The organism is Roseibium sp. RP-7, assembly GCF_053005225.1.
Map to the genome: position 1 here is coordinate 2,459,829 of NZ_JBRKQA010000001.1, position 57,671 is coordinate 2,517,499.

Sequence of the window (57,671 nt, forward strand, 5' to 3'; positions counted from 1 at the left end):
CAACGTGAATGTCATGCGTACGGCGCTTGAATCAGCCCACAAGGGCTGGGGCGAGAGCATCATCATCGGTGTTGCTCCGGCTGGTGCTGAGATCTCGACCCGTCCGTTCCAGCTTGTGACCGGCCGCGTCTGGAAAGGCACCGCATTTGGTGGCGCGCGTGGCCGCACGGACGTTCCGAAGATCGTTGACTGGTACATGGACGGCAAGATCGAGATCGATCCGATGATCACCCACACGATGCCTCTCGAAGACATCAACAAGGGGTTCGATCTGATGCACTCCGGTGAATCGATCCGCTCGGTGGTGGTTTACTGATCGAACGTCAGGCGTACCCCGCCGACATTTTGCCAAGGCGTCGTCCCTGCGAAAGCGGGGACGCGCATGCTGCGTCTCTCCGGTCTGGCAAGGCAAGGCCGGAGAAGTCCTTTTGGATAGGCAGCTATTCAGAGATTGGAATTGACTGACAATGAAAACCCTTTCCGAAAACAAGTCCTTTGGCGGCACCCAAGGTGTCTATAGCCACATGTCGGAAGCCTGTGGTTGTGAAATGACTTTTGCGGTCTACATTCCGCCGCAGGCCAAGGACGGCCCCGTGCCATGTCTTTGGTATTTGTCGGGTCTGACGTGCACCCATGAAAACGCCATGACCAAAGCCGGGCTGCAGGCCCATGCCGCAGAGTTTGGTATTGCCGTCGTCTTTCCGGACACCAGCCCGCGTGGCGAGAGCGTTGCCAATGATGAGGCTTATGATCTGGGGCAGGGGGCGGGCTTCTACGTCAACGCGACAGAGACTCCATGGGCGCCGCATTTCCAGATGGAGACCTACATTGCCAGCGAATTGCGCGATCTGGTGACCGAGAACTTCCCAGTTTCCGTGCATCACGGGATCACCGGGCATTCCATGGGCGGGCACGGCGCGTTGACGCTGGCAATGAAATATCCCGGGCATTATCAGTCATTGTCAGCCTTTGCGCCGATCGCAAACCCCACGGCTTCCGACTGGGGCCGCAAACAGCTTGGGGCCTATCTCGGAGCTGATGAGACACTCTGGACAGCGCATGACGCGACGGTTCTGGTCAAGGAAAAGGGCTGGGCCGGTGATGTTCTGATTGATCAGGGTGCAGGCGATCAATTCTACGAACTGCTCAAACCCGCTGCACTCATCGATGCATTGACCGAAACGAAGACGGCTCACACCTACCGCTTGCAGGCAGGCTACGACCATTCCTATTATTTCGTGTCAACGTTCGCGCGCGACCACGTCGCCTGGCATGCCGAGCGACTGAAGGGTTAATCTACCACCTTCGGGCTTGGTTCTTTTCGCTCAAGGCTTTCGCGTAGGCGCTTTGGGCGAATTTTCTGGGCAATCTCAATTCGCCCAACATGTACCATTCTTCGATGTGTTCGAGCACGATAGGTTCGAACACATCGTTCATGGCCCGGACTGCGTCATGTAGATCATAGCCGGTGGTTTCTTCAGGTCTTTCCAGAGGCGGAAGAAGGACCATCCTGAAACGGGCCGGTCCCAGTCGCACAAGATATGTCGGGATAATTGTGCCGCCGCAGGAATTGGCGATCTTCACCGCGACAGTCGCATTTCCTTTTTTCGGTAATGGTCGACCGAAACTGGGCAGATGGACCTGCTTGTCGCGAACTTCGTCCACGAAAATGGTCATGGAATACTGCCCGTTGTTCATCAACCGGTGCAGTCGATACGCGCTTCTTTGCCCCGGTGGGAAAAGATACTGGTTTCGCTCCTTGCGGATGGCATGAACAATGCGGTTCTTGAACCGGTTGGGTTCAGGTTGAAATGGACCGATGCTCGGTCCGGCTAGACCCTCGTGTATTGCCACGAAAAGTGCTTCCCAGGTGCCAAGATGCATGGATGTGAAGATCACTGGTGCGCCTTTGGCCTGCGCCGCTTTCAGATGTTCCAGCCCTTCAACTTCAATACGAGCACTTTTCCATAACTTGTTGACGATGCAGAACTCGGACATCGTTCGGCCGATGTTGTGCCACCATCGTTTCAATCCTGCTTTCCGGCCCGTGTCGGTGTTCCAGCGGTTGACGGTCAGCGTTTCAAAATTACGGCTGATGCGCTGCGGAAACAGTTTGTCTCGATATGACCAGCGCATTACCGGCACGAGCAAATTGCCGACAGCCGATGCAAATGCTGGTGGGCACAGCTTCAGCGAATGATGAAAAAGGGTGTTCAGGACACCGTCCTTGACATGAACGAACCAGTGAAGCCGAGCTGCCTCCCGCTCTGCCTCCTGTTGAGAAAAGAGATCCCGTAGACGAGGAGCGGGGGGCTCTACTGCAAGAGTTTCAGCGAAGGGAATATCTTCCAGCCGCGTCTGTTTGGTCATGAATGGCGCGGGTGCAGCGTCATTGGCAGGTTTTCACCGGGGCGCAAGGTCAACCGCGCTACCGGCTGGACGTCCGTACCGTCTTTCAGCTTGAGTTCGAAATCCTGGGCGAGAATGGCCAGGCTGAGAATTGCTTCTGTCATGCCGAATTGCAGTCCGGCGCAAATGCGCGGGCCGATGCTGAAGGGGACATACCCGTATTTATTGGGTTTCTTCGATTTCGGATTGAGAAAACGGCCGGGATCAAAAACGTCCGGTTTCGACCATAGCACCGGATTGCGATGCATAAGCCATGGCACCACCATGACCAGCGAACCTTTTGGCACTGACTTGCCGCCGATGCTTGTGTCCGCCATTGCCTCTCGCGCAAGGATCGGGACCGGCGGATACAGCCGCAAGGTTTCCTCGATGACAGCCTTGGTGTAGGGCAGGTTGGGAACGTCCTGGAATGTCGGTGACCGGCCGGCGAGGACCGTGTCGAGTTCGGCCTGCAAGTTAGCCCTGCTCTTGTCGCATTGGGACAGCAGGAACCAGGCCCAGGCCAATGTGTTGGCGGTTGTTTCATGGCCGGCCATGAAAATCACGGCAGCTTCGCTGATGATTGCCTCACGGCTCAGTGGTTCGCCGTTCTCGTCTCTCGCTTCCAGCAAACCACCAATGACGGATGCTTCGCCTTTTTCCTTCTGCGCTTCGTAGTTGGCGATGATCTTGTCGAGCACCGTCATGATGCGCTCGACAGGTTTCTTGATCGCACGGCCACGAAAACGTGGCAGCCATTCGGGCAGTCCGAAGAGGGAGAGGATGTCGACCTGGTCGATATGGCGCTGATAATCCGAAAAACCCTGAACGACTTCGGCAGCATGATCCTTGCCCAGCTGGCGCCCAAAAATGGTCCGGCAAATGATCTCTGCTGTCAGGTGTGCCATATCGGCGAGCGCATCGACCTCAGCGCCTTCGCCCTGCGATGCCCAGTCGGCTCGCTGTTCCTCGATGGTTTCGATCATGATCGGCGCGAATCCTCTGACGCGCGAGCCGTGGATGATCGGTGCAACCACCTTGCGGCGTTTCGCCCAGGTTTCGGTGTCACTGATAAAAAGACCGTCGCCGAGAAGAGGCTGCAAGGCATGACGCATTTGCGGGCTCTTGCGCTGCAAGACATCGTGATTGGTCTGGAACGCTTCACGAACCACGTCTGGCCGGTTGCAGATCACCAGTTCACGAGTGAAGATCTTTTTGCTTCTGAGGCGGCTTTGAAAATCATCGACGCCCCAAATAGATAGAAAATTGCGCTTGGCCATGCCGATCAGGCTCCAGACCGGCGGCATCTTTTCATAGCGGAACGGGTAGGGCGGCACGAAGTCTTCAGCCTTGGTGGCTGTCGGTTCGGCCTTTTGGGTGTCGCCTGAAATTTGTGCGGAAACAGTCACTAAAAATAATCCGAATTGGTTCTGGTTTTACCGGAATAACCTGTCAGATGGCTTTTAGTCACTTGGGCCGAACACGTAAAGCACAGAGCGCGAGCATCAGCCATCCGAGGATCACCATCATGCCTCCGATTGGCGCCGACATCGCAAACAGGCGCCTTTCCAGAAAAGCCCGCATCAACAGGTCACCACAGAACAGGGACAGTCCTGCGGCAAGGAATATCAAAACGACGGGAAGGAGCGGCACTCTCCGCAATTGGGCGAGAAGGCCGATGCCCAGGAACACAGGCGCGTGAAACAAAAGCATGTGTGCAGCGGTTTCGATCAGGCTTGACGCGCTGGCGTGCGCGGACAATGCCAGACTTACGACGCCGGCTGCACCTGAGACACCGGCCATGGCCATGCCTGTTCTTAGAAGAGGAGCGGTCGGGGTCGCCTGAGGCTGCATGTGGGTCATCCGGTTGTCCTGGAAACGTTTGACCCGCCGGCGCAAACCGGCAGGCCTGGAGAAGGGGTCGGATCAGGCAGCAAAGCCGCGCTTTTCAAGAAGAGCATCGATCCGTGGCGCACGCCCCCGGAATGCGAGATACGCGGCTTCCGGATCTTGTCGGCCACCGGCTGAGTAGATGTAGGTCAACAGTTTTCCAGCCGTTTCCGGATCAAATACGTTGCCCTTCTCTTCAAATGCCTCAAACGCATCCGCATCCATCACTTCCGACCACATGTAGCTGTAATATCCAGCCGCGTAGCCGTCGCCCGAAAAGACATGCTGGAAATGCGGGATACGGTGACGCATCGTGATGGCTTGCGGCATGCCGATCTTGCCGAGTTCTTCCTTTTCGAAGGCTGCAACATCTAGTTCTGCCGGATCTTCCAATTGATGGAGTTCGAGATCGATCAGCGCGGAAGCCGTATACTCTACCGTCGCAAACCCCTGATTGAAATTGGCGGCAGCAAGCAGCTTGTCGAGAAGGGCCTCGGGCATCGGTTCGCCGGTCTTGTAGTGAACGGCGTATTTTGAAAGCACTTCGGGTTGAGACAACCAGTGCTCATAAAGCTGAGAGGGCAACTCGACGAAGTCACGCGAGACGCTGGTGCCCGAGATCATGGGGTAGGTCACATTCGAAAGAAGACCGTGCAGGCCATGGCCAAACTCGTGGAACAGGGTCCGGGCATCATCGAACGTCAGCAGCGTGGCCTCACCCTTGGCACCCTTGGAGAAATTCATCACATTGACGATGATCGGCGTTACGTCGCCTTCCAGCCTGTGTTGCGACCGGAATGCACTCATCCAGGCACCGGATCTTTTTGACGACCGTGCGAAATAGTCTCCCAGAAAGAGACCGACGTGATTGCCATCCTTGCCGAGTACTTCAAACACCCGGACATCCGGATGGTAGACCGGCATGTCCTTGAGTTCTTTGAAAGCAAGCCCGAAGAGACGTGTTGCCGTGTCAAAGGCGGCCTGGATGATGTTTTCAAGCTGCAGGTAAGGCTTCAGCTCCGTTTCATCCAGATCGTGTTCGGCCTTGCGGACCTTTTCGGAATAAAAGCGCCAGTCCCATGCCTCGATAGAATGGTTTTCGCCGGCATTGCGCGCCATGTCCGCCAGCTTGGCTTCTTCTTCCCGCGCCTGAGCGACCGCCGGTTCCCAGACCTTCACAAGCAGGCCTCTGACGTTGTCAGGCGTCTTGGCCATCGTGTCATCGAGCTTGAACTCCGCAAAGTTCTTGAAGCCGAGCATCCGGGCTTTCTCGTCCCGCAGTTTGAGGGTTTCGCTGATGATTGCCCGGTTGTCGGTCTGGCCGCCGTTTTCTCCCCGGGCGGACCATGCCTTGAAGGCTTCTTCACGCAAACGCCGGTTGGTGGAAAATTGAAGGAAAGGTTCAATCGAGGAACGGGAAAGCGTGATGACGTGCTTTCCGTCAAGCCCTCGTTCGTTTGCAGCTTCGGCAGCCGACGTCAGCAGGAAGTCAGGCAGGCCGGCACGGTCTTCCTCGGTTTCCAGAACAAGCTGATAGTCCGACTCATCCTTGAGTACGTTCTGGGAAAAGCTGGTGCCGAGGGTGGCAAGTCTTTGCGAAATGTCAGCCATCCGCGCCTTGCCGGCATCGTCAAGGCCTGCACCGGCCCGCTGGAACATTTTCTGATACCGTTCGAGAACGCGTGCGTCTTCGGCATTGAGTTCAAGCGAATCCCTTTGCTCCCACAAAGCAGCAATCCTGCCGTAAAGCTTGGAATTCAGCAGCATTTCCGAGGAATGTTTTGCAAGCTTCGGCGCCACGTCGCGCTCGATCTTTTGCAGGGCCTCATTGGTATGGGCACCGGTCAGGTTGAAAAACGTCCTTGCAACCTTGGTGAGCGTCTTTCCTGACGTCTCCAGGGCAACAATCGTGTTTTCAAAAGTCGGCGCCACGACCTGATCGGCGATCCTGTCAGTGTCCGCCTTGGCTTCCGCCATGGCGGCGTCGAATGCCTCCTCGAAATGCTCGGGAGAGATCGTTTCGAAGGGAGGCAGGTCGAACGGCGTGGTCCAGTCGGAAAGAAGCGGATTGACGGTCATTTGTGCCTCGGAAGGTATCTTGAAGGATGTCAGCGACATATGGCGCAGATTGGGATCGGTTCCAAGCACTCTGCGGCTAAATAGCGCCTTGAAGCCGATCAGGCCGCAGAACGCGATATGGCAACCGGTGTTTCTGTTCGGCGGGTAAGGAAGGCAACGGCAATCGCTTGCCTCATGATGTCTTGTATCGGTCTTTCGATGTCATTGGCATCAAGTGGAGGCCGCTTACCACATCGAGGTCTTGGCACGCTCCGGCCATTCACGGTCATAGGTTTCACCATCGAAACTTGCCTTGATTTCCTTCATGATTTCACCTGGTGACGGCAAGTCGCCCTTGCCGGTCCTGTTCTCGGTTTCCCAGAGGCCGGCACGCATGATGGCGCGCGCGCACTGGAAGTAGACCGAACCGATCGTGACCACGATCACCGAACGAGGCAAATGCCCCTCTTTCTCGAAGCTGGCAATAAGGTCCTGCTCGACGGAAAGTACTGCCTTGCCGTTGATCCTCAGAACGTTGTTCCAGCCGGGAATCATGAACATGAGCGAGACACGCGGGTCGCGAACAATATTGCGCAGCGAGTCGATCCTGTTGTTGCCCCGCCGGTCGGGCATCAGCAACGTCTGGTCATCCTGTATCCTGACAACCATGCCGTCGTCGCCGCGTGGAGAGCAGTCGAGCCCTTCTGGTCCGCAGGTTGCAAGTGTGCAGAAGTTGGAAGCCTCGACAATCCTGCGATACGCAGGGCTCAGATGATCGATTTCCTTGATCAAGGACGCTTCTCCGGCAGTGCCGTAGTGTGCGTGAAGGTCCTCAAGGGAAGTGAGGATGCTCATTGAAATGATTCCGGGCGGGTGTACGGGGACGAAGGCGAGAGCCGCAGCTTATCCGCCCGTATCCGTCTCCGTCAATTTCGCCGCGGACGTCCTTTGAGCTCCGTCCGATCTTGCACTTTGGTCTAACGCTTTGAAATTCCGGATTTTTGAACCTTTACGTCAAGGTAACTTCGCGTTGCGGTGTGCGCGAGAAGTAAGTGGCTGAAAATCATAAAGAAATAAAATGACGCGATGCAATAAAGATCGCGAGGAAATTCGAAGATTAGCCGTGATTACTTCGAAAGTATAATGGGTTGGTGAGGGTGAGCGATCCGATAGTCGTATTGCTGTTTTGCAGATGATTTTTTTACAGTCGTGGCAGCTTGCAGTTTTGGTGCGGAGGAGCCGGGATCCCGGACGGGGAACAAGCCGGAATTGCTTGCAGCTGTACAGCTATTGCAGGCGTGCCCGAGGTGGGTACGCGACGCCTTTCTGGGAGGAAAGTATGAGCTTAATTCGTAAACCCCTCAATCGTCGTTCCATTTTGCGCGCTGGCGCATTGGGCGGTGCCGCATTGGCAACGCCGACCATTTTCACCAGCCGCGCATGGTCTGCCGGTTATCTCAACGAACCGACAGGCGCTGAAGTCGTTCTGGGCTTCAACGTTCCGCAGACCGGCGCATATGCCGACGAAGGGGCAGACGAACTGCGTGCCTATCAGCTTGCCGTCAAGCACCTGAACGGTGAAGGCGACGGCGGTCTGTTGAACACCTTCTCGTCCAAGGAACTCAAGGGCAACGGCGTCAACGGCAAGAAGGTCGCCTTCGTGACCGGTGACACGCAGACCAAGTCTGATGCAGCCCGTGCATCCGCAAAGCGCATGATCGAAAAAGACGGCGCTATCATGATTACCGGTGGTTCGTCCTCCGGTGTGGCGATCGCCGTGCAGTCGCTCTGCCAGGAAGCCGGCGTCATCTTCATGGCGGGGCTGACCCACTCCAACGACACCACCGGCAAGGACAAGCGCAAGAACGGTTTCCGTCACTTCTTCAACACCGAAATGTCCGGCGCTGCGCTGGCTCCGGTTCTGAAGAACAACTACGGCACCGATCGCAAGGCCTATCACCTTACCGCCGACTACACCTGGGGCTGGTCTCAGGAAGAATCCATCAAGAAGTACACCGAAGGCATGGGCTGGGAGACAACAGCTGCTGTTCGTACGCCGCTTGGCGCTGGTGACTTCTCGCAGTACATCACGCCGGTTCTGAACTCCGGTGCTGACGTTCTTGTTCTGAACCACTATGGCAAGGACATGGTGAACTCCCTGACCCAGGCTGTTCAGTTCGGTCTGCGCGACAAGCAGGTCAACGGCAAGGACTTCGTAATCGTTGTTCCGCTGTATTCTCGTCTGATGGCACAGGGTGCCGGTGAAAACGTGAAGGGTATCTTCGGCTCCACCAACTGGCACTGGTCGCTGCAGGACGAAGGCTCCAAGGCTTTCGTCAAGTCCTTCGGTCAGGAATACGGCTTCCCGCCGAGCCAGGCTGCGCACACCTGCTACGTCCAGACCCTGCTTTATGCCGATGCCGCACAGCGGGCTGGCACGTTCGATCCTTGCGCGATCGCCGCAGCTCTCGAAGGCTTCGAGTTCGACGGCATGGGCAATGGTCCGACCCTCTATCGTGCAGATGACCACCAGTGCTTCAAGGACGTTCTGGTCGTGAAGGGTAAAGAAAACCCGAGCTCCCAGTTCGACCTTCTCGAAGTGGTGGAAGTCACTCCGCGTTCGCAGGTCGAATACCCGGCAGACATGCTGGGTGGCGAACTCGGCGCGTGCAACAACGGCGCATAAGCTCTTGAACGTCGGCAGCCGCCGGAGGATCTCCGCCGGCGGCTGCTGCTTATCAGGACGCAAGTGACGCAGCAAATAGCGGCAAGACCATGGATGTGATTATTCTTCAACTGCTGAACGGGTTGGACAAGGGCGGAGCTTACGCGCTGATCGCCTTGGGACTGACCCTGATTTTCGGGACCCTTGGGGTCGTCAACTTCGCGCATGGTGCCTTGTTCATGCTTGGTGCGTTCTGCGCGGTGTCGTTCAACAAGCTTCTCAGCCTGGAGATCGTGACGACGGATCCGACCAAGACGACGGCGTGGGGAACTCCCCTCGAAATCCGTACACCCTACATCGAAGCATACCTCGGAGACTTCGGTCACTGGGTGCTCAACTATTCGGTGCCGGTTTCCATCCTGCTTGCCATTCCGGTCATGCTGCTTTTCGGTTTCATCATGGAACGCGGCCTGATCAAGCACTTCTACAACCGGGCGCACGCCGATCAGATCCTCGTCACCTTCGGCCTCGCTATCGTTCTTCAGGAAATCATCAAGTCGATCTTCGGCGCCAACCCGATCCCGCAAACCGCGCCAGATGCCGTACGCGGAGCAGCCGACATCGGAGCTGCCCTCGGCTTGGATCCTGGCGTGATCGTCTATCCGTACTGGCGCATGGTCTACCTTGCCTTCGCAGGCGCCATCATCGCAGCCGTCTTCGCCTTCCTGCAATTCACCACCTTCGGCATGGTTGTCCGGGCCGGCATGGCAGACCGTCATACGGTCGGGCTGCTGGGCATCAACATCGAGCGCCGTTTCACCATCGTTTTCGCGATTGCCGCAGTGGTCGCCGGTCTAGCCGGGGTCATGTACACGCCGATCCTGCCACCCGACTATCACATGGGCATGGACTTCCTCGTGCTCAGCTTCGTCGTGGTGGTTGTTGGCGGCATGGGGTCGCTGCCTGGAGCCGTCGCGGCAGGTTTCCTGCTCGGCATCCTGCAGTCCTTCGCATCGATGAATGAAATCAAGGCCATTCTTCCAGGCATCGACCAGATCATCATCTATCTCGTTGCTGTGGTCATCCTTCTCGTGCGTCCGCGCGGGCTGATGGGCCGCAAGGGCGTCATGGAGAACTAAAAAAATGTCTACAAAAACATCTCCGGCACGCGACTACATCTTCTTCGCGATCTTTGCTGTCGCGGTGCTTACGATGCCGATCTGGCTTGAGCCGATTGGTGCCGGTTATCCCGACCTTCTGCAGAAGTTTGCAATCTTTGGTCTCTTTGCGACCGGTTTCAACATTCTGTTCGGTCTGACTGGATACCTGTCATTCGGCCATGCCGCGTTTCTGGGTGTCGGTTCCTACACCGCAGTCTGGACGTTCAAGCTGCTTGGCATGAACCCGATCCCTGCCGTGATCATGGCAATCATCGCGTCCGGCATCTTCGCGCTTGCCATCGGCTATGTGTCGCTGCGCCGTTCGGGCATCTATTTCTCGATCCTGACGCTCGCTTTCGCTCAGATGTCCTATAACCTGGCCTATTCGGTTCTGACGCCAATCACCAACGGGGAGACCGGCTTGCGTGTTCTGCGCAGCGACCCGCGTCTGTTCGATGGCAATGGCGGTCAGGAAGGCCCGCTGATCGCGAACCTGTTCGGCATTGAAATGACCGGGTGGGGCGGGTTCTACTTCTGTGCGGTCATCCTTCTGATCGGCTTCTTCGTTGCACAGCGGATCTTCCGATCGCCTTTCGGCATCATGTTGCGCGCCGTGAAGACCAACCAGAACCGTATGACCTACACCGGCCTCAATCCGCGTCCCTACACACTGGCGGCGTTCGTGATCTCGGGCATGTATGCAGGTCTGGCCGGTGCTTTGATGTGCATCACCGATCCGCTGGCAGGTGCAGAGCGCATGCAATGGACTGCATCGGGAGAGGTCGTTCTCATGACCATTCTCGGCGGCGCAGGCACCTTGCTCGGCCCGATCTTCGGTGCGGCGCTGATCAAGTATTTCGAGAACATCTTTTCTGCCTTCAACGAGCAGACCCTGCATGAGATTTTCGGTTTCCTTCCGGACTTTATCGAAGGCCCCGTCATCTCCGTTGCCGGCCTGTTCGTCGGTGAAGGCTGGCATCTTACGCTCGGTGTTCTCTTCATGCTGATCGTTATCTTCCTGCCTGGTGGCATCATGGAAGGCGTGTCCCGGATCGGTAAGCTGTTCAAGCGGTCGTCCGGCAAGTCCGAACCGAACCGTGCAACTGCCCCTGCAGAGTAAGGAACAAGAATATGGAAATCCTACGTGTAGAGGGTGTCAACAAGTCGTTCGGCGGTCTGAGAGCCCTCAACAATGTCAACTTCTCGGTGGAGCAGGGCACTGTTCACGCGATCATCGGGCCGAACGGAGCGGGCAAGTCGACCTTCCTGAACTGCATGATCGGCCGGTTGATCCCGGATACCGGCACGGTGAAGTTCGGTGATATCTCGCTCACAGGCATGAAGCCCTACGAGATCAACCAGGTCGGCGTTTCTCGGGTGTTCCAGACCCCTGAAATTTTCGCAGAACTCACCCTGCTGGAAAACGTCATCATCCCCACCATGGCAAAGCGCGACGGACAGTTCTCACTGCGTCCGTTCAAGCGGCTCGATAGGGATGCAGAAATCCAGGACAAGGCACTTCACATGCTGGAGGACGTCGGCCTGGCGGAGAAAAAAGACGTTATTTCCGGTTCCCTGTCACGTGGTGACAAGCGCCGGCTCGAGCTGGCCATGTGCCTCTCGCAGGATCCGAAGCTGCTGCTTCTCGATGAACCGACCGCGGGCATGTCCCGCGCCGATACCAACAACACGATCGATCTTCTGAAACGGATTGCCGGACGCGGTATCACCAAGGTGGTCATCGAACATGACATGCATGTCGTGTTCTCGCTTGCCGACAAGGTCACCGTGCTCGCACAGGGAACGATCATCGCGGAAGGCAAGCCCGAAGAGATCAAGGGCGACCCGCGCGTACAGGAAGCTTATCTCGGAGGAGCGCATCTGTGACCCTACTTGACGATCAGTTTAGCGGTCGGTCCGCTCCCGGCGTCCCGCCGCGCAAATCTCAAGGCGGCGCCCCGGCATTTTTCTCTGCGTGGGACCTGCATGCCTATTACGGCGAAAGCTATATCGTTCAGGGTGTCAGTTTTGACATTCGTGAGGGCGAGATCCTGGCACTTCTGGGCCGCAATGGCGCAGGCAAGACATCGACGTTGCGCGCAATCGCCCGGATGGAGGATCCGCAGCTGAAACATGGCGAGGTGTGGCTCGATCACAAGCCGCTTCACACCATGAAGAGCTTTCAGGCAGCCCGCCAGGGCGTCGGCCTCGTTCCGGAAGACAGACGCATCATTCCGGGACTGACGGTTCAGGAGAACCTGGAGCTTTCGCAGATTGCCGAGCCGGTCGGATGGTCGATCGAGCGTATCTACGAGCATTTCCCGAGGTTGGCCGAACGACGGTCGCAGGACGCCATCACCATGTCCGGCGGCGAACAGCAGATGCTGGCTGTTGCACGTATCCTCGCGCGCGACATCAAACTGCTGTTGCTGGACGAGCCCTATGAAGGCCTCGCGCCGGTGATCGTTCAGGAGATCGAGCGCATCCTCGAAGGCGTGAAGGATCTCGGCATCACGACCATCATTGTTGAACAGAACGCAATCGCGGCGCTTCACCTTGCCGACAGGGCGGTCATTCTGGACATGGGAGAGGTCGTGTTCGACGGATCGGCACAGGAAGTCCTCGACAATCCGCAACTGCGTCAGGAATACTTGGCGATCTGAGCCTCCGGACATTTCAGAAGCTGAAGGCCGGTGCCAAGCACCGGCCTTTTTTGTCTGCCGGCATTGGTTGAAGGCGGCGGCGGCGGCCTATAGTCTGTCCAGACTGTTTTCATTTTTTATCGGGTTTCTTTGTGACCAGCCTCAAATCGGAATTGCCGAGCTTCACTGGATTTGCGGTCTTTGCCGCCTTCACCTTCGCGGGTGATGCCTTGAAACCGGAAACGATCGGGATTGTCCCGTCGCTGTTGCTACTGGCGGCCATATTCGTCACGGTTATGTGGTGCGCCTTTTCGGTCGTCCGGCACGCGGAATGCCTGGCAACCCTGCTTGGCGAACCCTTCGGTACCTTGATCCTGACACTGGCGGTCATCGGGATCGAAGTAGCGCTGATTGTTGCGATCATGCTGTCGGGCGACGCCATTCCGACGATGGCACGCAACACGATGTTCTCGGTCGTGATGATTGTCCTGAACGGGCTGGTTGGCCTGTGTCTTTTGGCAGGCGGTCTGCGCCACAAGAACCAGACCTATAATCTGCAAGGCGCGAATGCGTTCCTGTCGGTGCTTGTGCCTCTGGCAATCTTTGCACTCGTGTTGCCGCGCATCACCCACTCGGCTCCTGGCGGAGAGCTGTCTCCGCTACAGTCAGCGTTCGATGTCGTCATGTGCCTGCTGCTGTATGGCGTGTTTCTGGCGATCCAGACGGTAACGCACAGCGATATCTTTCGGCAGCCCGACGACGACGGCCATGATGAAGGGCATCATGGCGTGGTCGTCCGGTCGATGCCGTTTCACATCATTGGCCTGTTCGGGGCACTTCTTCCGATCATCCTCCTGTCGAAGAAGCTCGCACTCTATGTGGAATTCGGTATCGAGGGGCTGGGAGCACCGCTGGCCTTGAGCGGGTTCATTGTTGCGGCACTTGTGCTGATGCCCGAGGGGCTCAGCGCTTTGCAGGCCGCACGTGATAACAAGCTTCAGCGCGCTGTAAATATCTGCCTTGGATCTGCGGTGGCGACCATAGGTCTGACGGTGCCGGCCGTCCTTCTCGTAAGTTGGGTGACGGGACTCAAGATTGAGCTCGGCCTGGAACCTGCCGACATCATCATGCTCGTGCTGACCCTGTTCATAAGCCTGTTGACGTTCGGCAGCAGGGCGACGAACTATCTCCAGGGCGCGGTTCACCTGGCACTGTTCGCCGCCTATGTAATGATGATCTTCGACTTGTCCTGAAAATTACGCTCTCCTGGAGTTTTTCGTCCGAGCAAATGCTTGGACTGCTCCGGGGAATATGATTTGTATCAATAAAGTTAACACTTAACAGATTGGCCCAACATGCTGCTTTTGACCGAAGACCAGACCCGCGATGCATTGCCATATCCTGATCTGATAGACGCTTTGGCAAAGATGTTCCGGTCTGGCTGCGTGATGCCAACCCGCCACCATCATGACATGGAAATACCCGGTGAGCCCGATGCGACTGTGCTGCTGATGCCGGCCTGGGTGCCGGGCGGATATGCGGGCGTGAAGGTGGTCAATGTGGTTCCGGGCAATTCGGAGCGCAATCTTCCCGCAATTTCTGCGCAATACCTTTTGTCGGATGCACGAACCGGAGAGATGCTCGCGCTAATCGACGGCGGGGAATTGACAGCCAGGCGCACCGCAGCGGCCTCCGCACTTGCGGCCAGCTACCTGGCTCGCTCCGACGCGCGGCATCTGCTGGTACTCGGCACCGGGCGCCTTGCTCCCAATCTGATCGCCGCGCATATGGCCGTTCGTTCCATTGACGAAGTCACCATCTGGGGGCGGTCCAGGGAAAAGACGGAAGAAGTCGTGCGCTCGCTTGCCGACCAGTTTCCGGTGAAACTGAAATCAGCAACAAGTTTGAAGGAAGCGCTTGGGGAAGCGGATATCGTCAGTGCCGCAACACTCTCTTCCGAACCCTTGATCAAGGGGGCCTTGTTGAAGCCGGGAACGCATGTGGATCTTGTGGGGGCCTTCAAGCCCAGCATGCGCGAGAGTGACGACGATCTTGTCAAGCGGGCAGAGATCTTCGTGGACACCCGCGATGGGTGCCTTTCCGAAGGTGGAGATATCGTTCAGCCAATCAAGGCCGGGGTATTGTCGCCAGGCGAAATCAAGGCTGACCTGTATGAGCTTTGTCGGGGTGACCATCCTGGCCGGCAGAGTGAAGAAGCCATCACCATGTTCAAGTCGGTGGGGGCTGCGCTGGAAGACCTTGCCGGCGCCATTCTTGCCTACCAGTCAGTCGAGCATTGATTGGAAACACACAGGGCGCGGGGCGGTTTGCCGCCTCAGCCCAATTCGAACGTTGTGATGCCGTAGAGCTGGTCCAAAGGCAGATCGGGTGCCAGGCCGCGATACATGCGGAAGGTTTCGAATTCCGGTGACAGCTCGTATTTTTCCGCCATCAGCAATGCTGCCGCATTGGGTTCGGGCGTGTCGAGGATAATGGTCTGCCCTTTGACCTGTCCGGCAAGTGTGCGGAACAAGGTATCGGCAATTTCCGGCTCATCCGCGAAAAGGGGCCCGATCTTGTAGCCTTCGTGGCACTGGCGGATAATGCCGTATCCCCTGACATGACCATCTTCGACAAAGGCAAAGCCGCGGCGTGTTTCCAGCATGGGGGCGGCCCAGGTCTTCAGGAATTGCGTGCGTTCAGCCGGAAAGAAGCGCTGGTCATAATCACGTATGCCGGGAAAAAGGCCGTGACCAAGTGGTGCAAGGCGCGGGTCCATGGGCGTATCGCACATTGAGATGCCGGCATGCCGGATGTTCCGGTAGACAGATTTGAACCCGTGCTGGGCATAACTCGCAGTCTGCTCATTTACCGCATCCAGACCGATGATACGAGACCCCAGATATGCCATTGCATGGTCCCAGATCCGGTGGCCGTATCCCATGGTCCGGAATTCGGGCTTGCAGATATAGAGCCCGATGAAGCCGAATGTATCGCCGTAGCGGACTGCCGAAATAACGTTGATCAACTTTCCGTCTATTTCGCCGGCAAAATACCCGTTCGGATCGGCTGTGAAGAATGCTGGGCCGTCTTCAATCCCGGGGTTCCAACCTTCCTCCATCGCCAATTCGAGTGGAATGTGAATCTCACTTTCCTTCAGCTGACGAATCCTGAACGCGTCTGTCATCCGACCTCCCGAGCATTTGCAGGCTTTTGCAACAGCGTAGGATGACTCGAAATGAAAAGAAACACTTGCCTGAGGTGGCATTCCCCCGGCTTTGCCTGAACAGCTGACGGTTGCTGATGTCGTCTCCCTTGCGTCGGAACCACAAGTGTGCATCACTTTCCCTAAGGGTATTTGATCGACGGGGGCGCCGGACGCTTTGGAGCCGGAAGTGCCTCCGTGTGAGTTCCATCACAGACAGGCAGCAGCTCTAGCGCGATAGTTACACGCGGATTTAAGCGCTGAGGACGTTATGCAGAAACGGGATTATCGACCTCTTGCCACACGAGTTGGCAAATCTATGACCTCCACCAAGCCTGTGGGCCGGTTGAGGAAAGCTGTCAGGATGGGCCTTCTGAGCCTGCCGGTTGGTGCTGCTCTTGCATTGCCTTCCGCCCAGGCGATGGCACAGACCGAGGACGGGCGCAGGGTTGCGCTGGTCATCGGCAACCAAGAATACCAGTATGTGACCCCGCTGGAAAATCCCGTTACGGACACGACGGAAATCGCCAGAATCCTTCGGGAGGCCGATTTTGATGTGACGATCGGCACGGATCTCAACAAGAAGGATCTGGAGCAGGTCGTACGCCGGTTTCTGCGGGAACTGAATGACGGCGACACGGCGCTGTTCTACTATTCCGGGCATGCGCTTCAGGTTGGCGAATCCAATTTCATTCTTCCTGTCGACGCCAAACTGTCCTCTCAATACGACCTGGAATTCGAAAGCCTCAAGGTGTCCCATCTGCTGGACTACATGAAGGCCGCTTCCAGCCTGCAGATCGTCATGCTTGACGCCTGCCGGGACAACCCGTTCGAAATCGCAAGCCTGTTTTGGGGCGAGGAAGAATATTCGCTCGGAAAGACCAGAGGGCTGCGCCGGATTCCGAACAAGCTCGGCACATTCATCTCCTATGCCACACGTCCTGGTCAGGTTGCCTACGACGGCAAGGGGCCAATGAGCCCGTTCACCTCTTCTGTGGTCGAGAATGCTCTTGATCCGGCGCTCGAGATCAAGGACCTGATGACCAAGGTTCGAGATGACGTGGTTCGCAAGACTGGCGGCCAGCAGATCCCATATGAGGATTCAACGCTCGTCACCAGCTTCTATTTCGTACCGCCCAAACCGGCTCCGATCGTGACTGCTCATCACAGGGTCAGTGTATCTGCATCGGCTGAATCCGTCCCGATCAGCATCCCCGAACCGGTTCAGCCGGAAGGTGGAACGCTGAAGGCGAAGCTCACCTTGCTACCTGAAAAAGGTACCTTGAAGCTGCCGGGAGGCCGGGCCGTTGCTGAGGGGGACGTGATAGATGCGACAGAGCTTGCCAGTCTCGAGTTCTTTCCGGAAGGCTCCCAACCCGGCGACGTGGAACTGATCTCCTACGAGGTAGAGGACCAATGGGGCGGTTCTGCATCCGCGATCGCCTCAATTACGGTCGCACAGGCCGAAGCGCCGGTGCAAAACGAGCAGGTGGAGGAAAACCGCACAAAGCGGCTTGAAGCTCTCCTGTCATGGCTGGGCAACACGGCCTCGAAGGGAGCTGTAGAAGCTGATATCGGCACCGGCCCCGTAAACGTCTATCCGGATGCGCCCGTCGAGGATCTGCCGGCAACAAGCGATTGGCTGAAGGTTGTCTCTGTCGATACGGACCTGCAGCTTGCTTCCGACAACCGCTTGCTACAGGCCGGCGACCGTTTTCCTGTTTCTGCGCTCGCGACGTTGACCGTCCGTCCGCAGATCGGCAGCGAAAGTGAAGCGCGGAAATTTGCTCTGGAATTGCCGGCTGTCGAAGGAACGCCTGCAAGAACCATCACGCAGATCGTTCAACCCCGTGTAACGCAGTGCGATCGCCTGGCAACCCAGCCTTTCGATTTGCAGGCGGTTACGGAAGGACGGCTCGCCAACGATCTGGATGCGGCGGCTGTGGATACGGCCTGCGCCGAAGCGATGGCTGCCTACCCGGAGATCGGCCGGTTCGTCTTCCAGCGCGGCCGTGGAGCCTTTGCTGCCGGTAACCTGCAACAGGCTGTCGGTTACTTTGAACAGGCCTACCAGATGGGACATGTTCGTGCCGGCCAGGTGCTGGGGCGCATGTATTTCCTGGGTGCCGGGATCGATCGTGACCGCGAGAAGGCTGTCGACCTATACCGCAAGGCTGCGGAGCGGGGAGACGCCTATGCTCTGCATTCGCTTGGTATGGCCGAGATCAAGGGCGAAGGCACAGCCCAGAACGAAAAGGACGGCCTGGACAAACTGCTGCAGTCGGTGGAGGCAGGCCACACGTTCTCGTTCAATGCCATTGGTGGCTTCTACCTGAATGGCCAGCACGTGGAAGAAAACATCGACCGCGCCGTTTATTACTACAATCGCTCGGCATCGCGGAACGACATTTATGGCTACCTGAACATGGGGACGCTGTACCGCGACGGTAAAGGTGTGCCGCAGGACTATGAAGCAGCACTTGGCTGGTTCATGAAAGCACATGAAGGCGGGCATCCCGCCGCAGGCACGGCCATCGGACTGCTTTATTACAATGGTCAGGGTGTTGAGAAAAACGCGGCAGAGGCAACTCGCTGGTTCCGTGAAAGTGCCGAGCGCGGAGATCCCTGGGGTGCATTCAACACCGCGTGGATGCTTGGCCAGCAAGATGGCGATGCCGCAGGCCAGGACCGTGTTCGCATGCTTGCCATGGCTGTGGCTGTTGAACCGTCTTCTCAGGCTGCCGAGCAGGCAAAGACCGCTCTCGGCGATGCGCGGAAAAACCTCAAGGCAAAGGTGTTGCAACAGACCCTGACCGATCTCGGTTTCGATCCAGGACCGGTTGACGGGCAGCCGGGACGGAAAACCCGTGAAGCCCTGGCCGACTTCTTTGAAGCCTCTGGACGGGCGCCTTCCGAAGGCGATGAGGCCCTGATTGCACTGGTAAAGCATCAGTGGGAACAGAACCGTCCCAGATATGATCTGTTTTAATCGTTGAGGGAGATATTCAGATGAAATCGTTCTTGTACTTATTGCCAGTCACAGGACTGCTGACGCTGATGGTGGCAGGATGCCAGACACAGCAAAACCCGGCCCCGCAAGGTGTCAGGCAGCCTGCGACCACGAGCCCGACGACCAATAGGGCTTCGAGACCTGCCTATGATCCGATCAACGATCCTAGCGCTCAAGACCGCAACAACGGCAATAGCGGTGGCGGCAATAGCGGTGGCGGAAATAGTGGAGGCGGCGGCAACAGCGGCGGCGGAAGTGGCGGCGGTGGCGGCGGCGGTGGCGGCGGCCCAAGTGGCGGCGGCGGCGGAAGCTGGGGCTAACCTCGCACAGAAAAGGTAACACCGATGAATGTTCCATTTGGCCTGGCGTCCGGACGATATATCTGGGCCAGAATGTGCGGCCTGTTTCTTATTGCAGTGAGCTTTGGCTCGACAGCGGAAGCCGGACAGTGGCGAGCACTCGTTGTGGGCGTCGACGCCTATCAGCACGTTTCTCCCTTGAAGGGGGCGGTCAATGATGCGCGAGACATCGCCGAAACACTGACAGCTGCCGGTGTTACCGACCTGACCACGCTATACGATGCCGATGCGTCAAGGCAGGCAATCCTTTCGTCGTGGCAGGATCTTATTTCCCGCGCGGACGCTGATGATGTTCTTGTTTTGTCCTTTGCTGGGCATGGGGCACAGGAGCCCGAGTGGGTAAAGGGTTCGGAAGAAGACGGCATGGACGAAGTCTTCCTTCTGGCCGGTTTCGATATTGCAGCTCCGGGTAATGGCGAGAGACTGCGAGACGATGACATCGCCGCAATGCTCCGGGCTGCCGGTGGACGCAGTGTTCTGGTTCTGGCAGATAGCTGCCACTCGGGCACAATGACCCGATCCGTGGACCCGCGTATCACACGGCTGGGGACGCGGCTGGTTGGTTTACCCCCGTTCGAGAACGACGCCCTTCGCTCTCAGCCTCTTCCGCCCATGCTGGCCGGAAACGCCCAGCAGACAGGCGACGTCCAGGACCTTCCCAACGTTATCTACGTAGGCGCTACTGTCGATGGACAGGTCATCCCGGAGCTTTTGATTGCCGGTGAACCGCGCGGTGCCTTGAGCTGGGCCTTTGCGCGCGGTGTCGAGGGAAGGGCGGATCTGGATCGCGATGGCGGTATCTCCATGGAGGAGCTCAGCCTGTTTCTCAAGGAAACCGTGCGGGTCGCAACGGAGGGACGCCAGTCGCCCAGCCTGACCATGAGCGGTGACAGCCGCGCCGCTGTCCTGCCGCGTGTCAACGAGCAGATATTCGCACATGAAAACGGCGTCTTGACCCTGTCTGCGAGCACCAATGCTGCCACACCGGTATTGCAGCAGCTGGCCGGCAAACAGGAGGGCCGCCTGAAGGTCGTTGAAGATGGGACCGCGGATCTGTTCTGGGATGTGGAAGAAGGCGACGTCCTGACCAAATTTGGCGACGTGGTGCTGCGCGGCAAGGCGACCAACATCGACCGGTTTTCCGATGTTGTGACCAAATGGGGTTTTCTGACCGATCTTTATGCCTTGTCGCGTGAGCGCCAGCCAATTGAAGGAACACTCCAGCCGTCAGTCGGGCATATCCCCGAAGGAGATGCATTCAAGGTTGGTCTTAAATCGGACCAGGCAGGCAATATGGCCGTGTTCGCGCTGGAAGCAGACGGCACGCTTCGTCTGCTTGCCCCCAACAAGAAGGCAGACCCGCTTGGCAAGGACACCACGGTTCAGGCAGCCAAGCCTTATGTGTTGAACTTGAGGGCCGCCCTGCCGTTCGGTGCGGACCATATCGTTATGGTACGGTCGGCCAAACCGATGCCTCAATTGGTCGGCGTATTGGCTGCACTCGATGGCAAACCTCTGAGCGCCGAGCTGACACCAAAATTGCTTGAGTTGATTGGCCAGTATGCAGATGCCGTGGGTATTGCCGGTGTCTACACGGAGCCCGCCGGCTGACACGCGAGGTCTCCTTCTATCTTGTTGCGCTTGAAAAGAATTTTTGTGACCATGGCCACACTCATTTCGCCATCCTCTGGTAATATCGAACCATAGTCAGCGCTGGGCTGCGTCGAAAAGGCCGGGCGTATTTGGAATGACCAGGGAATCAGGAGCCCTTCATGAAACGGATTTTGAAGCATGCCTGTTCAAGGCGAAGTTTGCAGGCCACGAGTGCTCTCGCGGGTCTGATGTTTGCGCTGTCCGCCGGTTCTGCACTAGCGGATCCGATTGCGCTGGTGCTGGACAAGTCGGAAGGTGTTGATGTGTCCGCGTTTACCGAGCTTATGCCTGGTGACGTAGTCGATCTCGGCGCTACCGGACATGTTGACCTGCTGGACTATTCCGCGTGTCAGGAAGTCAGGATTCAGGCCGGTGTGCTGAAGGTATCTTCCGAGGGATACACCGCAGAAGGTTCTGAACAGAAAGTTCTGAGAGCGGGTAACTGCTTGCAGGCAGACAGCGGAACCGACAGCGAAAAGGCTGACAAAGGTCTGACCGTTACGCTGCGTGGCCTTACACTGGAAAACAAGAAAGCTGCGTCATTGATGTTGCGGTTCGACAACAAGCTGCGCGATCAATACGACACGGTGTTTGTTTCCTTTGGGGGCGGTGAACCCAAGCGCTTCGATATGCTCGACAATATTCTGACCGACATGCCGAACCGTGAGCCGGAAGACGAGGCCGTTGAGGTTGAGCTGTTCCTGCAAGGCAAGGCGCCAGACTATGGTGTCGTCATGCGCACGATCACTATCGACCCGGTCCAGGTTGGACGGAAAACCGCTGTCGTCATCGTGAAATGATATTTGGCGGCCGGTTCGCGGACGCAGCCATTGGACGAAAACAGCTCATCTTGCTCATCGCACTCGTTGCGGTAGGGGCTGGGATCGCCATCGGTTTATCCGCTCAAAAGGCCATCTGGGAAGGGTGGGTGACAGACCGCCTGTTCCAGATCAAGGCCCTCATGGACAACAAGGAGCAGGCAGGTCCTGCACCTGTTGTCGTGGTCGGCCTCGATCAAAAAGCTCTTAACTCCGACCGGTTGGCACCAATACCGCGGGTTCTGATGACCCCGGTTCTGGCAGAGGCCGGACAAGCCATGCTGAATGCTGGCGCGGTGGCGCTGGGCTATGACTTTGTATTTGCCTATAGTGCGGACGGCTTTGTGGATCCCAGCACCGGCGAAGCCAGATTGAAAGGCTTTGACCTGGCATTTCAGCGGTTCCTCTATCAGAACCGCGGCAAGGTGTTCATTGCTCACACCGAAATAGGCGTACCTCAACGCATGTTTTCCGCTGCAGCCGGTGAGGGCGGTGTCAGGTCGGTTATCGTTTCAACTGACAGCGACGGTGTGGTGCGACGACACGAGCCGCATTCACCTCTCACCGCTTCGCCACATCTGATCGATGCGCTTTTGGGTATCGCAGGTGTCGAGTTAGCTGAAACCTACATTCCGGTGCCATCCGCCCGCCTCGCAACGTCCGTTCCGTATCTTTCGCTTATCGACGTTCTGCAGCTTCTGGAAAGTGATGAGGGCAGGCAGGAACTTGCCCGTTTTGCAGAAGGCCGCATCGTACTGTTCGGCGGGCTGTTGCCCTATGAAGACGAGCATCTTTTTTCTGACCGTTTCCTGCCTCATCTGCCAGAGCAGCTGGCAGAAACGGGGCCAAGCGGGCGACCACGCGTACAGCCGCAAACCGCCGGTGTATTTGTACTGGCCGATTTCATCGGCTCGCCTATCGCCGGAAGGATCGTGACCGAGCCTCCCGCTGGTCTCGTCCCCGCATTTGCGGTCATCTTTGCCGTGGTTGGCGCGCTCGCAGGTCTGTCGCTTCCGCTGGTCGTCTTACCTGTTGTGGCTGTCGGCGGAGTGCTTTGCGGACTGGGCGTGAGCCTTGGCAGTATGGAGCTCGGCATGTTTCCTTCGCCAGGCGTTGCTCCGGTTGCCTTCGTCACCGCGACAATCATCGCGGCTGTCGGGAAGGTCGGCATCCTGCAGCGCCGGCAGAGGTCTCTGGTGAGGCTCTTCGGTCACTACCTTGCCCCGGATGTCATCAAGCTGATGGCGAGTTCCGAACAATTGCCGGCGCTTGGTGGGGAAACCCGGCATGTCGTCGTGGCCTTCATCGATATCGTCGGCTTCACCAAGATGTCGGAAAAACTCGCCGATAAGGATGTGGTGCGCGTGGTCAATTCCTGTTTCGACAGGATCGGACAGGTGATCACCGCTCACCAAGGGTATATCGACAAGTACATCGGCGACGCGATCATGGCGGTCTGGAACGCACCCAATACGGTCGAGCATCCCGAAAAATCGGCTGTCGATGCCGCAACAGAAATCATAAATCTGCTAGACAGATTGCGCGAAATCACCGGACAACCACCGCTGGACCTGCGCATAGCCCTTAACGCCGGACCGGTTCTGGTGGGCGACATCGGTGGTGAACATCGCCGTTCCTTCACCGTCATGGGTACCACCGTCAACACGGCAAGCCGGGTCGAATCCGTTGCCAAGGACCACAAGGTTCGTCTCGCAGTCAGTCAATCGGTCGCCGAGAAACTGCCTTCGTCCTATCCGGTTGCTGAGATCTGGAAAGGACAATTGCGTGGTCTCAGTTCCGACATCACCGTTTACACTCTGGATCTACCTGAAATGTACATGGAGCCGGAAGAAAAACGGACGATCGCGCGGCAGGAACAGGACAGGAGCAAGCTGGTCACGTTTCCGCGCTCCTGACGAAGCGCTTTCAAACACAGCATTTTTTGCATCTTTCCCAATCATCCGGCATGATCGGGATATTGATTTTCGGCAGCCTGAGCAGCTGCGACGCTGCGCTTAAGGTCTCACAATGGTCCAATGGCCTGACAACCAAAATCCGGGTGCTCATCGCCCAGAATTTGACAGGACCGTGATCCGTCCGTCGCAAAAGGCGCCACAAGCTGGCCCTACCGCTACACCACCACCAAAGCCAGGAGCTGCGCCGGCCAAGGGGGCGGCTCCGAAACGGTCACCCATTGTGCTTTATGCTGCGATGGCCATTGGGTTCCTGGTGCTGGGCGGTGCTGCTGGCGGCATTGCCCATCTGATCTCCTCCGGCGCGATATCCCTGTCACCCCCCGAGGAAATCGGGTTACAGGAGATCGCCGAAGCGGTGTCGGACAGCGCCTCTCCGGAAAATGCTCCGCAGCAAGATCCGGACGAAACCGTCGCCAATGATCAAGCCCTGGAACAGGATGTTGATGACACTGCGTTGACCAACGAGGAGGATCTCGATGTTCCGGCCGATCCGTTTTTCGACATGGCCCTCTCAGCTGTCATTCCGTTGGCGGGCGACCCGGTCCTTTTGAAGGATGGTGCCGCCAATCGGCGGATAGACTTGTCGGAGCGTCCAGTGCCAGCCGCTGCGATCGGGGACGGTGCTGCGTCGGTACCGTCTGTCGCCGCATACGTGCTGGACAGCCAGATGCTGGACGATGACGGCAACCTTGTTATTCGCGCACCGGGTAGTGAGGCGGACTTTCAGTTCGGCAATTTCGGGGGCGGGGATGAGGCCGAGGGCATAGTCGTTGAAGAAGATGCGCAGCCCGCGGACGATGGTTCTCCCGATTTGCCGGTTTTTCTGAAACCGTCAACTGACACGTTGAACCTCTATCTCACCGAGCGTCCCATCGGTCAGGGGCCCAGCCGGGTCGAAGTACGCGAGGAGGTAGTAAAAGCGGCTACGCTCAAGGATTTCCTGAAAGGCAAAGGGTTCGACGAGGAAGTCCTGGATTCGCTGGTGGAATTCGTCAAGGACAACTTTGACAAAAGCGATTTGATCGCAGGCGACAAGATCGCGGTGCGAGGTGTTCGTATGCCGAACAAGGTAGGCCGGATTGGCGATTATTATCGGCCTGTCCAGATTTCGATCTACGGCCGGGAAGGGTATATCGGTACAGCCGCCTATTCGGTCGGAAGAGACGGGGACGGGTATGTAGCCGGCGCCGATCCCTGGTTTGGCAAGACGATCGTGGAACAGAAGATCGCGGGTGAGGAGGCAACTCAACCTGCCAACTCGCATCGCTTGATCGACGGTGTTTATGCCACCGCAGTCCGCAATGCCGTGCCCGCTTCTATCGTGGGCGAGGCAATCGCATATTTGGCGCCCATGACCGACCTGAAGCGATCGATCAAACCAGATGAGAGAGTTACTCTGGTATTCACGGACAGTGCTCGAGACGAGAAGCGTGGCGGTGGCAGGGTGCTCTTTGCCGGTGTTCGGCGTGGGGACGATTGGTCCGTTCGCTGTTACGTGCTGAAAGCGCCCGGTAATCGCGGTTTTGCCTGTGTGAACGAAGGCGGCAAGGTCAGCTTGTCCGGCGCCATGCTTGTCCCGGTCAAAGGTGTTCTGACATCGAAGTTCGGCATGAGATTTCACCCGATCAAGAAAACGGAACGCCTGCATGCCGGTGTCGATTGGGCGGCCCCCACTGGAACCGCGATCCACGCGGCCTTTTCCGGAAAGGTCACCTATCGCGATGTGCGAGGAGGTTATGGCAATTTCATTGAACTTACCCACAAGGACGGAATTACCAGCCGCTACGCGCATATGCATGAATACGCCGATGGCATCCAGCTAGGGTCTGTGGTTCAGGCGGGTGATCTGATTGGTTACGTCGGAACTACGGGGCTTTCCACCGGACCGCACCTTCATTTCGAAATCAGACACAGGGGAGAGCCGACAGACCCGCTGGCCTTTGAAATGGAGACGGGAGCGGAAGCACCGCAGTCTGTCGGGGGCAAGGATCTGCAGGAATACCGGACGGTGATTGCCGACATTTTGAGCGTGCAGTGAAACAGGACTTGCGGAAGCGCTGAAATACGCCAGACTGTGATCCAGGTCCCAGTATTTGTCGCAGGAACGTTCATTCTGGCAAGAGTGTAACAACGCACGAGGCTGCCATGACCAGACCAGCTGCCCGCCTGGGCGATTTTCATATGTGCCCGATGACACCCGTTCCGCCAGGGTTGCCGATTGCGCCACCCTGCAAGATCAACGTCCTGATCGGTAAGCGTCCTGCTGCGAGAATGACGGACCTTTGCGTGTGTGTCGGCCCTCCGCCGGCAAATGTCGACCCCATTATCATGGGGTCGCTGACTGTTCTTATCGGAAGTTTGCCTGCGGCCCGCATTGGCGATCCAACAGCCAAGGGTGGCGCGATCACGACAGGGGAATTTACCGTTCTTATCGGGGGCTGAATCTGAACCAGCGACAATCAGGCAGATTTCCGGGCGGAATCGAAACGCCGGACAGGTGGGAGTACCTGTCCGGCGTTTTTTGTTGGTTGATGTCAGCTGGCCGGCTCGATTTCGATACCGGTTTCCGTCGCTTTCAAGGTCACACCCTTCAGTTCTTCGCCGTTCATTTGCGCCGTGAGGAACGCACGCGACAGCTTCGGCAGAAGGTCGTTGGTCAGGATGTTGTCGATCATGCGGCCACCGCTGTCCGGGTCGCGGCAGAGTGAAACGATATGGCTCACCACGTCGTCGCCATAACTCAGCACGGCATCCCGGTTCTGCTTGACCCGTTTGACGATACGGTTGAGCTGAAGCCGGACGATGAACCCGAGCATGGACGGCGACAGCGGATAGTAGGGGATGGTCACGATACGGCCGAGCAGGGCCGGCGGGAACACGTCGAGCAATGCCGGTCTCAAGGTTTCCGCGAGCTTCTCCGGATCCGGTGCGTTCGGGTCGGTTGCCGCAAGATCCGGATCACTGGAAACCGGCGCATCCAGCATGTGAGTTGCTGCATTCATGATGATGTCAGTGCCGACATTCGAGGTCAGCAGTATCAACGTGTTGCGGAAGTCGATCTTCCGACCCATGCCGTCTTCCATCCAACCCTTGTCGAACACCTGGAAGAAGATTTCGTGCACATCCGGATGAGCCTTTTCGACTTCGTCCAGAAGGACGACCGAGTAAGGCTTACGCCGCACGGCTTCGGTCAACCGGCCGCCTTCGCCATAGCCTACATATCCCGGAGGAGCGCCTTTCAGACCGGAAACGGAATGCGCTTCCTGGAATTCGGACATATTGATGGTGATCAGGCTTTCCTCACCACCATAAAGGGTCTCGGCAAGGGCCAGGGCGGTTTCGGTTTTACCAACACCGGAGGGGCCGCACAGCATGAACACGCCAATTGGCTTGTCCGGATTGCCCAACTGGGCGCGGCTGGTCTCGATGCGCTTCGAGATCATTGCCAAGCCATGGGCCTGACCGATCACGCGCTTGTTGAGGCTGTCGGTCAGCGTCAGGATCGTCTGCATTTCGTCCTGCACCATCCGGCCGACCGGAATGCCGGTCCAGTCGGAAATGATGCTGGCAACAGCCTCATCGTCGACATAGGCATAGACCATGCGATCATCTTCGGGGATTTCGGAAAGCTCCGTGCGCATCGCCTGGAGCGCATCGCGAATGGCGTCTTCGTTGGTCAGGTCCACGTCAAGTTCAAGCTCGATCTCATCGATCGGAACTAGAGCGGGCTTGTCGTGCTGCGGATCTTCGATTGCCTCGCTTTCCGGATGAGGCGCAGGTTCAACACCGCGAAGCTTTGCAAGAGCGGCATTCAAACGCCTGATTCCGGCTACCAGTTTCCGCTCGTTTTCCCACTGATTGCGGACAGTCTCAATGTCGCTTTCGGTTTCCGTAATCGCGTTGGAAAGTGCCTCGAGCTGTTCCTGATGCTCCAGGCCCAGTTCGGCATCGTTGGTCAGGGCCTTTTTCTCTGTCTCCAGAAAACCTTTTCGGGCAACCAGGTCCAGCAACCGGGCTGGCTGTGCTGCTTGCGAGATGTTGACGCGTGCCGAGGCGGTGTCGAGTACGCTGACCGCCTTGTCCGGCAGCTGGCGCGCTGGAATGTAGCGATGCGACAAAGATACCGCTGACCGCACAGCGCTATCGAGGATGCGAACCTGGTGATGATCTTCCATCGGGCCAAGCAGGCCGCGCACCATGGCAAAGCACTTTTCCTCATCCGGTTCGTCAACCTGCACGGGCTGGAAGCGCCGTGTCAGGGCCGGGTCTTTTTCAAAATGCTGGCGGTATTCCGACCACGTCGTGGCCGCGACGGTCCTGAGTGTGCCGCGGGCAAGCGCAGGCTTCAGAAGGTTGGCTGCATCGCCCGTTCCGGCAGCGCCGCCGGCTCCGATCAACGTATGGGCTTCATCAATGAACAGGATCGTCGGCACGATGGAGCCATGGACGGCATCAATGACCGCGCGCAAACGTTTCTCGAATTCGCCTTTCATCGACGCGCCGGCCTGAAGCAAGCCGAGATCCAGCGCACAAAGGCGGGTGCCCAGCAGCGCGGGCGGAACATCACCGGCAACGATTTTCTGCGCAAAGCCTTCGACGATGGCCGTTTTGCCGACGCCGGCTTCGCCGGTCAGGATCGGGTTGTTCTGGCGGCGGCGCATCAGAACGTCGATGACTTGCCGGATTTCTTCGTCGCGGCCGACGATCGGATCGAATTCCTTTGCCCGCGCACGAGCTGTGAAATCTACAGTGAACTGACTGAGTGCATCTTCCCCGGGGCCTCCTGCCGCGAGCGGCTCTGCGCCCGGTTCGCCTGCTGCGCTACCGGAGGCTGGACTTGAACCGTCGATGGGCCTCGCCCGCACTTCACCGGATGATCCGGCGATGGCGTCAAGGTTGTTCGCGATTTCATCGTGCTTGAGCTTGTTGAGAGCCTTGGACAGCTGGAAAAGCTGCGTTCGGGTGCTCTCTTCGCCAAGCATGAAAAGAAGGACATAGGCCGTGCGGATCTTGTAGTCGCCGTATGTCAGCGTGCCAACGAACCAGGCTCCTTCCAGCGCTTCGCGGAAAGGCTTGGACATGGACGGAAGTTCGGTCTGGTTGATCTTGAACTCTGCAAGCGCGGCCTGCAGGTCCTTGTCCAGGGTGCCGAGATCGACGTCGAAATGCCGCAGAATATGAAATACATCAGAATTTTCGTTGCGGATCAGATAGTAAAACCAGTGGACCAGCTCGAGATGCCGGTGGCCGGCATCCTTCGTAAGCCTCATGGCCTTGTCCAGGCTGTCGTAGGCAGTTGAGTTGGTCTTGTTGACAACTTTTTCAACCGTAATGTCATTCATAATATCGGTCCTTCAGACTTGAGACCTATTGGTAGACTGTGGTGTGGCGACGCACAGGCCGGAAACGGGTGTCGGTAAGCATTTCTTCTTCTTCGGCCTCCAGGTCAGTATCGTCGTCGGGGCCGGAAGCGGCAGGCTTCAGCCAGCCGATATGTCCAAGCGTTGCGGAGTTGTTGGCATCCATCCGGACAGCGGATGCGCATCTCTTCGGCAGCGCAAGTTCAATTTCATATTCAATTTCCAGACCCAGATAAAAATCGATGAGGTCGAAAAGCTTCTCTGTCCAGGGATTGGGTCTTGCCCGGGTTGGCGGGAGAAACTGCCGATATTCCTCCAGACTGCTCGTGAAAATCCTGATCCGGATCTTGTCACTCACACTATAGACCTTGGATCCAACGATCGTGTCGGCGCCAAGTTGCCCGGCTCCGCCTGGCCCGAAACCTCCAAGCTTGAGCTGATCGTCCTTGTCCAGATGCAGCCACGTCCCGACACATTGATCAATCTCTACCCGGACATCGAAAACGCCTGTGATGAGGGCCTTCAGACGAGCGGCGCTCTTTGTCTTGGGGGCCATAAGGCCCGCATAGAGCAGCTTGAGCCGATCATCGATCCTGTCGAGGTCCCGGTAAAACGGGGTGCCGATGCCGATCGCCGACCCGAGATAGGCGAGAAACCGGTCGTCGTCCGGCCGGTCATGTTGAACGATCGGTCTGGCATCGGCCCACGCACGGTAGAACAATTGCACGAAGCGGTTGTTGAATAGGTCAAGGAATCTCGGAAAACTGTCATCGCCTCTGAGCCCGCGCATGATCGCTTCGTCGGTATAGGCGGAAGGCAGAGCGCCTTGCGGTCCAAGCAAACCAAGGAAGCGTTCCAGCAAGACCAGGCCGCGGTCACCGTCCTTTGTCGCACGCTCTATGGTCGACGTGGCGAATTCGCTGGACGGGTCCTGACCGAAGCGAACGATGTCTTCCATCATGCGCCGGCTCTTGCCGATCCTGGGTGGAGCGGGCTCATCGGCGTTCTTCGGCTTTATTCCGCTTTCTGATATTCCCGGAGCGGTCTGGCCTTCGAGCATTCTCAGCACTGCCAGCAGATCATGTCCACCTGGATGCTTCTCGATGCGGTCTCCAAGGGCTGTAAGCAACGACGCGTATTGCTGCTGGACCGGCACCTCGATACGCGGGGTTTCCGGAACTGCTTCCTCAGCTGTTGGATCAGACGCAGTCTCTGTGGCCTGCGTCTCAATCATCTCCTTCGTTACCTCGGCAGGCGTCTCAGCTGGAGGATCGATTTGTGGGGCAGGCGTTTCTGGTTGGGTGTCGGCAGGTGAGGGAGCGGCGTGTTCTGGCGATGTGATCGCGGCAGATTCAATCGTGGGCGACTTGATTGCGAGCGCTTCTGTCTCGTCCGCAGGTGTGTTGTTGTCCTGCGGTTTTTCGGTCCAGATATCGTCAGCGTCGGCCTTCTCATCAGTCTCGACTGCCGTCGCCGTCTCCTCTTTGGTCGGCCATGCCGGGGCCTTCCGGGAGGATGAAGGCACAACGGTCTTGTCCCGTGCAACACGGGTTTTCGTCAGATCCTTGTCTGCCGGACCGCTCATAGAATTCCTTTCGCGCCGATCCGCGGAGGCCACTTCATGATAATGCCGCGCTCTGTCGTTGCGATCACACACTGCGTGAAGTGATTGATGGAGGCGTATTCGGCGACAAACCGGTCGAGGACAGCTCCCATCAGAAAGGCACTTGCCCCTTCAAAAGCCTTGTCATCGAGCGTGATCGTGATTTCGAGCCCCCTGGCGACACCTGTCCCGGACTTCTGTTGCAGGCGGCGGACAACTGGCCTTGTCGAAACCGACCGAACGGACTGGGCCTGCCGGTCTGCTGAACTGTCGGAAAGTGGCGCGAAGACGCTCAGCACATCGCGGAACGACCGACCGTCCTGACCTGCCGCATCGTGTACAAGGCCGGTATGGTTCAAGGCCAGAATGTTAATGAGCCGCCAGGCAATGGCGCCAGCGTGGCCCTGTTCGCCCAGCCTTTCATTGTAGGAAAGAAGCGGCGGCCTTGGGGACGTCGGTCCGGCGACACAATCTACCTTGAGGCCGATATCCTCCAGTATGCGAAAGTCCCCAATCTCGGACTTGTCCGGGTTGGTTCCCACGGGCAAATCTGCGGCCAGCGACCGGTTGGATGCCAATACCTTCAGTGATAGTTCCGAAAGACGTTTCTTGCCGGTTTGCAGCAGGGCGGCAGCCTGCGCTCCGCTTGAGATAGAGATGAAAGTTTCTGTACCTATGTAGTGGCTCGGCTGCATGCGCCGGATTTCGGAAGACGACTGGCGTCGCGGCAAACGACGAATGGTATAAAACCACTCGTGACCGGCTTTTTCAGTGTCTGGTGCAACGCTGTAGAGCGGTTCAACCGGTCGTTTCTCGCCTCCTGAGAAGTGGGCGGAAACTTCAGTGACGGCATGCACTTCATAATCCAGTGGCCGTGTCCGGTCCGTGATGACAGCAAACTCGTGCTGCCCTTTCTTGATCGGCACCCGGTCAGTCTGCCTTTCGAACAAGTTGACGGCCGGTGCTGAGTGAAGCGCGAAAATCTTGCGTTCAACGTGAGCAGGCAACCGGTTTTCTGCTTCATCGAACACGAAGACCAGATCGAATGCTTTTGCCTTGACCCTATCCAGGTAACGGCGCAGACCGGTCAGACGGAACCCGAGGAAGCTGCGCGGAAAGTTGAAATAGTCGCGCAAGTGATCAAAGCCGGTGAACAGGCGCAAGTCGTTGTGCAAGAGGGAATCTTCTTCATCGAAACCCAGCTGCTCGATGGCATCGACGGGCAGGCGCTGCAGGCTGGCCTGACCGAAGGCGTCTTCGGTACGGATGTAGAGCGCGATTGTATGTCCGAAGATCTGTTCATAGACCTTCGCAGCCAGATCCAGAGGTCCGATCAATCGGACGGGAAGTGAATCGATCCGACAGCCGGCCACCTGGTATTCTGGTTTCTTCAAGGCTTCTTCGGCTGAAACCTCGTTTTCCGGATCCTCGGACATGCGGTGTGTGAACGTGATGGACAGACCTGCGCGCGTGCGTCTGTCTTCAGCCATCTCCGCACCGAGACCGGAGACCTGCGCAGCTGAACTCAGGTACTTTGCAGCTGTCAGCTCCAGGGGTGTCAGCGTAATAGGAGAGGTGAGAGTGAACCTGCAGCGAACCTCTCCCTGGCGTTCACGGAAGACGGCCTCCATGGGAGCATGGCGATCGACCTTTATGCCGTTGCGCAAATTCGCGTCGCCATATTTCGGCGTCACGCGGGCAAGTACCAGAGAGGGAATGGGCGCCAGCGCGGTTGGATATAGTTGTTCGAACAGGTTGGAAGTGAATTCGGCGAACTCATGCTTCATTTTCAGCTGCACGCGAGCCGACAGGAAGGCTGTACCTTCAAGCAATCCGGACAGCATGGGGTCGGAACGGTCTTCCAGAAGCCCACCCAGGCGTTCTGCTACAGCAGGATAGGCCTCCGCGAATGACGCCCCTTGTTCTCGCAGGTAGGTGAGTTCCTGATTATAGAGGTCGAGAAATTCCCGGTTCATGCAGTTGCCCCGATGATTTTGATACGGCCGAAAGCAGGGTCGACGTCGGCTACGAATTCACTCGCGACCCGGATCGGATCGCAGCGTATTTCTGCCTTGATGAGAAATCTTACCTTGAAGGTATCGCTTTCGACCTTGTCGTCGCGCTCGACCTTGAGCGTGCGCGGGTCCATGCGCGGTTCGAAATGGATGAGGGCCTGTCGGATGTCTTCGGCAAGTCGATCAATGCGAACGCTGTCAACAATATGGACAGAAAGGTCTGGCAATCCGTAATTGATGATCGAGCTCTCAACTTCCGGAAAATCGGAAAGGTCCTGAGTGGAATTGAGGTTGACCGTATTGAGGAGCGCCTGCAGATCTTGCCGGACTTCGGAAAGCAGCGTGTGTTCAGAGACACCGTAGGATCTGGAAAGCCGCCGACCGGACCTGAGGTTGGCGCCGTTCTGTGCTTCTTTTTGCCTGTCCTGAGCGGCCTTGTAGTCTGGGTCGTCCATTGCACGGAAGGCCCACATCAGCGGGGAGTGCATTTTCACATTTGATTTAGCCATCGGCCAAGCCCACGCTGACTGCTGCCCCGGAAATTCCTAAGTATGACCGTGGCGGTGCCGCTTCGAAAATTGAAAGTCTGCATCGCCGGTCCGAACCAAAGAAGGCTGCCGCGCCGAAGCGCGGCAGCCCTGCAGGCCGAAGCCTTATTTCTTTTCGTTTGCTGCAATGTCCCAGGCAAACTCGGGGGCTGCGCCCTTGGAGCCGTCCGGCTTCTGTTCGGTGTAGATGTATTTGTACTCACCGAAGTTCAGCGTGACGCTCTCCGTGATGCGATCGTCGGAGCCACTGCCGCCGGTCGAAACGTTGGTCACGATAATGTCCTTCATTTCGAGCTTGATGTATTCCAGCGGGTTATCACCGGCAGCCTTGCGAACAAAGAGAGTGCCTTTGGTGATATGCTTGCCAGTCGACACGTGCTGCAGAAGCACAGGGGTGGATTTGTCGACGAACTTGGTGATGCTCAGATCCTGGAAGTGTGCCTTGCCGGAGCCGGAGCCCGAACCCATGTGGGTGGTGCCGGACTGGGAAGCGCCCCAGGACCAGGAAAGGACGTCAATCTTGTCCTTATGGGTCTTGTCCTGTGCTTCGCCTTTGATACCTTCAAGTTCCAGATAAAAATCGACGGCCATTTTAATAGATCCTCTTGGTTGTTGAGGGCCAGGTAAATGTTCCTGGCTCAAACTCTGCTATTCCTGACAACTACCTCGGACCTCGCGGTCCAAACCCCTAGGCGCTTGCGCACCTTGTTTGTACCTCCGCCCGGGAAAACCGGGCTGCATCCCGTGGGATGCATGCCGGGGGGCGGGTTGCCGCCCCGCCGGCAATTTGTGAAATCAATTACCGTCTTGCGGAATGCGGGACGCCAGGCTCATGCCGATGTCCATGCCTTCCAGCTGATAGTGCGGACGAAGGAAGAACTGGGCCCGGTAATATCCGGGGTTTTCCTCGTCGGGCACGATAGTGACCTTGGCTTCCCGCAGCGGCTTGCGCGCTTTGGTTTCCTCGGTCGAGTTGTCCGGATCACCATCGACGTAGTCCATGATCCAGTCATTCAGCCAACGCTGCAGCTGCGCCGATTCCTTGGTCGAACCGATCTTGTTGCGCACCATCACTTTCAGGTAGTGGGCGAAACGAGTGGTCGCGAACATGTAGGGCAGGCGGGCAGACAGGTTGTCCGATGCCGTTGCATCCTTGCCGTCCGGTCCGGAGAACTGGCGCGGTTTGAAGACGGACTGAGCTCCAAGGAAGGCTGCCTGGTCCGTATTCTTGCGGTGGATCAGCGGGATCAGGCCCAGACGGGAGATCTCGTGTTCGCGCCGGTCGGAAATCGCGATTTCCGCAGGGCACTTCTGGTCCACACCGCCATCGTCGGTTTCAAAGACGTGGGTCGGCAGGTTTTCCACCAGACCACCGCTTTCGACGCCGCGGATGCGCACAGTCCAACCGAATTCCTTGTAGGCACGGTTGACGTTGGTTGCCATGGCATAAGCCGAGCTCATCCAGGCGTAATTCTCGTGGCTGTCTTCGCCGAACTCTTCTTCGAAGGCGAATTCTTCCACCGGGTCGGACTTCGCACCGTAGGGCTGGCGAGCCAGCACGCGGGGCATTGTCAGACCAAGGTAACGGGAGTCCTCGGATTCCCGCAGCGTCCGCCACTGGGCATGGATCTCCGTATCGAAGATCTTGGACAGATCACGCTTGGCCGGCAGCTCCGTCCAGCTGTCCATCTGCATCAGTTGCGGATTGGCCGCCGCCAGGAACGGTGCATGGGCTGCCGAAGCGATCTTTGCCATGCCGCGCAGCACGGTGATGTCCTGCGGGTCGTAGGAGAACTCATAGTCACCCACGAGACAGCCGTAGGGCTGACCACCAAGCTGGCCGAATTCGGCTTCATAGATCTGCTTGAACAGCGGGCTCTGATCCCACTTGGCGCCGCGGTAGCTCTTGAACACGCCTGCAAGTTCTTTCTTGGAGATGTTCAGGAACTGAAGCTTGAGCGATGCGTCGGTTTCAGACTGGTGCACGAGGTAATCGATCCCGCGCCAGGCACTCTCAAGTGTCTGGAACTCCTCGGCGTGAATGATCTCGTTCACCTGAGCCGTCAGTTTTTCGTCCAGCTTCGCGATCATCTCATCGATCGTGTCGTAGACGTCTTCCTTGATAAGCGCCTGATCGGACAGGGCTTCGGCGAGAAAGGTCGACATGGCGTTGTCAACCAGCTGATTGGCCGTATCGTTTTCGTTCTTGATCCGGAAATTCTGTTTCAGGATCGAAGCGAACTCCTCGGGGCTCTTCTCAACCGCAACTTCGCCAGCTGCTGCGCCACTTGCCTGGGCGCTGGTATCGGTGCTGCTCATTTATGCCTCCTCCGTGCCGTCGCCGTCTGCCTGCTTGTCGGCGGACGATGCCTTGTCGGCTTCGATTTTCTGAGCAAGTGCCTGCATCAGGGCCGGGTCCCGGGTCAGCTCCTCAAGCTGGGAGATCGCCTGGACACGTCCGTCCATCATGGTGCGCAATGCAGCCAGGCTGCGGCGTGCATCGAGCAGCTTCTTGAGTGCCGGAACCTGTTCGGCAACGCGTCCCGGGGTGAAGTCGTCCATGCTCTTGAAACGCAGCTGGACGCTCATTTTGGAGTTTTCTTCGCCGGACAGCTTGTCCTTCACGGTGAAGGAGGTGCCAGGTTCAATTGCTTCCATGCGCTTGGAAAAGTTGTCCATGTCGATGTCGAGGAACTTGCGGTCATCGATATCGGCTTTTTCCACGCCAGGGTTGTCGCCGGAAAGATCGGCCATGATGCCCATGACGAATGGCAGTTCCACCTTCTGTTCCGCGTCAAACGGATCTTCATAGAAAATGTGGACCCGCGGAGGTCTGTTGCGCTTGATAAAGCCTTGCCCGCTGTTCGATGCCATTGTACTTGCCTTTCATTTTCATGACCCAGAAGAAAAAGGTCAATTTTAGTCAAATACTAGCGCGTAACTCTTGTTTGCTAATTGCTGTACTTAGGTCGGCGCTGCGTTTCGTTGATATCTATGTACTGCGTTTCTGGGGAACGGGAAGTGATCACGGTCACATGATCGATGGTTTATTTTTTTCTCGAAATATTGAGGACCCGTTGGCCATTGGTGTCAAGTAAGAAGCTGAAAACCCTAGGTAACATAGGGGTTGTAATGGCAGTTGAATCAGTCCTCCTCCGGCCTCAGGAAGAGGTTGAGAAGACCGGTGAATGAACCGGAACTCATATTCTGCGCCTCGTCCAGCAAAAGGGGGATCGGGCTGGTGGGTTCATTGGAAGAATAGTAACCCTTGACCGCCGCAATACCCTTCATTGCGTCACTTCGGCTTTCGATCACCATCACTGCGAAATCGTCAATTTCGCCCAGTTCCCGGTCACCACCGTCGTTCAGGTCGATCAGTCGGTCGTTGGAAAGCTGTAAACCGCTGGCACCCAGAATCAACGCTACGTCGTCGAACCTGCGCGGCATCAGTATTTTCAAGGCATCCAGGTAGGACTTGCCGACGAGGCCGCGAGCCTCACGCACCAGAAACAGCGCCGGATGCGACGGTTCGCGGCTGGCGAAATAGTCTTCGACAGCGTCCAGAATCAGTTTTGCCTGGGCGGCATTCTTGATTTCTGATTGAGACGCCTGCGACGTGTCGGCTGCTGCTGCCTCTGCTGCAGTATCTTCAGACGAAGAGGCTTCCGTCTCTTCAGGGGAGAGGCGTCCGAGCCGCTTGTTCAGTTCGGCATTCATCTCCTTCAGGAGAGTGGACAAGGCCTCATAATTGGGAGGAGCTGCTTTCGCACCGCTCTCCTTGAGCTTTTCGGTGCACAGCTCGGCTATGGTCTGAAGTTCGTCCGGCAGGTCTCCAAGGTCCTTGAGGATCTCGTCGATAGCGTCCTGCTCGAGTTCGCCCGATGTCAGCGCAGCCTCAATCGCACCAAGTGAGATTGTATGCTCATCCGGACGTGCCGTGGCATCGCCGGCCGCAATCTGGATGGCGCGATAGCTGATGGGCCCTGTCCGTCTGGTTTTGAGCAGGGGCGCTGCTTCCAGCGGAAGAACGACCGTGGGCCTGTTGTTGAGGGATTCGAGCGCTCCGATTCGTTCCATGTGGCCGAAGTCGGCATCGCTTGGATGGACGTCGTCCCAATGGTTCTCCAACAGTTTGCGAATGATGCGAATCGAGTTCGCAAACGTATGGACTTGACCGCTCAGCAGACCGAACTGCGCGAGAATGACAAGCAGTCTCAAGTCTCTGGACTGCTTCAGGAAGCCGTCCATCTGCTTGAAGAGGTCGGTAAAGTCGATCTCGGATCGGTCGAATTCGCTGAATCGCTCCGGCAGCAATTCCTCACACGAATCCAGAAGCGCGGCAAAGGCGGGTTCGGTATCGTAGAGGTCCGGCCCGCAGCCAGCACCCGGCGCTACTTCAGTGCCGTAGGTTTCCGGATCGAAATTCATTCGTGCTCCCCAGCCCGGTATGCATTCCGGTGGTATGTCCGGGATCGGTCCCGGTTATTGTTCAGGAGACCCGGACCGGGAAAAGCTCCGGTCCGGCATGTCTGATGTGTGAATTATTACTGCTCGAGTACCAGCTTGCTTTCAACGCGGCGGTTTGCCGGATCGTTGACATCCGCAACCTTCGGCCGGGATTCGCCGTAGGCAACAGTTTTCAGCCGGTCCCGGCTGACGCCGAGGTTGACCAGATACTGCGTAACCGCCTGCGCACGGTCTTCGGAAAGACGCTGGTTGTAGTTGGTCGAGCCAATTCCGTCGGTATGGCCTTCGATCACGAATGTGGCTTTGGCCAGGTCGGGATCATTGATGCCCTTGGCAAACTCACGAAGGTTGGCCTGTGCGGACGTGCTGAGCTTGGCCGAGGCATATTCGAACGAAACCAGCAGGTTGAAGGCAGCGTCGATGGCGTTGGTTTCCGGATCGACCACAAGGGTCTGTTCCGTTTCACCACCTTCGGTCTTTGCGCCGTCCTGGGAGACTGCGACCTGGCCGCCTTCCTCCGGTTTGGCGTTCGGATTACATTCGTCGCGAGTACCGATACATAGAGCTCGCGTTCCGCCAGCCGGCTTCAGTGAACGCGTTTTCAGTTGCTTGAAGTGCTTGCTGACTTCATCGGCCGAATAAGTGGCGTCCTGGGCAAAAGCCGGAGCGGTTCCAAGTGCCGGCAAGGCAACGGCAAGAGAAACGGAAGCAGCCAGGAGAGCGCGGCGAAGGCCGGTCCGAGCGGCATTGTTCCGGTCGAGCGAAAATACAGTAGGGGTCACGATTTCAATCCTCCCTTGTGGAGTGTTCAAAAGCGATGTCGCTTTGGGCTTCGAAATGGATCGTGCCATATGGATAAGAATAATAGTGTGGCGAAAGTCACTAAAGTGCGATTTGATGTCAGTATGTCGTTTTATCGGCAATAAGCAAGAGGAGAGCTGTTGGGGTGACGTCGGTGAGCAGGGTTGGTATTTAAAAGCAGCAGGCGGTGTTTTTTAGCCGCACTTGGGGAAGGGGCAAGTGCCTCCTCCTTCACAAAAGAGTTTGAAGTTCAAAGTATTTGCATCAAGTGTGTTCTTGAGCACACTATTTTTGCCGGAAACGCCTTAGTGTCTGAAACGTGGTAGCCGCCAGGCTGCCTTTTTGCAGAAAACCGCGTTATTTCCGAGGAGATCTTTCGTGGCCGAAGGACAACTTAAACAAGCTAACCGAATGGCCGAGCTGACATCGGTCTTTGGCAAGGATGAGCTTTCCGTTGTCACCATCGAGTGCGACGAGGGGCTCAGCGAAGATTTTGAGATCAGGCTTGAGGTTCTGAGTCAGAAAGAGGATCTGAATTTCGACCAGGCCATAGCGACTTCCATGACGGTGAAGGTTGTCACCAACAATGGTGATACGCGGCATTTCGACGGTCTTCTGACCGATGCGAAATGGATGGGCTATCGCGATTCCTATTACATCTACAAATTGACGCTACGCCCGTGGTTCTGGCTGCTCACCAAGAATTCAAATTGTCGAATTTTCAAGGACATGTCCGCGCCTGACATCATTAAGCAAGTCCTGGGGGAGCATGACTTCGCCGATTTCCAGGATAAGCTGACTGAGGCCTATGATCCGATTCATTACTGCGTCCAGTACAGGGAATCGGATTACGATTTCTGCTGCCGGTTGATGGAAGAATTCGGAATTTCCTATTTCTTCGAGCACAAGGACGGCAAGCACGTCATGATTCTGGCGGACGCCAAATCGTCCTACAGCCCGATCGTGGGTGACAGCTCCATTCCCTACATTGCTCTTGGCGGCGACAGTCAACGGAATACGGAGCATCTTTACCATTGGATTCCGACGCGCAAGTTTCGGACCGGCAAGTTTGCAGTCAATGATTATGATTTCGAGAAACCGAGCGCGCTGCTGGAAGCAGAGCGTGATGCAGGTACTCAATATCGGGCCGGGTCTCTGGAAAATTATGACTATCCGGGAAGGTACACCGAAAAAGACAAGGGCAGCACTTTCAGCAAGATTCGTATGGAAGCCGAACAGGCTGCGGACAAGCGAATTGAAGCAGCCGGCGAAGTGCCGCGGTTCTTTGCAGGAGGGCTGTTCGCGTTAGTCAAACATCCACACAGTCCGCAGAACGCGGAGCACCTGATCGTGCGTGCAAGCCATCGGATCATCACCGAGGCATATCGCTCCGGTGGTGGTGGGGCCCAGGGAGAAGCCTATACCGGGACATATGACGTTCTGCCTGCCAGTATAACGTACCGCACACCGGCCATCACCCGCAAACCGCGAATACCAGGCCCGCAAACGGCAAAAGTCGTGGGGCAAGGCGAAATCGATGTGGACGAATACGGTCAGATCCTGGTCGCCTTTCACTGGGACCGCGACAAGACTGCGTCTCGGCGGGTTCGTGTGGCGCAAGTGTGGTCAGGCAAGAACTGGGGTGGCATCTATATCCCGCGTGTCGGCCAGGAAGTGATTGTTCAGTTCCTGGAAGGCGATCCGGATCAACCAATCATCGTCGGCACAGTCTACAATGCGGAAAACATGCCGCCTTATTCTCTGCCAGGCGAGAAAAACAAAGCCGGCATCAAGTCGGATTCAACGGTAGGCGGCGGCGGTTACAACGAGTTCGTGCTCGATGACACCAAAGGGAATGAGCTTGTTGGGGTTCATGCCCAAAAGGACATGGAGACCGTTATCGAGAATAACGAAATGCTGCATGTCAAAAACTGCCGCGAGACCCAGATCGACGTTGACCGAACGGAATCGGTTGGCCGAAACACGACCGAAGATATCGGCATGAACTGGAAGGTAACTGCCGGAACGAAGATCGAGTTTATCTGCGGCGCCAGCAAAATCACCATGACGCCTGCCTCGATCAAGATCGAGTCGGTGAAAATCGATATCGTGGCTTCGGGCATGCTCAACGCCAAGGGTACAATGACCAATGTGACAGGCAGTGCGTTGCTGAAACTCAAGGGCGGCCTTGTACTGATCAATTGATGCTGCGGTTCTTGAACGAATGCGGCCAAGAGAAAAAAACGGAGTAGAGCAGATGGGATCACGTATCCGCTTTACAAAGGCTAGACAGGTATTTGAAACTTTTCCGGAGTTGTCGGAAACGGTAAGCGAACCGGCCACGGATATCGCACCGGACGCCTATGCTCTGGAATTGCAGAAAAGCGAGGCACCGCTGTCGGCGATTGCCTATTTCGCTCATATCCTGCCGAAACGGGAATCGGTCTGGTGGGGCATGAATTGCGTTGCCGGTCTGGATCAGGCCAAGAACGAGGATGACCGGCAGGTTCTTAAACTCAGCGAGACCTGGGTCCGCGAGGGGGATGAAGATGCCCGTGTTGCGGTTCACGCTGCGGCTGAGGCCGCCAAGAAGGACAGCGCGTCCGTCTGGATCGGTCTTGCTGCAGGCTGGTCTGGTGGATCCCTTTCGCCCAGCCCCGAGCACCGGGTGGACATGCCTGACGACCTGACGGCCAAGGCCGTGAATACAGCTGTGTTGATTGCGCTTGGAACACTTGAGCCTGCCAAACGGGATGAGGCCCTGAAATCTTGCCTGTCTGCCGGGCTGTCCTTCGCCGGAGGTGGGATGATGCCCGCGGTGACTGTCGGCGGCCCTTCGTCAGCCTTTACCTAAGCGCAAAGAGGAAATGTGGGAATGCGCATAACGCTCCAGATTGAAAATGTTGACCGGTTGGAGACCGGCGGTCAGCTGTCCTACAGCTGTGCCGACCGAGGCTTCGACATTGGTCGGCACGAACATCTGGACTGGAGTCTGCCCGATCCCCAGCGGGTGATTTCCGGCAAACATTGCGAAGTGCGCTTTGAAAGCGGGAATTTCGTTCTTTACGACTATTCGACAAACGGCACTTTCCTTAATGGCAGCCAGACCCGCATGGACAAGGCACATGTGCTGCGCTCCGGCGATCGGCTGATGATTGGCGATTACATCATTGTCGTATCGCTGGAAGCCGGATCCGGGCAGCCGGCCATGTCCGCAGCACCAGTCGCTCCAGCTGCTCCGCAGCCTTGGGACGCACCTCAAACCTCGTCTATGTCCGGTGGTGGCTCCTCCTGGCCTACGGGACCAGGACCGGCGGGCGCGGCTCCTGGTCACTACCCAATGGAAAATCAGGGTGGGCCCTGGGCTACACCGGGAGCGGGCATGGAAGGGCGACACGCTCCGCCTTCCTCCAATCCAGGCATAGGCACGCCGGCAGATGATGTCTGGAGCCAGCAAGGACACGGCTGGGGTACGGCGGATCCTTCGCTCTACGATCCGAATGCGCACATCGGCGAACGGGAAGCGCCTCGACCGGCCCAGGCGGACCCGCTGGATCATCTTGCCCAGCAACCGCATCTTCAATCTGCCGGAGCCGCACCCGCAGAGCCGCTTTTTGGATTTCCGGAACCTGTAGCTCAATCTCCGTTTCCGGCGCTGTCTGAAAACCCGGCGCAGGAAAGTGCTGAGCCGCTTTTCCAGATGCCGGATCTTCAACCAGGGGCACCAACCCAGCAACCGGCGGCCGAATCTGCTCCGCCACCTGCTGGAGAGCCCACAGCGTCGCCGTTTCCCGAAGCGCCTGTCTGGAGCGCGCCGGAGGCAAAGGAAACACAGCCGGCAACGGTCCAGGAACCACAGCCTGAACAACCGGCTCCAGTGGAGCAAGCTGCTCCTGCGGCCATGCCTGTTGTTGCCCCGCAAGAACCAGCGAAGGCAGACACAGCGGCGGTTGCAAAGGTCGATATTGAGCCGGCTAATAATCCGGCGACCAATGTTGATTTCATCAAGGCCTTCGCCGAAGGAGCCGGCATCCCGGCTGCAACGCTAGCCGGCCGCGATCCAGAAGAATTTGCCAGGGAAGTCGGGGCCATATTGCAAGGCATCACCGGCGACTTGATGGGTCTTTTGCAGGCACGCAGTCAGGTGAAAGCCATGACCCGGAACGCCAACCGCACGCTGATCATGCGCAGCGGGAACAATGCCCTGAAGTTTTCGCCGACACCGCAAATGGCATTGCAGACGATGCTGGCTCCAGGAGCGGAAGAAAACGGGTATTTGCCGATTTCAAAGGCCATGCAGGCTGCTTTCAAGGACATCCAGAAACATCATGTCTGGACTTATGCAGCCATGCAGAAGGCTGCAGGAAGATTTGAAGAAAAGCTTTCCCCCAAGGCGATCGAAGCAGAAGGCCAGGTCGCCAAGAGTACATTCGGTAACCAGAAGGCCAAGCTATGGGAGCGGATTCAGGAACGCTGGAGTTCCTTGTCCGGTTCGTACGACGATGGCGTGGTCGGGCTTTTCACGCAATACTTTACCGAAGGTTATGAAGAATTGAGCAGTGACGATCCGGAGCAGAGCTCCGGACTGATGAATTAAGACCTTTGCCAGTTTTAAGAGCGCGAAGGCGCGAAAGTGTTAAGGGAGCAGTACCTTTATGTCGTGGTATAGCAAGGTTGCATGGACCGAAGGCTTGTTTCTGCGGCCTCATCATCTCCAGCAGAGCGACCGGTATGCGGAGCATATGCTGGACGAACGGGTCCGTTTTGCCTCTCCCTATCCCTGGGGCTTTTCCGAGCTGGAAATAGATCAGGACGTAGGACAGCAATGCCGGTTCGCGCTTCGCTATGGCCGAGGCATATTCTCCGACGGAACGGTGTTCAACTTCCCGGCCGACGGCACGCCGCCGCCTGCAATCGACGTTCCGGAGGACGCGGCAGGACAAATCGTCTGGCTGGGAATTCCCGAGACGACCGTCAATGCAGTGGAAGTCGCCAATGGCCGCGACGATGCCGCCACGAGATATATTCAGGGTAGGGAGACGATCATCGATTCCACCTCCACCATCCGGCAGGAGGAGGAGATCGATGTTGCGCATCCGCGCCTGCAGTATTCGATCCGCTCGACACCCCATCCCGGTCAGGTCTGCCTGCCGGTCGCCCGTATCACGGAAATCAAGGATCGCATTGTCATAACCGATGGTTCCTTTGCGCCGCCGGTACTTGCCTGTCATGTGCATCCGGTCGTCACCGGCTGGATTGACTCCGTCATTGGCTGGGTGGAGCGCAAACTGAGCGAACTGGCGCGTTACGCCGCCGATACGTCCGCCGGGGGCGGATTGCAGAATTTCGATTATCTGACGTTGCAGCTGCTCAACCGTACTTATCCTTTGCTGATGCACCTGCGCAAATCGGCTTATGTGCATCCGGAGCGGCTGTACATACTGTTCCTGCAGCTGGCGGGGGAGCTTGCAACGTTCGCAACGGAAGAGCGCCGAGCGCGCAACTATCCCGTTTATGACCACGACAAGCTGCATGATATCTTCAAGCCGGTCCTGGCCGACATACAGGCGTTCCTGTCGGCCGGCTACGACCGGCGTGCAATCCGCTTGCCTCTGGAACAGCTGGCGCCGAATGCGTTCAAGTCGACCATTGTCGATCGCAACCTGTTCTCGCAGGCGGGCTTTGTCATCGAAGTGGCTGCCCGCAGGCCTTTGACGGAGATTCAGAACGAGTTTCCAAGGCTCTTCAAGGTTGGCCCCTTCGGTCAGATGCGCCAGATCGTCTACTCCAACCTGCCGGGTATTCCGCTGATTCACATGCCGGTACCACCGGCACAGATCCGGGCTCTCACGGACCGTGTCTACTTCCGGCTGGACAAGACGACCCCGCTTTGGCGCGAATTTAGCCAGGACTCGGCGATCGGGCTGCAATTCTCCGGCAACTGGCCGGATCTGCAGCTTGAGTTCTATGCCGTCCGGGAGGGCCGCTGATGTCGGACAATGACGATCCCTTTGGCGTTTCCAAACGCAAGGGAAAGACAATTGTAATGCCCAATCCGGGCGGGCGATGGAGCGAAGGCCAGCCAGGACAACCCGGGCAGCCGCCTCAGCAACCTGCGCCGCCGCCACAACAGGTTCCCGGTCAGGCGCCTCCTGGACACGCAGCTCCGCCACCGACACACAATCCGCCTTCCGGTGGCTCGGATCCGTGGCAAAGCGGGGGAGGCGGCGGAGGACGTGATCCTTACGCTCCAACGCCAGCCGGGTATGAGTATGGCCAGCAGCAGGCGCCGGATCTCAGAACCCCGCCAGGCGGTTACCAGGCACCGCAAGGCGCTGCGCCACAGCCGGCGGCCGCACCTGCACAAGGTGCCGGTAAACTGGCGCATATGCCGGACATCAACCAGATCCGCGTTGCCAATCGAAATCCGATTTCCCGAGCTGCTGCCCCGTTGCTTCTGCTTTTGGGCCGGCTTCACCTGACAATGACGGACGCCCAGTTCGACCAGTTGATGCGCGATGTCTACAGTGCCATCAAGACGTTCGAGAAAGAATTGCGTAGCGCCGGAATCACGGACGACCAGATCCGTTCGGCCGCCTATGCGCTCTGTGCGACATCAGACGATATCGTTCAGAACCTGCCGTCTGCCGGACGTCACCAATGGACGCAATATTCCATGCTGACCCAGTTCTTCGGTCAGGCAACCGGCGGTGTCGAGTTCTATCAGCTACTGGAGAAGGCAAAGCAGGATCCCGGTCGTAACTACGGTGTTCTGGAGGTCATGCATTCCTGTCTGTCACTCGGCTTTTACGGCAAGTACCGTGCGATCCAGGGTGGCCAGCAGGGCCTTGAGCGCGAACGACGCGACTTGCATGAAATTCTGCGTCGTGTTCGCCCGCGGCCTGGAGACGATCTCTCTCCCCATTGGCGTGGCCTGGAACTCCTGCAAAAGCGGGCGGGGTTCTCGGTACCGATCTGGTCGGTCGCGGCCGTTGCAGGCGCATTGCTTCTTGGGGGCTACGTCACCTTGATGCTTCTTCTGTCGAGCGGAAGCGAAGTCGTCGCTGGACGCGCAAGTGCGCTTTACCCGTCGGGCCCGATTGAACTGGCGCGCGAAGGCTATCAACCCAAACCGCCGCCCGCGCCACCACCACCGGAAGATGCGGCGATCGATACTGTCTCCGCTCAGCTGGCAGGTATCGATGGCCTGGAAATTTCGCAGGCGGGACCGGCAATCATGTTGCGCATGCGCGCGCAGTTCGACGTCGCAGCTGCCACGCTGCGCCCTGAATTCCAGCTTCTTGTCGAGCAGGTCAGCCAGACCCTCGACCAGGTGGAAGGTGAAATTCTGGTCGTCGGCCATACGGACAGCGACCCGATCCGCAATAATCCGCGGTTCCCGACCAACTGGCACCTGTCCGTTGAAAGGGCAAAGGCGGTTGCCGCTGTCATGGAATCAGTCCTCCAGACACCAGGGCGGGTGCAGGTGGAAGGACGTGGCGCCGACGAGCCGATCGCTCCCAATACAAGCAGAGAAGGCAAGGCGCTCAACAGACGTGTGGAAGTCTTCCTGAAACCACCGGCCAAAGGGCTGGTGATCAACAACTGATATCCGGGGCAACCGCAGAACAAGGCTGTATCTATGAAATTCTGGCTCGGAATAACGGCAATCGTCATCGGCATACTCGCCCTGATCGGTCTGATCTGGTTTGGCGGGCCGTTCCTGTCGATCGCCGGTGTGAGGCCCTTCGAACCTCTCTGGGTAAGGTTGTCGCTGGTTGCGCTTGTCCTTCTGACCGTTGGCGGCTGGACCGGCTACCGGATCTACAAGCGCGTCAAGGCCAACCGGGAACTCGAGAGTGAGATCCTGCAGCCCAAGGCAAGTGATGCCGACTTGCAGATCATGTCGGAGCGCATGAAGGACGCTCTGAAGACACTCAAGACGTCCAGCGGAAACGCGCGCACCTATCTTTACGACTTGCCCTGGTACCTGATGATCGGCCCTCCGGGCGCCGGCAAGACCACGGCTTTGATGCACTCCGGTTTGAAGTTTGCCGGTTCGCGCGCAAAGGGAGAGGCCCAGAAGCTGGAGGGCCTCGGCGGAACCCGGTATTGCGACTGGTGGTTTGCTGAAACGGCTGTGCTGATCGATACGGCAGGGCGTTACACAACGCAGGATTCCGACGAAGAGCATGACCGCGAAGCCTGGCACGGGTTCCTCAATATTCTGCGCAAGGCCCGTCCGCGTCAGCCGATCAACGGCGTAATGGTGTCGATCAGTCTTGAAGACCTGATGACGCTGTCTGACGATGAGTTGAAACAGCATTCCGATGCGATCCGCACGCGCTTGATCGAACTTTACAAGACCTTGAAAATCGATTTCCCGGTCTACGTGATCTTCACCAAGGCCGACACGGTTGCGGGCTTCATGGAGTTTTTCGGCTCCTATCCCGAAACCCGTCGCAACCTGGTCTGGGGTGCGACCTTTCAGACCCGCGAAAAAACCAAGAACATGGTGTCGGAAGCGCCCGCCGAGTTTGATCTTCTGGTGGAGCGTCTCAACGAGGAAATGGCGGACCGTCTTCAGGAAGAACCGGATCCGCGCGCCCGGCTGATGCTCTATGGCTTCCCGACACAGGTCGCTGCTCTGAAGGACCGTCTGACCGGTTTCCTCAATGCGATTTTCGAACCGAGCCGGTATTATCCGAATGCAGTTCTGCGCGGTTTCTATTTTACCTCCGGCACCCAAAAAGGCACGGCCATCGACAGGGTCATCGGCTCAATGAGCCAGGCCTTCGGGACAGCCTATCAGGCGGCCGCTCTATCCGGTCAGGGCAAGAGCTACTTCCTGCGTGATCTTCTTTCCAAGGTGATTATCGGAGAAGCCGGCTGGGTAACCCATAACCGGCAGGCCGTCAGAGTTGCGACCGCAACCCGCATTGCGGCTTACGCAGCCATTGCGCTCGTGACCCTGGGCCTCGGCAGCTTGTGGGGGATCAGTTATCTCAACAACAAGGCCTTGATTGACGAAACCGCCAAGGCTGTGGACACGGTGCGCGTAAACGGCGAAACCGTTTTGGCGGAGCGGGTTGTACGTGACGACAATCTGGCGGATACCGCCTACATCCTGTCGATGTTGCGGAGCTTGCCGGCCGGTTACGACAGCCGCGATACGCCAACGCCTGTCATGGAACAGTTCGGCCTCAGTCAGCGCGACCGTCTGGAAGCAGCTGGCGTGACGTCCTACAGAAGTGGTCTTGAAAGGTTGTTGCGACCGCGTTTGCTCTTGAGGATCGAAGAGCAGATGACCGAGGTGCTTGACAATCGCACCGGTCCGGGCGGACAGGACGTCGATACGCTCTACAATCTGGCAAAGCTGTACCGCATGGTGGCGGGGGATGCGCCGGAGATCGACAAGGAGCAGATCAAGAATTCGTTCCGTGCCGACTTCCTGCAAAGCTTCCCTGGACCTCAGGGCGAGATCTTGCGCAACGAGCTCAACAACCACGTTGCCGCGATGCTCGATCTCGATTTCGGTGGCAATGTCCTGACCGATCAGTTGGACGGCATTCTGGTTGCCGAGGTCCAGCGAGAGCTCGGACGTGTCAGCCTCGCTGAGCGTGGGTATGCACTTCTCAAGTCTCGTGCCAAGGGTCTTGCCAGCGAAGACTGGATTGCAGAACAACGTGGCGGCTCCGACATGGAGACCGTTTTCGAAACTGAGAATGGCGACACGTTGGACACGGTCGCGGTCGACAAGTTCTTCACCTATCCGGGCTTCCACCTTTCCGTTCTGCCGAACCTTGCCGGCATTCGTGAAGAACTGGAACGGGACAAGTGGGTGTTTGGAGACGTCGGGGAAGCCGATGCCTTTTCCGATCAATATCAGTCGCTTCCCGGCGAGATCCTAGCGCTTTACACCAAGGATTTCATCGAAGCCTGGGAAGAGGCGCTCGGCAACTTGAAATTCAAGTCGATGCGCAACGACAAGCCGCTTTACACGACGCTTCAGGCCGTCTCGGCACCAACATCACCTGTTGTGCAGCTTCTTGAGAGCATTCGGCGCGAAACCCTGCTCACCCAGGATCTGTCTAGTGAAGGCCTTGCCGGAAACCTGACAGGCGGCAACGCGCAAGATGCCGGCACTGACGCTGCACAGAAGATCTTCCAGCGCTACGTGCTGGATTCGTCCGGTGGATTGAAACGTATCGGCCTTGAAGCCGGACTTCAGGCAATCGCGCCGGGAGGTTTGTCGAATGCGCTTGGAACTGCCGCTGGTGGCGGAGGTCCAACCATCATTCCAGGCAAGGCGATCGAAGATCACTTCCGTCCTTACCATGTACTTGTGGAAGGCGAGAACAGCCGCAAGATCGATGCCTTGCTGCTGAACTTCAAGAACATCCTCGATAACCTTCTGATCGTGGCCAACAACCCGCTGCAGAGCGAAACGGCAAATTCCAACGTGCAAATTCAGGCGTCTCTGCTGAGAAGCAACGCGACGCGTTTCCCGCCGCCTTTCGATAAACTGATTATCCAGGCTGCGAAGGAATTTGACGAGGAGTTCAAGGAAACCTCGATCACTCAGCTGAATGAGAAGCTGAGCACCCAGGTTGTTGGTGAATGCCGCAGGATCGTCGCCCGGAACTACCCGTTTGAAAACGGTCGCTCCGAAGTGCCGATGACGGAATTTGCCAAACTGTTCGCACCGACGGGAATCATGCAGCGGTTTTTCGATGAAAACCTGAAGCCGCTTGTCGATACCTCGACGCGCCCCTGGAACTGGAAGCCTGAGGTTTCTCAGGCGGACCGTCTGTCGAACGCAACGCTTCGGCAGTTCGAACGTGCAGACCTGATCAAGCAGGCCTTCTTCCCGACAGGAAACGCGTTTCCGTCCGTCGGACTTCAGGTGGTTCCGCGCGCCCTGTCTCAGCAGGCTGACGCGGCCAGCCTGGAAGTGAACGGCAATCTCGTACTGGTGACGCGTGGTCCCGGCTTCAATGCGGAAATCGAACCGTTGCCGGCCAACTTTGATTGGCCCAGCAACACGGCTACTCCGCGCGTTGTACTGGTGATTCAGCCTGAAGTGCCTGGCTACAGATCTCGTCGTGAAATCCATGGAGATTGGGCCTTCTATCGCTTCGTTCGCGATAACAGGGTCAGTTCCGGACAGAACAAGTTCGTCGTGCGCGAAACGCTCGGCGGCAGACAGGTTGCCTTCACGGTGACACTGAGAACGAATCCGAACCCGTTCTTCCTGTCTGCAGTCGGCGATTTCAGTTGCCCTACGAGCTTCTAGAATGGGAACCGGTTATTTCGGCAAACTGCCGGCACGAGCGGATTTTGTCATCGGGCAGTGCCCTGCCGGCTTTCTGAAAAGCTGGGAGGCCTTCCTGATGACCGGTCTGGCTCAATCCCGTCTGGATCTGGGTGCGGGGTGGGAGGAAGCCTTCATGACAATGCCGGTGTGGCGATTCTGGCTATTGCACACTTCAGAGGGCGACGAACCTGTTCAGGCCGTCGCCGGTGCTTTCATGCCAAATGTCGACAAGGTCGGCCGGACCTTTCCATTGACACTTGTCTGCGACATCCGACTGGAAAAGCAGAATGGTCGGCCGGAAGAGACCTGGTACGACCGTGCCGAGGTTATTTTGCGCGACACCTTGCAGGAAGATGCCAGCCTGGAAGACTTTCAACAGGCTGTCGCAGGTCTGGAAACGCCACTTGCGGTGGAGGCAAGCGGTAAGAAGGGCAGGGATGCCGAATTATCGACGATGCCAGGAACGGATGTTCTGTCATCCGAATTCTGGTGCCGTGCAGGAGAAGTGGGTTTTGAGTTTTCGTGTGCAGGCCTGCCGGACGCAAGCGCCTTTCGATGGCTGCTGCTCCCGGAAACCTACGCCGGTTCGGAAACTCGACAGGACGTGGCAGGGAATAGTCATGGGCGATTTCATCCGGAGGATCATCGAACATGATCGAACAAATGGAAGCCTCTATGCGTGGCTTTGCGATTGGACTGACCCATGTTGGCCGGGTTCGGCAGCACAATGAGGACACGTTCTACGTTGACGAGGGCAAGGGCGTTTTCGCAGTGATGGACGGAGCGGGAGGCATGCATGACGGTGCGATGGCGTCCAGTCTCGTGCGTGAGGCCCTTGCCAGTATCGCTCAACCGCGCAGCGCGGAAGACCTTCTGGAGCAATTCGAAAGCAGGTTGATTACCGCAAAGGACCGGATCGAACAGGCCGCGGCCAAGGCGAACGGTGCCGCCATGGGCACGACGATTGCCGCGCTTCTGATTTCCGGATCGAACTTTGCGTGCCTTTGGGCAGGCGACAGCCGTGTCTACCGTCTGCGCAATGGTCGTCTTGAACAATTGACGACAGATCATACCGAGGCGCAGGAACTGGTGGACCAGAACGTGCTGACGCCTGAAGAAGCAAGGACGTTCGCCCGCAGGCATGTCATCACCAGGGCGATCGGATCCGGGATCGAGCTTGAACTCGAACTGGTTTCCGGAAATCTGCGTCAGGGCGATCGGTTTCTTCTGTGTTCGGATGGCTTGACCGGACATCTGGACGATAGTGTGATTGGTACTTTCCTGATGAACGGCGCGCCGAAGCCGACGGCACAATGTCTTATCAATGGAGCGCTCGAAGAGGGCGGCTCGGATAACGTGACTGTCGTGATTGTCGATATCGATGCAATGTCTGCGCGCGAAGGAGTTCGCAACTGATGAACGTTGGTGCCCACCTGCTACCAGCCGGAACCCGGCTCAACAATCTCTATGAGATTGAAGAACATATTGCCGATGGCGGTATCGGGACGGTTTACAAGGCAAGGGACGTGGAAAGCGGGGATCCGGTTGCCGTCAAGGTCCTTCTCGCGACCTTCTCGCGCGACCCGATGATCCTGGATCTGTTCAAGCGGGAAGCAAAGATCCTTCGCAAACTCAAACACGACGCACTGACCCAATACTACGTGTTCGCGAAGGAACCTACGCTCGGGATTTATTACCTGGCGATGGAGTTCGTCAGTGGCCCGTCATTGAGCACACGCCTTGAATCAGGCCCGCTGGAACCGGAGGCGGTGGCGCGGTTGATCAAGCGTCTGGCTGAAGCCCTGCAGGCGGTTCACGACCGGGAAGTGATCCACCGAGATCTTTCGCCGGACAACGTCATTCTCCAGAACGGCGATGTCGCGCAGGCCAAAATCATCGATTTCGGTATTTCGCGGGCAAACACGGGCGGGCCGACCATTATCGGTGACGGCTTTGCAGGCAAGGTCAATTATGTTTCGCCAGAACAGGTCGGCATTTTCGATGCCAAGGTGACTGCGCGCAGCGACATTTATTCGCTTGGCCTGGTTATTGCGGAAGCCCTGACCGGCAAACAGATCGACATGGGCGGCACGCAGGTGCAGATCGTCGACAAACGACGGCAGACGCCTCCCTTGGAAGGTATCGACAATCGTTTCCGTCCGTTGCTGGAGGCCATGTTACAGCCCGACCCGGCAAACCGTCCGGCCAGCATGAAGGAAATTGCGGACTGGACGCTAGGTGCTCCGATGGGGCGGCAGGACCAGGACCGCACGATCATTCGGCCATCTTTTGCGCCACCGCCGGAACAATCCGCACTGGATCAACCGCCGCCTCAGGCAAACTGGGGCAAGCGCATTCTGGTCGCCTTGTCGCTGCTCGGTTTCGCCGGTGTCGGTGCCGGGGGTGTCTATTTCCTGGTCGGTCAATCCGTGCCCGAACAGGACCAGAAACCTGTGCTCGTAGCACCGCCACGACCGAATGCGCCGGACGCACCGTCGCAGCAGACGAATGTGACACAACAAACGCAGACGCCAGCGACCCAGCAACCGGCAACGCAGCAACCAGTGTCCCAGCAGCCAACTGAAACGCAAACAACTGCACTTCAGTCGCCTTCAACACAAACGCCGGAAACGCAGGCGGCGACGAATCCAGACAACACCGTGCCGACAATTCCGACCACACCTCCAGAGGAGACCGTCGACACGAAACCGGAACCGACCGAAACCGTTACCCGGCCACCGGTGGCAACCGATCCGCAAGAGACGCCTGAAAACGTGACCCCCGAAGACCGGATCCGGAACTTCGTGAGCAGTTATCAGGCGGGCGATTGCATGTACTTGCAGCCGATAGAGATCGCGAGCCGTTCCGCAGAGATTGAGGGATTTGCTTCCAGGACGCCGCCATTCATCAGTTTCGACAGCGACTTCACCCAGTCTCAGGGGTTTGAAGCGAAGATCCAGGTCAACCTTGTGAGCGATGCGCAATGTCCGGCGATAGCTTTTCTGAGAGGAACACCACAGGGAAACGCCAAGACCGAATTGCGTCTCGACATGCAGCGGACGGTCGTGCCGAACGGTAGCAACATGGCTGGCCGCATTTCCGGTTATGAACCATCAACTGGCGGGCTCGGGCTTATATTCGTCAACAGCAAGGGGGAGACGGTCAATCTGTCCCCATATCTGCAGACGGACGACCGGGGCGCCGGTTTCGTTGTGCCGCTGACCTTGAAAACGTCTACTGAAGAAACCGGCCTGATCATTGCCATGGTGGGCCCGGACATAACCAAGACGCTTTCTGAGCGCCGCGAAAACGATCCGGAAGACTATTTCGAAAAGCTGATGCAGGATGGTCCGGTCTTGCGGGCAACGGCAACCACGGTCAAAGTGGTGCCCTGACCGGGAAGAGACCTGGCGCAGCGGATATTCTGGCCAACCATGAAACGCTACACCAAACCGATCCATTTGCAGGAGCTGAAACCGCACCGGCGTGCGGACAGCTCCCTTGCATTGATCAACGTGGTGTTCCTGTTGCTGCTGTTTCTACTGGTATCCGGAACGCTGCGGCCGCCCTTGCCTGAAGGGTTCGACTGGGCGGAAACGCAACAGAACGATGGCAGCGGCAAACTGGAAGGCAGTCTTGTGCTGGACAGGGCAGGGACTGTCTGGTTCGACGGTGAAGTTCTGGCTTACGACGACCTGGGCCCATTTCTTGAAGCTCGGCAATCCGACAGGCCCCACATGGTGGTTCAGGTCGACAAGCGAACCAGAATGGAAGCCATTTCCGCACTTGCCGACAGATTGAAAGCTGGCGGTGTGAAACGCCTGACACTGATGACTGTTGAGGCAGGTGCACCTTGACCGTTGTCGCCTATAACCAGGACCGGCAATGGGATATCCCGGGGTACGTGTGGCCGGCTGTTCTGGGCGTTTCGGTTGCCTTGCATGTTTCCGCGCTGATCTACGGCCTGCCAGCGTTGCCTTGGACGGAAGAAGCCCCCTTGCCACCGGTCGAGACCGAAGTGATCCTGGAAAGTGGTGGTCTGCCATTTGAAGATCTGGCAAGTGTCGAAACTGAAATCACGCAACCGCTCGAACCGGACACTCCCTTGCCCGTCGAGACTTCTGTGCCAGTGGAAACGGTTGTCAATTCCGAGACTGCGGAGATCCTGGAGCCGGTATTGTCTGAGCCGGTGGTCACCGAAAGCCCAGTCAATACACTGGTTGAAGCCGTGCCGGTAACCGTTCTGGATCAATCGCTTTCCGACGACACGCCTATCATTGAAGCGCAAGAAGTCAGCCCCGTCGAAACAAGCTCGGTCACCGCAACGCCGCCGGAGCAGCTTCAGGTGACTCAGCCTTCTGTTGTTCCGCAAACCGCCTCCACCGTTGTGGCCGCCACGCCTATACCGGATGCCGTTGTCGCTGTGACACCCGTCGCGCCAAACGTTATTGCCGGATCTGAAGTCACTCTTTCCGGTGCCGAAGTCCCTGCCACGGTGGAAGTGGTGCCTTCGGTCGCGGTTGCAACGGATATCGGTGAGGTTGCCGCCGCAGGTGAGACGCAGACAATCGTTTCGGCCGTGCAGGAAAGTCCTGTTCTGGCTCCGCTCGCAGTCGATCAGACACCTGCCGAACTCACAGGCAACGAAATCGTGTCTGAGGCCTTTGTTCCACAAACGCAGCCTTCTGTTGAAGGCCCGGGCATTGTTGCACCCGACACCAGCGTTACTGTCGAGCCGGTGGTTACTGCGGAGGTGGATGCGGTATTGCCAGCGGAACAACAGGTTGCTGCCCTGCAGCCCACGGAAGCGGAAACGCCCGAGCTAGCGCCCAATGCCCCGGTCTCTTCAACGGTCCCCGCAACGCAGCCGCAGGGGGAGTTGACAGAAAACGTGCCGCCTGTCGCGGTTGCTTCCATAGATCCACTGGCAAAGGTGTCGAACTATGTTGCCGGTTACAAGTTCGGTGAATGCACACATATGTCTGTTCTTGCAGCTGGTGCGGACACCGCGGAAGTTACGGCCTTTGGCGCAGGCATAGCGCCTTTCGCTATCTTCGATCAGCGCTTCAAGGCGGATCAAGGTTTCGAGGCAAAGATCGAAGTTCGACTGGTGACTCGCAGGCAATGCGCCTTGCTGGATGCCCTTGGCGTTTCTGAAGGCATTGAAGCAGCCGGTCTGGTTGAACTGGACCGGACGGTCGTGCGCAGCGGAACTCCTGTATCCGGTGTGATTCAGCGTGACTTGCCGATCGAGCGGATTGCAAGCGCGGAACAGTCGGGACTGGATCTCAGCGGCAAGGGGCCTCCTGAACTGTACATGATCGATGATGCCGGGCAGATCCATGACGGCCGGGAGTTTCTTCTGCCTGCATCGAACAGTCAGACTGCAGGCGGCTGGCGCTTCAAGGTACCGGTGACGATGATCGCCAGCGACAAGAGTGACGAGACAGCGCTCGTGCTCGCAATCTGGAACCGCCCTTCAGAGCGGCAGCCTTCTCGATTCGGACGGCTTCCTGCCGAACGGGTGGCCGAGATACTTGCAGAGCCTGGGGTCTATTCGCTGACGGCGTTCAAGGTTTCACGCTGAGGGTTGCGATGATGAAGCACCGGCAGTGAAGACGCCGGTGAGGAGGACTTCCAGCGCGGCCCGTTCCTTTTCCAGCCTCGTTTCGAACCAGGTGACGGCAATGGATACCGGCATTGCAACGGCAAGGCCGCAGGCAGTTGTCAGGAGCGCTACCCAGATGCCACCGGCAAGCGTGGCAGGATTGGCGGACGCACCCGATTCCTGAAGGGTCTGGAACGTTTCGATCATCCCGAGAACCGTGCCGAACAGGCCGAGCAAGGGCGAAATCTGCGTCACCAGATCAAGCGCCTTCAGCCAACTGGCGAGGCCGAAGAGACGGTCGGCAGCCCTGGCAGAAATTTCCTCACGTAGTCGTTCTTCCCTGATGTCGCGCACCTGAGAGGACAGGGGCTGCTGATCCAGCATCTGGATGGCATCCATGGCGCTGCGCACCAGTGCACCCGACAAGGACCTGTCCTTCAAAAGGTTTTGCGCGGCTTTGGTGCGTTCACCACTTCGCCATTGCGTGACAGCCTGACGAACAAGTCCGTGACGGCCAACACGGGCCGTGGAGAATTGAACGGTCTTGGCGAGGATGACTGCAAGCGCTGCAACGGAAATTGCGAGCAGGATGAGCACGACCGGCCCGCCAAGCTCCAGAAGGGAGGAAGATGTCTCGACCATGCGAAAGACGCTCCATCAGACGTTCAAGGGTAGGGTCAATCGCCGAATTCGATGGGTGTACGATTGCTCAGGTCCAGCAGATCCGGGCAATAGACATCGGTAATGCTGGAAGGCACACAATTCATGACGTCGTTGATGTGAAGCCGCGAAAGGCTGTCGCAAGCCTTCCCGGCAAGGTCGAATTGCAGGATCTTGGTTTTGCCGGCGGATATGCGGGAGAACTGAAGACGCAGAAACTGATCCACCAGGCCGTCCTTGTTGAAGGCAACCATTTCCAGGCCGAGCTTGTCCATGGGGCGTTCAAGGCCATTGGTCGCGATGATCGAAAGGCGGCAGCCGCCGTCCGCTGTCGGTTGCAACTGGTTGAGTTCGAGGCTGATTTTACCCGTCACTTGCTGTGCCTGTGCGGGTGCCGCCAAAATGGCAACTGCAATCGCTATAAAAACTCTTTGAACCAATATCCGCATCTTGTTCCCCCGGTTAATGCGTCAATGAATGTTGGAAAGGATTGTGAATGCCGGTCTTTGCCGTTCCTAATCGTAAGACAGTAGGACCGTCCAATCCTGTTTTCCCTCGGTTTCGACCTGAAAGAAATCTGCTTCGATCAGCCCGCGTTGCCAGCACTGATCGCCATCGAAAAGAACGAATTTTTCCTCGCGAATACAAAGCGTGATATCGCCTCCAAGACGGCTTTCGCCAAAACCGTCTGCCACGTGCAGATAGTAGCGTGCTTTCTCGAGAGGTTCCTGCAGCACCTGGCTGCAGGCGTTGGCAGTGATTGTCCACCAGCCTTCAGTCCGCATGCCTTCGTCCGTTTCATAGCCAATCGCGACGTTCACGAGATCAACTGACCCGTTGCAAACACGCAGGCCCGCGTGAGCAGCAGAGGTCGACAAAATTCCAGACAGCGCCACCGCCCCGAATAACGCGATCCTGCGTAACCCGATCCGGCGTCTTTGCCTAACCTTGCCGCTGTCGCGGTCCGTTTTCATGGTCGTGTTTCCAGTTTGCCAACCTGCTAAATACGCTAAGGAATTGCGAACCCGCGGTCAATTTAGGAAAGTCGATTGAGCTGAAGTGGTATTTCGGCGAAACTCGATTTTCGGAATGACCTGAAGACCCGGGATGGCCTGAGCCATGATCTCCATCGAAACACCGCTTGCAAGGCGAAAGCGCATTCCGCTGACACCTCTGATCGATGTGATCTTCATTCTGATCATGTTCTTTCTTTTGTCTTCCACATTTGGTGTCTGGCGGCCGCTGGAAGTTGCGCTTGGTGGTGGTGCGCCGGCAGGGGGGGCAGAGGCACAATCGAACGCCAGCGTTCCCGCAGTCCTGATCGTCGTGAAGTCTGTTCCCGGTGAAGATCTGTCCGCCGTGACTGTTAATGGAAATGCACTGCCACTTGCAGGGTTGGCACAGGAACTGAACCGGTTGGCAGAAGCTGGTGCCAGAGATGCTGTTCTTTTGCCTGACAAGGGAACCG

46 protein-coding genes (2 of these 46 cut by a window edge) are annotated in these 57,671 nt (G+C 57.5%); 28 read left to right on the forward strand and 18 right to left on the reverse strand.

The annotated features are described in order from the left end of the window. Positions 1 to 316 carry the 3' end of an S-(hydroxymethyl)glutathione dehydrogenase/class III alcohol dehydrogenase gene (locus ACVDG9_RS11085; protein WP_022999395.1) on the forward strand. 797 nt of this gene lie to the left of the window's left edge, so only the last 316 of its 1,113 coding nucleotides appear in the window; its start codon lies beyond the left edge, outside the window; it ends in the stop codon at positions 314 to 316. Between the two features lie 151 nt (positions 317 to 467). Next, positions 468 to 1,295: an S-formylglutathione hydrolase gene (gene fghA, locus ACVDG9_RS11090; protein ID WP_447237978.1), complete on the forward strand. Its 828-nt coding sequence runs from the start codon at positions 468 to 470 to the stop codon at positions 1,293 to 1,295. Position 1,296: 1 nt separating this feature from the next. On the opposite strand, the gene ACVDG9_RS11095 is transcribed toward fghA, so the two are convergent. The 5 genes from ACVDG9_RS11095 to ACVDG9_RS11115 all read right to left on the reverse strand — a co-directional run bounded on the left by ACVDG9_RS11095 (position 1,297) and on the right by ACVDG9_RS11115 (position 7,191). Beyond that, positions 1,297 to 2,370: a lysophospholipid acyltransferase family protein gene (locus tag ACVDG9_RS11095; RefSeq protein WP_447237979.1), complete on the reverse strand. Its 1,074-nt coding sequence runs from the start codon at positions 2,368 to 2,370 to the stop codon at positions 1,297 to 1,299. Beyond that, entirely contained in the window at positions 2,367 to 3,797 is a 1,431-nt protein-coding gene (locus ACVDG9_RS11100; protein WP_447237980.1) for a cytochrome P450, read from the reverse strand. Before ACVDG9_RS11100 ends, ACVDG9_RS11095 begins: the two co-directional genes overlap by 4 nt. A gap of 58 nt (positions 3,798 to 3,855) precedes the next feature. Next, positions 3,856 to 4,251: a DUF423 domain-containing protein gene (locus ACVDG9_RS11105; RefSeq protein ID WP_031268787.1), complete on the reverse strand. Its 396-nt coding sequence runs from the start codon at positions 4,249 to 4,251 to the stop codon at positions 3,856 to 3,858. Between the two features lie 63 nt (positions 4,252 to 4,314). After that, positions 4,315 to 6,357, reverse strand: a complete 2,043-nt coding sequence (locus tag ACVDG9_RS11110) for a M3 family metallopeptidase (protein ID WP_447237981.1) — start codon at positions 6,355 to 6,357, stop codon at positions 4,315 to 4,317. 225 nt (positions 6,358 to 6,582) lie between these two features. After that, a complete protein-coding gene (locus tag ACVDG9_RS11115; protein WP_022999389.1) occupies positions 6,583 to 7,191 on the reverse strand; it encodes a pyridoxamine 5'-phosphate oxidase family protein in 609 nt (202 codons plus the stop codon). A 484-nt stretch (positions 7,192 to 7,675) separates the two neighbouring features. Between ACVDG9_RS11115 and ACVDG9_RS11120 the strand changes: the two genes are divergently transcribed. The 7 genes from ACVDG9_RS11120 (at position 7,676) to lhpI (ending at position 15,103) form a co-directional block, all read left to right on the forward strand. Further along, the gene (locus ACVDG9_RS11120) at positions 7,676 to 9,022 is read left to right on the forward strand and encodes a substrate-binding protein (RefSeq protein ID WP_031268785.1); all 1,347 of its coding nucleotides are present in this window, start codon (positions 7,676 to 7,678) and stop codon (positions 9,020 to 9,022) included. A gap of 89 nt (positions 9,023 to 9,111) precedes the next feature. Further along, positions 9,112 to 10,140 carry a branched-chain amino acid ABC transporter permease gene (locus tag ACVDG9_RS11125; RefSeq protein ID WP_022999387.1) on the forward strand — a complete coding sequence of 343 codons (1,029 nt, stop codon included), beginning with the start codon at positions 9,112 to 9,114 and terminating at the stop codon, positions 10,138 to 10,140. A gap of 4 nt (positions 10,141 to 10,144) precedes the next feature. Then, positions 10,145 to 11,281 (forward strand): branched-chain amino acid ABC transporter permease, encoded by a 1,137-nt coding sequence (locus tag ACVDG9_RS11130; protein ID WP_075282584.1) that lies wholly within the window; start codon positions 10,145 to 10,147, stop codon positions 11,279 to 11,281. Between the two features lie 11 nt (positions 11,282 to 11,292). Beyond that, the gene (locus ACVDG9_RS11135) at positions 11,293 to 12,048 is read left to right on the forward strand and encodes an ABC transporter ATP-binding protein (protein ID WP_022999385.1); all 756 of its coding nucleotides are present in this window, start codon (positions 11,293 to 11,295) and stop codon (positions 12,046 to 12,048) included. Next, positions 12,045 to 12,824, forward strand: a complete 780-nt coding sequence (locus tag ACVDG9_RS11140; RefSeq protein ID WP_022999384.1) for an ABC transporter ATP-binding protein — start codon at positions 12,045 to 12,047, stop codon at positions 12,822 to 12,824. Before ACVDG9_RS11135 ends, ACVDG9_RS11140 begins: the two co-directional genes overlap by 4 nt. 131 nt (positions 12,825 to 12,955) lie before the next feature. Then, on the forward strand, positions 12,956 to 14,056 hold the full coding sequence (locus ACVDG9_RS11145; RefSeq protein ID WP_447237982.1) for a calcium:cation antiporter: 1,101 nt from the start codon (positions 12,956 to 12,958) through the stop codon (positions 14,054 to 14,056). A gap of 102 nt (positions 14,057 to 14,158) precedes the next feature. After that, positions 14,159 to 15,103, forward strand: a complete 945-nt coding sequence (lhpI, locus tag ACVDG9_RS11150; RefSeq protein WP_055653978.1) for a bifunctional Delta(1)-pyrroline-2-carboxylate/Delta(1)-piperideine-2-carboxylate reductase — start codon at positions 14,159 to 14,161, stop codon at positions 15,101 to 15,103. A gap of 35 nt (positions 15,104 to 15,138) precedes the next feature. Here lhpI and ACVDG9_RS11155 read toward each other — a convergent pair whose 3' ends face one another. After that, positions 15,139 to 15,990, reverse strand: a complete 852-nt coding sequence (locus ACVDG9_RS11155) for a GNAT family N-acetyltransferase (RefSeq protein ID WP_447237983.1) — start codon at positions 15,988 to 15,990, stop codon at positions 15,139 to 15,141. A gap of 382 nt (positions 15,991 to 16,372) precedes the next feature. Here ACVDG9_RS11155 and ACVDG9_RS11160 point away from each other — a divergent pair, with 382 nt between their 5' ends. From ACVDG9_RS11160 to ACVDG9_RS11190, 7 genes are all read left to right on the forward strand, one after another. Next, the gene (locus ACVDG9_RS11160) at positions 16,373 to 18,997 is read left to right on the forward strand and encodes a caspase family protein (protein ID WP_447237984.1); all 2,625 of its coding nucleotides are present in this window, start codon (positions 16,373 to 16,375) and stop codon (positions 18,995 to 18,997) included. A gap of 20 nt (positions 18,998 to 19,017) precedes the next feature. Then, entirely contained in the window at positions 19,018 to 19,338 is a 321-nt protein-coding gene (locus ACVDG9_RS11165; RefSeq protein WP_370200800.1) for a hypothetical protein, read from the forward strand. Between the two features lie 24 nt (positions 19,339 to 19,362). Further along, positions 19,363 to 20,988 (forward strand): caspase family protein, encoded by a 1,626-nt coding sequence (locus ACVDG9_RS11170; protein WP_447237985.1) that lies wholly within the window; start codon positions 19,363 to 19,365, stop codon positions 20,986 to 20,988. Between the two features lie 161 nt (positions 20,989 to 21,149). After that, positions 21,150 to 21,830, forward strand: a complete 681-nt coding sequence (locus ACVDG9_RS11175) for a hypothetical protein (RefSeq protein ID WP_208984155.1) — start codon at positions 21,150 to 21,152, stop codon at positions 21,828 to 21,830. Continuing rightward, on the forward strand, positions 21,827 to 23,764 hold the full coding sequence (locus ACVDG9_RS11180) for an adenylate/guanylate cyclase domain-containing protein (protein ID WP_447237986.1): 1,938 nt from the start codon (positions 21,827 to 21,829) through the stop codon (positions 23,762 to 23,764). Before ACVDG9_RS11175 ends, ACVDG9_RS11180 begins: the two co-directional genes overlap by 4 nt. A 280-nt stretch (positions 23,765 to 24,044) precedes the next feature. Beyond that, on the forward strand, positions 24,045 to 25,862 hold the full coding sequence (locus ACVDG9_RS11185) for a M23 family metallopeptidase (RefSeq protein ID WP_447237987.1): 1,818 nt from the start codon (positions 24,045 to 24,047) through the stop codon (positions 25,860 to 25,862). Between the two features lie 107 nt (positions 25,863 to 25,969). Then, positions 25,970 to 26,266, forward strand: coding sequence for a PAAR domain-containing contractile injection system baseplate protein (locus ACVDG9_RS11190; protein ID WP_031268781.1), 297 nt, complete (start codon positions 25,970 to 25,972; stop codon positions 26,264 to 26,266). Positions 26,267 to 26,358: 92 nt separating this feature from the next. On the opposite strand, the gene tssH is transcribed toward ACVDG9_RS11190, so the two are convergent. The 9 genes from tssH to ACVDG9_RS11235 form a co-directional block, all read right to left on the reverse strand. Then, positions 26,359 to 29,166, reverse strand: coding sequence for a type VI secretion system ATPase TssH (gene tssH, locus ACVDG9_RS11195; protein ID WP_447237988.1), 2,808 nt, complete (start codon positions 29,164 to 29,166; stop codon positions 26,359 to 26,361). Positions 29,167 to 29,191: 25 nt separating this feature from the next. Next, on the reverse strand, positions 29,192 to 30,769 hold the full coding sequence (gene tssG / locus ACVDG9_RS11200) for a type VI secretion system baseplate subunit TssG (RefSeq protein WP_447237989.1): 1,578 nt from the start codon (positions 30,767 to 30,769) through the stop codon (positions 29,192 to 29,194). Beyond that, positions 30,766 to 32,763, reverse strand: coding sequence for a type VI secretion system baseplate subunit TssF (gene tssF, locus ACVDG9_RS11205; RefSeq protein WP_447237990.1), 1,998 nt, complete (start codon positions 32,761 to 32,763; stop codon positions 30,766 to 30,768). The genes tssG and tssF overlap by 4 nt, the downstream gene beginning before the upstream one ends. After that, positions 32,760 to 33,311: a type VI secretion system baseplate subunit TssE gene (gene tssE, locus ACVDG9_RS11210; RefSeq protein ID WP_022999369.1), complete on the reverse strand. Its 552-nt coding sequence runs from the start codon at positions 33,309 to 33,311 to the stop codon at positions 32,760 to 32,762. Before tssE ends, tssF begins: the two co-directional genes overlap by 4 nt. A gap of 144 nt (positions 33,312 to 33,455) precedes the next feature. After that, a complete protein-coding gene (locus ACVDG9_RS11215; protein WP_022999368.1) occupies positions 33,456 to 33,941 on the reverse strand; it encodes an Hcp family type VI secretion system effector in 486 nt (161 codons plus the stop codon). Between the two features lie 204 nt (positions 33,942 to 34,145). Then, positions 34,146 to 35,669, reverse strand: coding sequence for a type VI secretion system contractile sheath large subunit (tssC, locus tag ACVDG9_RS11220; RefSeq protein ID WP_022999367.1), 1,524 nt, complete (start codon positions 35,667 to 35,669; stop codon positions 34,146 to 34,148). Further along, on the reverse strand, positions 35,670 to 36,224 hold the full coding sequence (gene tssB / locus ACVDG9_RS11225) for a type VI secretion system contractile sheath small subunit (protein WP_022999366.1): 555 nt from the start codon (positions 36,222 to 36,224) through the stop codon (positions 35,670 to 35,672). Positions 36,225 to 36,494: 270 nt separating this feature from the next. Further along, a complete protein-coding gene (locus ACVDG9_RS11230) occupies positions 36,495 to 37,778 on the reverse strand; it encodes a type VI secretion system protein TssA (RefSeq protein WP_075282572.1) in 1,284 nt (427 codons plus the stop codon). A gap of 116 nt (positions 37,779 to 37,894) precedes the next feature. Beyond that, entirely contained in the window at positions 37,895 to 38,599 is a 705-nt protein-coding gene (locus ACVDG9_RS11235) for an OmpA family protein (protein ID WP_447237991.1), read from the reverse strand. 397 nt (positions 38,600 to 38,996) lie between these two features. Here ACVDG9_RS11235 and ACVDG9_RS11240 point away from each other — a divergent pair, with 397 nt between their 5' ends. Genes ACVDG9_RS11240 through ACVDG9_RS11290 form a run of 11 tightly spaced genes read left to right on the forward strand, consistent with a single transcriptional unit; the run spans position 38,997 to position 55,522 of the window. After that, the gene (locus ACVDG9_RS11240) at positions 38,997 to 40,823 is read left to right on the forward strand and encodes a type VI secretion system Vgr family protein (protein WP_168686946.1); all 1,827 of its coding nucleotides are present in this window, start codon (positions 38,997 to 38,999) and stop codon (positions 40,821 to 40,823) included. Between the two features lie 52 nt (positions 40,824 to 40,875). Continuing rightward, positions 40,876 to 41,472, forward strand: coding sequence for a DUF6931 family protein (locus tag ACVDG9_RS11245; protein ID WP_447237992.1), 597 nt, complete (start codon positions 40,876 to 40,878; stop codon positions 41,470 to 41,472). Positions 41,473 to 41,493: 21 nt separating this feature from the next. After that, on the forward strand, positions 41,494 to 43,215 hold the full coding sequence (tagH, locus tag ACVDG9_RS11250) for a type VI secretion system-associated FHA domain protein TagH (protein ID WP_447237993.1): 1,722 nt from the start codon (positions 41,494 to 41,496) through the stop codon (positions 43,213 to 43,215). 58 nt (positions 43,216 to 43,273) lie between these two features. Beyond that, positions 43,274 to 44,608 (forward strand): type VI secretion system baseplate subunit TssK, encoded by a 1,335-nt coding sequence (gene tssK / locus ACVDG9_RS11255; protein WP_055654006.1) that lies wholly within the window; start codon positions 43,274 to 43,276, stop codon positions 44,606 to 44,608. Continuing rightward, positions 44,608 to 46,227, forward strand: coding sequence for a type IVB secretion system protein IcmH/DotU (gene icmH / locus ACVDG9_RS11260; RefSeq protein ID WP_447237994.1), 1,620 nt, complete (start codon positions 44,608 to 44,610; stop codon positions 46,225 to 46,227). The genes tssK and icmH overlap by 1 nt, the downstream gene beginning before the upstream one ends. A 33-nt stretch (positions 46,228 to 46,260) precedes the next feature. After that, on the forward strand, positions 46,261 to 49,914 hold the full coding sequence (gene tssM, locus ACVDG9_RS11265; protein WP_055654010.1) for a type VI secretion system membrane subunit TssM: 3,654 nt from the start codon (positions 46,261 to 46,263) through the stop codon (positions 49,912 to 49,914). A 1-nt stretch (position 49,915) separates the two neighbouring features. Continuing rightward, positions 49,916 to 50,590 carry a type VI secretion system-associated protein TagF gene (gene tagF, locus ACVDG9_RS11270; protein WP_447237995.1) on the forward strand — a complete coding sequence of 225 codons (675 nt, stop codon included), beginning with the start codon at positions 49,916 to 49,918 and terminating at the stop codon, positions 50,588 to 50,590. After that, on the forward strand, positions 50,587 to 51,351 hold the full coding sequence (locus tag ACVDG9_RS11275) for a PP2C family protein-serine/threonine phosphatase (protein WP_022999356.1): 765 nt from the start codon (positions 50,587 to 50,589) through the stop codon (positions 51,349 to 51,351). The genes tagF and ACVDG9_RS11275 overlap by 4 nt, the downstream gene beginning before the upstream one ends. Then, on the forward strand, positions 51,351 to 53,330 hold the full coding sequence (locus tag ACVDG9_RS11280) for a serine/threonine protein kinase (protein ID WP_447237996.1): 1,980 nt from the start codon (positions 51,351 to 51,353) through the stop codon (positions 53,328 to 53,330). The genes ACVDG9_RS11275 and ACVDG9_RS11280 overlap by 1 nt, the downstream gene beginning before the upstream one ends. Positions 53,331 to 53,369: 39 nt before the next feature. Continuing rightward, positions 53,370 to 53,792: an ExbD/TolR family protein gene (locus ACVDG9_RS11285; protein ID WP_075282562.1), complete on the forward strand. Its 423-nt coding sequence runs from the start codon at positions 53,370 to 53,372 to the stop codon at positions 53,790 to 53,792. Continuing rightward, complete coding sequence (locus ACVDG9_RS11290) at positions 53,789 to 55,522, forward strand: hypothetical protein (RefSeq protein ID WP_447237997.1); 1,734 nt, start codon at positions 53,789 to 53,791, stop codon at positions 55,520 to 55,522. Before ACVDG9_RS11285 ends, ACVDG9_RS11290 begins: the two co-directional genes overlap by 4 nt. Here the strand turns inward: ACVDG9_RS11290 and ACVDG9_RS11295 are convergent. The 3 genes from ACVDG9_RS11295 to ACVDG9_RS11305 all read right to left on the reverse strand — a co-directional run bounded on the left by ACVDG9_RS11295 (position 55,514) and on the right by ACVDG9_RS11305 (position 57,177). Then, the gene (locus ACVDG9_RS11295; protein ID WP_022999352.1) at positions 55,514 to 56,185 is read right to left on the reverse strand and encodes a MotA/TolQ/ExbB proton channel family protein; all 672 of its coding nucleotides are present in this window, start codon (positions 56,183 to 56,185) and stop codon (positions 55,514 to 55,516) included. The two genes, ACVDG9_RS11290 and ACVDG9_RS11295, sit on opposite strands and share 9 nt — an antisense overlap. A 35-nt stretch (positions 56,186 to 56,220) precedes the next feature. Then, entirely contained in the window at positions 56,221 to 56,577 is a 357-nt protein-coding gene (locus ACVDG9_RS11300) for a hypothetical protein (protein ID WP_022999351.1), read from the reverse strand. Positions 56,578 to 56,718: 141 nt separating this feature from the next. Further along, the gene (locus ACVDG9_RS11305) at positions 56,719 to 57,177 is read right to left on the reverse strand and encodes a DUF1036 domain-containing protein (RefSeq protein WP_367022464.1); all 459 of its coding nucleotides are present in this window, start codon (positions 57,175 to 57,177) and stop codon (positions 56,719 to 56,721) included. Between the two features lie 145 nt (positions 57,178 to 57,322). On the opposite strand from ACVDG9_RS11305, the gene ACVDG9_RS11310 reads away from it, so the two are divergent. Next, positions 57,323 to 57,671: the 5' portion of an ExbD/TolR family protein gene (locus ACVDG9_RS11310; protein WP_447237998.1), read on the forward strand. Its footprint extends 77 nt past the window's final position; 349 of the gene's 426 nt are visible here — the first part of the coding sequence; its start codon is at positions 57,323 to 57,325; its stop codon lies off the right edge, out of view.

What these genes read in the sequence shown, in the direction of transcription:
- fghA (WP_447237978.1), top strand. Translation starts at nt 468, where the DNA reads ATGAAAACCCTTTCCGAAAACAAGTCCTTTGGCGGCACCCAAGGTGTC.
- ACVDG9_RS11135 (WP_022999385.1), top strand. Translation starts at nt 11,293, where the DNA reads ATGGAAATCCTACGTGTAGAGGGTGTCAACAAGTCGTTCGGCGGTCTG.
- tssC (WP_022999367.1), bottom strand. Translation starts at nt 35,669, where the DNA reads ATGAGCAGCACCGATACCAGCGCCCAGGCAAGTGGCGCAGCAGCTGGC.
- ACVDG9_RS11095 (WP_447237979.1), bottom strand. Translation starts at nt 2,370, where the DNA reads ATGACCAAACAGACGCGGCTGGAAGATATTCCCTTCGCTGAAACTCTT.
- tssB (WP_022999366.1), bottom strand. Translation starts at nt 36,224, where the DNA reads ATGGCATCGAACAGCGGGCAAGGCTTTATCAAGCGCAACAGACCTCCG.
- icmH (WP_447237994.1), top strand. Translation starts at nt 44,608, where the DNA reads ATGTCGGACAATGACGATCCCTTTGGCGTTTCCAAACGCAAGGGAAAG.
- ACVDG9_RS11110 (WP_447237981.1), bottom strand. Translation starts at nt 6,357, where the DNA reads ATGACCGTCAATCCGCTTCTTTCCGACTGGACCACGCCGTTCGACCTG.
- ACVDG9_RS11215 (WP_022999368.1), bottom strand. Translation starts at nt 33,941, where the DNA reads ATGGCCGTCGATTTTTATCTGGAACTTGAAGGTATCAAAGGCGAAGCA.
- ACVDG9_RS11130 (WP_075282584.1), top strand. Translation starts at nt 10,145, where the DNA reads ATGTCTACAAAAACATCTCCGGCACGCGACTACATCTTCTTCGCGATC.
- ACVDG9_RS11165 (WP_370200800.1), top strand. Translation starts at nt 19,018, where the DNA reads ATGAAATCGTTCTTGTACTTATTGCCAGTCACAGGACTGCTGACGCTG.
- ACVDG9_RS11305 (WP_367022464.1), bottom strand. Translation starts at nt 57,177, where the DNA reads ATGAAAACGGACCGCGACAGCGGCAAGGTTAGGCAAAGACGCCGGATC.
- tssM (WP_055654010.1), top strand. Translation starts at nt 46,261, where the DNA reads ATGAAATTCTGGCTCGGAATAACGGCAATCGTCATCGGCATACTCGCC.
- tssG (WP_447237989.1), bottom strand. Translation starts at nt 30,769, where the DNA reads ATGAGCGGTCCGGCAGACAAGGATCTGACGAAAACCCGTGTTGCACGG.
- ACVDG9_RS11125 (WP_022999387.1), top strand. Translation starts at nt 9,112, where the DNA reads ATGGATGTGATTATTCTTCAACTGCTGAACGGGTTGGACAAGGGCGGA.
- ACVDG9_RS11295 (WP_022999352.1), bottom strand. Translation starts at nt 56,185, where the DNA reads ATGGTCGAGACATCTTCCTCCCTTCTGGAGCTTGGCGGGCCGGTCGTG.
- ACVDG9_RS11275 (WP_022999356.1), top strand. Translation starts at nt 50,587, where the DNA reads ATGATCGAACAAATGGAAGCCTCTATGCGTGGCTTTGCGATTGGACTG.
- ACVDG9_RS11105 (WP_031268787.1), bottom strand. Translation starts at nt 4,251, where the DNA reads ATGACCCACATGCAGCCTCAGGCGACCCCGACCGCTCCTCTTCTAAGA.
- ACVDG9_RS11120 (WP_031268785.1), top strand. Translation starts at nt 7,676, where the DNA reads ATGAGCTTAATTCGTAAACCCCTCAATCGTCGTTCCATTTTGCGCGCT.
- ACVDG9_RS11190 (WP_031268781.1), top strand. Translation starts at nt 25,970, where the DNA reads ATGACCAGACCAGCTGCCCGCCTGGGCGATTTTCATATGTGCCCGATG.
- tssE (WP_022999369.1), bottom strand. Translation starts at nt 33,311, where the DNA reads ATGGCTAAATCAAATGTGAAAATGCACTCCCCGCTGATGTGGGCCTTC.
- tagF (WP_447237995.1), top strand. Translation starts at nt 49,916, where the DNA reads ATGGGAACCGGTTATTTCGGCAAACTGCCGGCACGAGCGGATTTTGTC.
- ACVDG9_RS11245 (WP_447237992.1), top strand. Translation starts at nt 40,876, where the DNA reads ATGGGATCACGTATCCGCTTTACAAAGGCTAGACAGGTATTTGAAACT.
- ACVDG9_RS11115 (WP_022999389.1), bottom strand. Translation starts at nt 7,191, where the DNA reads ATGAGCATCCTCACTTCCCTTGAGGACCTTCACGCACACTACGGCACT.
- tssH (WP_447237988.1), bottom strand. Translation starts at nt 29,166, where the DNA reads ATGAATGACATTACGGTTGAAAAAGTTGTCAACAAGACCAACTCAACT.
- tssK (WP_055654006.1), top strand. Translation starts at nt 43,274, where the DNA reads ATGTCGTGGTATAGCAAGGTTGCATGGACCGAAGGCTTGTTTCTGCGG.
- ACVDG9_RS11175 (WP_208984155.1), top strand. Translation starts at nt 21,150, where the DNA reads ATGAAACGGATTTTGAAGCATGCCTGTTCAAGGCGAAGTTTGCAGGCC.
- lhpI (WP_055653978.1), top strand. Translation starts at nt 14,159, where the DNA reads ATGCTGCTTTTGACCGAAGACCAGACCCGCGATGCATTGCCATATCCT.
- ACVDG9_RS11230 (WP_075282572.1), bottom strand. Translation starts at nt 37,778, where the DNA reads ATGAATTTCGATCCGGAAACCTACGGCACTGAAGTAGCGCCGGGTGCT.
- ACVDG9_RS11160 (WP_447237984.1), top strand. Translation starts at nt 16,373, where the DNA reads ATGGGCCTTCTGAGCCTGCCGGTTGGTGCTGCTCTTGCATTGCCTTCC.
- ACVDG9_RS11285 (WP_075282562.1), top strand. Translation starts at nt 53,370, where the DNA reads ATGAAACGCTACACCAAACCGATCCATTTGCAGGAGCTGAAACCGCAC.
- tssF (WP_447237990.1), bottom strand. Translation starts at nt 32,763, where the DNA reads ATGAACCGGGAATTTCTCGACCTCTATAATCAGGAACTCACCTACCTG.
- tagH (WP_447237993.1), top strand. Translation starts at nt 41,494, where the DNA reads ATGCGCATAACGCTCCAGATTGAAAATGTTGACCGGTTGGAGACCGGC.
- ACVDG9_RS11180 (WP_447237986.1), top strand. Translation starts at nt 21,827, where the DNA reads ATGATATTTGGCGGCCGGTTCGCGGACGCAGCCATTGGACGAAAACAG.
- ACVDG9_RS11280 (WP_447237996.1), top strand. Translation starts at nt 51,351, where the DNA reads ATGAACGTTGGTGCCCACCTGCTACCAGCCGGAACCCGGCTCAACAAT.
- ACVDG9_RS11170 (WP_447237985.1), top strand. Translation starts at nt 19,363, where the DNA reads ATGAATGTTCCATTTGGCCTGGCGTCCGGACGATATATCTGGGCCAGA.
- ACVDG9_RS11155 (WP_447237983.1), bottom strand. Translation starts at nt 15,990, where the DNA reads ATGACAGACGCGTTCAGGATTCGTCAGCTGAAGGAAAGTGAGATTCAC.